The sequence below is a fragment of the Cytobacillus sp. S13-E01 genome, from assembly GCF_029193815.1.
Lineage (GTDB): Bacteria > Bacillota > Bacilli > Bacillales > Bacillaceae_L > Bacillus_BV.
Map to the genome: position 1 here is coordinate 1 of NZ_JARFVC010000029.1, position 50,712 is coordinate 50,712.

Annotated in this window: 60 protein-coding genes, 1 other RNA gene, 5 pseudogenes and 2 riboswitches; of the genes and pseudogenes, 30 read left to right on the forward strand and 36 right to left on the reverse strand. The window is 35.4% G+C overall.

Features of this window, described 5'->3' with window-relative positions; genetic code table 11:
• Nucleotides 1–333: pseudogene (locus PY093_RS15715) on the forward strand (IS4 family transposase); the annotation flags it as partial.
• Between the two features lie 255 nt (nt 334–588).
• Here the strand turns inward: PY093_RS15715 and PY093_RS15720 are convergent.
• Together PY093_RS15720 and PY093_RS15725 are read right to left on the reverse strand one after the other, a co-directional pair.
• Nucleotides 589–888 (reverse strand): spore coat protein, encoded by a 300-nt coding sequence (locus tag PY093_RS15720; RefSeq protein ID WP_275646803.1) that lies wholly within the window; start codon nt 886–888, stop codon nt 589–591.
• Nucleotides 888–1,091, reverse strand: a complete 204-nt coding sequence (locus tag PY093_RS15725; protein WP_275646804.1) for a hypothetical protein — start codon at nt 1,089–1,091, stop codon at nt 888–890. The genes PY093_RS15720 and PY093_RS15725 overlap by 1 nt, the downstream gene beginning before the upstream one ends.
• 403 nt (nt 1,092–1,494) lie before the next feature.
• Between PY093_RS15725 and PY093_RS15730 the strand changes: the two genes are divergently transcribed.
• The 9 genes from PY093_RS15730 (at nt 1,495) to PY093_RS15770 (ending at nt 6,513) form a co-directional block, all read left to right on the forward strand.
• On the forward strand, nt 1,495–1,701 hold the full coding sequence (locus PY093_RS15730; protein WP_275646805.1) for a spore coat protein: 207 nt from the start codon (nt 1,495–1,497) through the stop codon (nt 1,699–1,701).
• Nucleotides 1,702–1,719: 18 nt separating this feature from the next.
• Nucleotides 1,720–2,082, forward strand: coding sequence for a spore coat protein (locus PY093_RS15735; protein ID WP_275646806.1), 363 nt, complete (start codon nt 1,720–1,722; stop codon nt 2,080–2,082).
• Between the two features lie 22 nt (nt 2,083–2,104).
• A complete protein-coding gene (locus PY093_RS15740) occupies nt 2,105–3,244 on the forward strand; it encodes a zinc-dependent alcohol dehydrogenase (protein WP_275646807.1) in 1,140 nt (379 codons plus the stop codon).
• A gap of 219 nt (nt 3,245–3,463) precedes the next feature.
• Nucleotides 3,464–3,557: riboswitch (guanidine-I (ykkC/yxkD leader) on the forward strand.
• 76 nt (nt 3,558–3,633) lie between these two features.
• Nucleotides 3,634–3,975, forward strand: a complete 342-nt coding sequence (locus PY093_RS15745) for a DMT family transporter (protein ID WP_275646808.1) — start codon at nt 3,634–3,636, stop codon at nt 3,973–3,975.
• Nucleotides 3,976–4,290, forward strand: a complete 315-nt coding sequence (locus PY093_RS15750) for a DMT family transporter (protein WP_275646809.1) — start codon at nt 3,976–3,978, stop codon at nt 4,288–4,290.
• Between the two features lie 240 nt (nt 4,291–4,530).
• A complete protein-coding gene (locus tag PY093_RS15755; RefSeq protein ID WP_345774244.1) occupies nt 4,531–4,674 on the forward strand; it encodes a pirin-like C-terminal cupin domain-containing protein in 144 nt (47 codons plus the stop codon).
• Between the two features lie 136 nt (nt 4,675–4,810).
• Nucleotides 4,811–5,230, forward strand: coding sequence for a MarR family winged helix-turn-helix transcriptional regulator (locus tag PY093_RS15760; RefSeq protein ID WP_275646810.1), 420 nt, complete (start codon nt 4,811–4,813; stop codon nt 5,228–5,230).
• 66 nt (nt 5,231–5,296) lie between these two features.
• Complete coding sequence (locus tag PY093_RS15765; RefSeq protein WP_275646811.1) at nt 5,297–5,860, forward strand: FAD-dependent oxidoreductase; 564 nt, start codon at nt 5,297–5,299, stop codon at nt 5,858–5,860.
• Between the two features lie 335 nt (nt 5,861–6,195).
• Nucleotides 6,196–6,513, forward strand: coding sequence for a hypothetical protein (locus tag PY093_RS15770; protein ID WP_275646812.1), 318 nt, complete (start codon nt 6,196–6,198; stop codon nt 6,511–6,513).
• Nucleotides 6,514–6,578: 65 nt separating this feature from the next.
• Here PY093_RS15770 and PY093_RS15775 read toward each other — a convergent pair whose 3' ends face one another.
• The 12 genes and pseudogenes from PY093_RS15775 to PY093_RS15830 form a co-directional block, all read right to left on the reverse strand.
• Complete coding sequence (locus PY093_RS15775) at nt 6,579–7,067, reverse strand: hypothetical protein (RefSeq protein ID WP_275646813.1); 489 nt, start codon at nt 7,065–7,067, stop codon at nt 6,579–6,581.
• The gene (locus PY093_RS15780) at nt 7,051–7,536 is read right to left on the reverse strand and encodes a hypothetical protein (RefSeq protein WP_275646814.1); all 486 of its coding nucleotides are present in this window, start codon (nt 7,534–7,536) and stop codon (nt 7,051–7,053) included. Before PY093_RS15780 ends, PY093_RS15775 begins: the two co-directional genes overlap by 17 nt.
• A 391-nt stretch (nt 7,537–7,927) precedes the next feature.
• A complete protein-coding gene (locus PY093_RS15785) occupies nt 7,928–8,125 on the reverse strand; it encodes a hypothetical protein (protein WP_275646815.1) in 198 nt (65 codons plus the stop codon).
• Between the two features lie 52 nt (nt 8,126–8,177).
• A complete protein-coding gene (locus PY093_RS15790) occupies nt 8,178–8,801 on the reverse strand; it encodes an NUDIX hydrolase (RefSeq protein WP_275646816.1) in 624 nt (207 codons plus the stop codon).
• A gap of 4 nt (nt 8,802–8,805) precedes the next feature.
• The gene (locus PY093_RS15795; RefSeq protein WP_275646862.1) at nt 8,806–9,753 is read right to left on the reverse strand and encodes an ATP-binding protein; all 948 of its coding nucleotides are present in this window, start codon (nt 9,751–9,753) and stop codon (nt 8,806–8,808) included.
• 582 nt (nt 9,754–10,335) lie between these two features.
• Nucleotides 10,336–11,118: a sulfite exporter TauE/SafE family protein gene (locus PY093_RS15800; RefSeq protein ID WP_275646817.1), complete on the reverse strand. Its 783-nt coding sequence runs from the start codon at nt 11,116–11,118 to the stop codon at nt 10,336–10,338.
• Between the two features lie 65 nt (nt 11,119–11,183).
• Nucleotides 11,184–11,426 (reverse strand): annotated as a pseudogene (locus tag PY093_RS15805) (MBL fold metallo-hydrolase); the annotation flags it as partial.
• Nucleotides 11,427–11,581: 155 nt separating this feature from the next.
• Entirely contained in the window at nt 11,582–11,842 is a 261-nt protein-coding gene (locus PY093_RS15810; RefSeq protein ID WP_275646818.1) for a metal-sensitive transcriptional regulator, read from the reverse strand.
• Nucleotides 11,843–12,144: 302 nt separating this feature from the next.
• Nucleotides 12,145–12,426 (reverse strand): YkvA family protein, encoded by a 282-nt coding sequence (locus tag PY093_RS15815; RefSeq protein WP_345774245.1) that lies wholly within the window; start codon nt 12,424–12,426, stop codon nt 12,145–12,147.
• Between the two features lie 21 nt (nt 12,427–12,447).
• Complete coding sequence (locus PY093_RS15820) at nt 12,448–12,837, reverse strand: sporulation protein (protein WP_275646819.1); 390 nt, start codon at nt 12,835–12,837, stop codon at nt 12,448–12,450.
• Nucleotides 12,838–12,855: 18 nt separating this feature from the next.
• Nucleotides 12,856–12,987: an FbpB family small basic protein gene (locus PY093_RS15825; RefSeq protein WP_275646820.1), complete on the reverse strand. Its 132-nt coding sequence runs from the start codon at nt 12,985–12,987 to the stop codon at nt 12,856–12,858.
• Entirely contained in the window at nt 12,974–13,156 is a 183-nt protein-coding gene (locus PY093_RS15830) for an aspartyl-phosphate phosphatase Spo0E family protein (RefSeq protein WP_275646821.1), read from the reverse strand. The genes PY093_RS15825 and PY093_RS15830 overlap by 14 nt, the downstream gene beginning before the upstream one ends.
• A 485-nt stretch (nt 13,157–13,641) precedes the next feature.
• Between PY093_RS15830 and PY093_RS15835 the strand changes: the two genes are divergently transcribed.
• Together PY093_RS15835 and rluF are read left to right on the forward strand one after the other, a co-directional pair.
• Nucleotides 13,642–14,601 (forward strand): calcium/sodium antiporter, encoded by a 960-nt coding sequence (locus PY093_RS15835; RefSeq protein ID WP_275646822.1) that lies wholly within the window; start codon nt 13,642–13,644, stop codon nt 14,599–14,601.
• 180 nt (nt 14,602–14,781) lie between these two features.
• Nucleotides 14,782–15,489 (forward strand): 23S rRNA pseudouridine(2604) synthase RluF, encoded by a 708-nt coding sequence (gene rluF / locus PY093_RS15840; protein WP_275646823.1) that lies wholly within the window; start codon nt 14,782–14,784, stop codon nt 15,487–15,489.
• Nucleotides 15,490–15,535: 46 nt separating this feature from the next.
• Here the strand turns inward: rluF and PY093_RS15845 are convergent, their stop codons facing one another.
• On the reverse strand, nt 15,536–18,304 hold the full coding sequence (locus PY093_RS15845) for an EAL domain-containing protein (protein ID WP_275646824.1): 2,769 nt from the start codon (nt 18,302–18,304) through the stop codon (nt 15,536–15,538).
• A 374-nt stretch (nt 18,305–18,678) separates the two neighbouring features.
• Between PY093_RS15845 and PY093_RS15850 the strand changes: the two genes are divergently transcribed.
• The gene (locus PY093_RS15850) at nt 18,679–19,887 is read left to right on the forward strand and encodes an MFS transporter (RefSeq protein WP_275646825.1); all 1,209 of its coding nucleotides are present in this window, start codon (nt 18,679–18,681) and stop codon (nt 19,885–19,887) included.
• Between the two features lie 759 nt (nt 19,888–20,646).
• Here the strand turns inward: PY093_RS15850 and PY093_RS15855 are convergent.
• Nucleotides 20,647–21,072, reverse strand: a pseudogene (locus PY093_RS15855) (potassium transporter TrkG); the annotation flags it as partial.
• A gap of 48 nt (nt 21,073–21,120) precedes the next feature.
• On the opposite strand from PY093_RS15855, the pseudogene PY093_RS15860 reads away from it, so the two are divergent.
• From PY093_RS15860 to PY093_RS15890, 7 genes and pseudogenes are all read left to right on the forward strand, one after another.
• Nucleotides 21,121–21,219: pseudogene (locus PY093_RS15860) on the forward strand (hypothetical protein); the annotation flags it as partial.
• Nucleotides 21,220–21,518: 299 nt separating this feature from the next.
• Nucleotides 21,519–22,196, forward strand: a complete 678-nt coding sequence (locus PY093_RS15865; RefSeq protein ID WP_275646826.1) for an SOS response-associated peptidase — start codon at nt 21,519–21,521, stop codon at nt 22,194–22,196.
• 156 nt (nt 22,197–22,352) lie between these two features.
• Entirely contained in the window at nt 22,353–22,637 is a 285-nt protein-coding gene (locus PY093_RS15870) for a hypothetical protein (protein ID WP_275646827.1), read from the forward strand.
• Nucleotides 22,638–22,754: 117 nt separating this feature from the next.
• On the forward strand, nt 22,755–22,952 hold the full coding sequence (locus PY093_RS15875; RefSeq protein WP_275646828.1) for a hypothetical protein: 198 nt from the start codon (nt 22,755–22,757) through the stop codon (nt 22,950–22,952).
• A gap of 118 nt (nt 22,953–23,070) precedes the next feature.
• On the forward strand, nt 23,071–23,607 hold the full coding sequence (locus tag PY093_RS15880; protein WP_275646829.1) for a DUF2179 domain-containing protein: 537 nt from the start codon (nt 23,071–23,073) through the stop codon (nt 23,605–23,607).
• Between the two features lie 131 nt (nt 23,608–23,738).
• The gene (locus PY093_RS15885) at nt 23,739–24,881 is read left to right on the forward strand and encodes a S1C family serine protease (protein ID WP_275646830.1); all 1,143 of its coding nucleotides are present in this window, start codon (nt 23,739–23,741) and stop codon (nt 24,879–24,881) included.
• Nucleotides 24,882–24,902: 21 nt separating this feature from the next.
• Nucleotides 24,903–25,751 carry a peptidylprolyl isomerase gene (locus tag PY093_RS15890; RefSeq protein ID WP_275646831.1) on the forward strand — a complete coding sequence of 283 codons (849 nt, stop codon included), beginning with the start codon at nt 24,903–24,905 and terminating at the stop codon, nt 25,749–25,751.
• Nucleotides 25,752–25,928: 177 nt separating this feature from the next.
• On the opposite strand, the gene PY093_RS15895 is transcribed toward PY093_RS15890, so the two are convergent.
• Nucleotides 25,929–26,366, reverse strand: a complete 438-nt coding sequence (locus PY093_RS15895; RefSeq protein ID WP_275646832.1) for a ferritin-like domain-containing protein — start codon at nt 26,364–26,366, stop codon at nt 25,929–25,931.
• A 166-nt stretch (nt 26,367–26,532) separates the two neighbouring features.
• On the opposite strand from PY093_RS15895, the gene PY093_RS15900 reads away from it, so the two are divergent.
• Together PY093_RS15900 and PY093_RS15905 are read left to right on the forward strand one after the other, a co-directional pair.
• On the forward strand, nt 26,533–27,297 hold the full coding sequence (locus PY093_RS15900) for a hypothetical protein (protein ID WP_275646833.1): 765 nt from the start codon (nt 26,533–26,535) through the stop codon (nt 27,295–27,297).
• A 20-nt stretch (nt 27,298–27,317) separates the two neighbouring features.
• The gene (locus tag PY093_RS15905; RefSeq protein ID WP_275646834.1) at nt 27,318–27,773 is read left to right on the forward strand and encodes a hypothetical protein; all 456 of its coding nucleotides are present in this window, start codon (nt 27,318–27,320) and stop codon (nt 27,771–27,773) included.
• Between the two features lie 62 nt (nt 27,774–27,835).
• Here the strand turns inward: PY093_RS15905 and PY093_RS15910 are convergent, their stop codons facing one another.
• From PY093_RS15910 to PY093_RS15935, 6 genes are all read right to left on the reverse strand, one after another.
• Nucleotides 27,836–28,960 carry a Ger(x)C family spore germination protein gene (locus PY093_RS15910; protein ID WP_275646835.1) on the reverse strand — a complete coding sequence of 375 codons (1,125 nt, stop codon included), beginning with the start codon at nt 28,958–28,960 and terminating at the stop codon, nt 27,836–27,838.
• A complete protein-coding gene (locus PY093_RS15915) occupies nt 28,947–30,035 on the reverse strand; it encodes a GerAB/ArcD/ProY family transporter (protein ID WP_275646836.1) in 1,089 nt (362 codons plus the stop codon). Before PY093_RS15915 ends, PY093_RS15910 begins: the two co-directional genes overlap by 14 nt.
• A gap of 12 nt (nt 30,036–30,047) precedes the next feature.
• Nucleotides 30,048–31,547: a spore germination protein gene (locus tag PY093_RS15920; RefSeq protein WP_275646837.1), complete on the reverse strand. Its 1,500-nt coding sequence runs from the start codon at nt 31,545–31,547 to the stop codon at nt 30,048–30,050.
• A 339-nt stretch (nt 31,548–31,886) separates the two neighbouring features.
• Nucleotides 31,887–32,024, reverse strand: coding sequence for a hypothetical protein (locus PY093_RS15925; RefSeq protein WP_275646838.1), 138 nt, complete (start codon nt 32,022–32,024; stop codon nt 31,887–31,889).
• Nucleotides 32,025–32,048: 24 nt separating this feature from the next.
• Nucleotides 32,049–32,228, reverse strand: a complete 180-nt coding sequence (locus PY093_RS15930) for a hypothetical protein (protein WP_275646839.1) — start codon at nt 32,226–32,228, stop codon at nt 32,049–32,051.
• A 12-nt stretch (nt 32,229–32,240) separates the two neighbouring features.
• Nucleotides 32,241–32,687, reverse strand: coding sequence for a hypothetical protein (locus PY093_RS15935; protein ID WP_275646840.1), 447 nt, complete (start codon nt 32,685–32,687; stop codon nt 32,241–32,243).
• Between the two features lie 398 nt (nt 32,688–33,085).
• Between PY093_RS15935 and PY093_RS15940 the strand changes: the two genes are divergently transcribed.
• From PY093_RS15940 to PY093_RS15950, 3 genes and pseudogenes are all read left to right on the forward strand, one after another.
• On the forward strand, nt 33,086–34,897 hold the full coding sequence (locus tag PY093_RS15940; protein WP_275646841.1) for a dihydroorotate dehydrogenase: 1,812 nt from the start codon (nt 33,086–33,088) through the stop codon (nt 34,895–34,897).
• A 265-nt stretch (nt 34,898–35,162) separates the two neighbouring features.
• Entirely contained in the window at nt 35,163–35,630 is a 468-nt protein-coding gene (locus PY093_RS15945; RefSeq protein WP_275646842.1) for a DUF3052 domain-containing protein, read from the forward strand.
• 19 nt (nt 35,631–35,649) lie between these two features.
• Nucleotides 35,650–35,913, forward strand: a pseudogene (locus PY093_RS15950) (His/Gly/Thr/Pro-type tRNA ligase C-terminal domain-containing protein); the annotation flags it as partial.
• 164 nt (nt 35,914–36,077) lie between these two features.
• Here the strand turns inward: PY093_RS15950 and PY093_RS15955 are convergent.
• Nucleotides 36,078–36,419 carry a cupin domain-containing protein gene (locus PY093_RS15955; protein ID WP_275646843.1) on the reverse strand — a complete coding sequence of 114 codons (342 nt, stop codon included), beginning with the start codon at nt 36,417–36,419 and terminating at the stop codon, nt 36,078–36,080.
• Between the two features lie 313 nt (nt 36,420–36,732).
• On the opposite strand from PY093_RS15955, the gene PY093_RS15960 reads away from it, so the two are divergent.
• The gene (locus PY093_RS15960) at nt 36,733–37,149 is read left to right on the forward strand and encodes a VOC family protein (protein WP_481769310.1); all 417 of its coding nucleotides are present in this window, start codon (nt 36,733–36,735) and stop codon (nt 37,147–37,149) included.
• 87 nt (nt 37,150–37,236) lie between these two features.
• Here PY093_RS15960 and PY093_RS15965 read toward each other — a convergent pair whose 3' ends face one another.
• The 3 genes from PY093_RS15965 to PY093_RS15975 form a co-directional block, all read right to left on the reverse strand.
• Nucleotides 37,237–37,401: a YvrJ family protein gene (locus PY093_RS15965; protein WP_275646845.1), complete on the reverse strand. Its 165-nt coding sequence runs from the start codon at nt 37,399–37,401 to the stop codon at nt 37,237–37,239.
• A gap of 209 nt (nt 37,402–37,610) precedes the next feature.
• Nucleotides 37,611–37,829 carry a DUF2922 domain-containing protein gene (locus PY093_RS15970; RefSeq protein ID WP_275646846.1) on the reverse strand — a complete coding sequence of 73 codons (219 nt, stop codon included), beginning with the start codon at nt 37,827–37,829 and terminating at the stop codon, nt 37,611–37,613.
• A gap of 35 nt (nt 37,830–37,864) precedes the next feature.
• A complete protein-coding gene (locus PY093_RS15975) occupies nt 37,865–38,083 on the reverse strand; it encodes a DUF1659 domain-containing protein (RefSeq protein WP_275646847.1) in 219 nt (72 codons plus the stop codon).
• A 385-nt stretch (nt 38,084–38,468) separates the two neighbouring features.
• On the opposite strand from PY093_RS15975, the gene ssrS reads away from it, so the two are divergent.
• Nucleotides 38,469–38,658, forward strand: a non-coding RNA gene (gene ssrS / locus PY093_RS15980) — 6S RNA.
• Between the two features lie 125 nt (nt 38,659–38,783).
• Here ssrS and PY093_RS15985 read toward each other — a convergent pair.
• The 3 genes from PY093_RS15985 to PY093_RS15995 are packed head-to-tail and all read right to left on the reverse strand — an operon-like array spanning nt 38,784 to nt 42,339.
• Entirely contained in the window at nt 38,784–39,902 is a 1,119-nt protein-coding gene (locus PY093_RS15985) for a Ger(x)C family spore germination protein (protein ID WP_275646848.1), read from the reverse strand.
• Nucleotides 39,899–40,987 (reverse strand): hypothetical protein, encoded by a 1,089-nt coding sequence (locus PY093_RS15990; protein ID WP_275646849.1) that lies wholly within the window; start codon nt 40,985–40,987, stop codon nt 39,899–39,901. The genes PY093_RS15985 and PY093_RS15990 overlap by 4 nt, the downstream gene beginning before the upstream one ends.
• Nucleotides 40,984–42,339, reverse strand: coding sequence for a spore germination protein (locus tag PY093_RS15995; protein ID WP_275646850.1), 1,356 nt, complete (start codon nt 42,337–42,339; stop codon nt 40,984–40,986). Before PY093_RS15995 ends, PY093_RS15990 begins: the two co-directional genes overlap by 4 nt.
• A 223-nt stretch (nt 42,340–42,562) precedes the next feature.
• Here PY093_RS15995 and PY093_RS16000 point away from each other — a divergent pair, with 223 nt between their 5' ends.
• Entirely contained in the window at nt 42,563–42,769 is a 207-nt protein-coding gene (locus PY093_RS16000) for a hypothetical protein (protein WP_275646851.1), read from the forward strand.
• Between the two features lie 165 nt (nt 42,770–42,934).
• Nucleotides 42,935–43,156: a hypothetical protein gene (locus PY093_RS16005; RefSeq protein ID WP_275646853.1), complete on the forward strand. Its 222-nt coding sequence runs from the start codon at nt 42,935–42,937 to the stop codon at nt 43,154–43,156.
• A gap of 568 nt (nt 43,157–43,724) precedes the next feature.
• Here the strand turns inward: PY093_RS16005 and thiT are convergent.
• From thiT to PY093_RS16035, 6 genes are all read right to left on the reverse strand, one after another.
• Entirely contained in the window at nt 43,725–44,312 is a 588-nt protein-coding gene (gene thiT, locus PY093_RS16010) for an energy-coupled thiamine transporter ThiT (RefSeq protein ID WP_275646854.1), read from the reverse strand.
• 74 nt (nt 44,313–44,386) lie between these two features.
• A riboswitch (TPP riboswitch) is annotated at nt 44,387–44,492 on the reverse strand.
• Nucleotides 44,493–45,509: 1,017 nt separating this feature from the next.
• On the reverse strand, nt 45,510–46,157 hold the full coding sequence (locus PY093_RS16015) for an SDR family oxidoreductase (protein WP_275646855.1): 648 nt from the start codon (nt 46,155–46,157) through the stop codon (nt 45,510–45,512).
• Between the two features lie 138 nt (nt 46,158–46,295).
• Nucleotides 46,296–46,688 (reverse strand): MarR family winged helix-turn-helix transcriptional regulator, encoded by a 393-nt coding sequence (locus PY093_RS16020; protein ID WP_275646856.1) that lies wholly within the window; start codon nt 46,686–46,688, stop codon nt 46,296–46,298.
• A gap of 765 nt (nt 46,689–47,453) precedes the next feature.
• Entirely contained in the window at nt 47,454–47,957 is a 504-nt protein-coding gene (locus tag PY093_RS16025; RefSeq protein ID WP_275646857.1) for a hypothetical protein, read from the reverse strand.
• 198 nt (nt 47,958–48,155) lie between these two features.
• A complete protein-coding gene (locus PY093_RS16030) occupies nt 48,156–48,500 on the reverse strand; it encodes a hypothetical protein (protein ID WP_275646858.1) in 345 nt (114 codons plus the stop codon).
• Nucleotides 48,501–48,620: 120 nt separating this feature from the next.
• Nucleotides 48,621–49,580, reverse strand: coding sequence for a TRM11 family SAM-dependent methyltransferase (locus PY093_RS16035; protein ID WP_481769309.1), 960 nt, complete (start codon nt 49,578–49,580; stop codon nt 48,621–48,623).
• Nucleotides 49,581–49,834: 254 nt separating this feature from the next.
• Here PY093_RS16035 and PY093_RS16040 point away from each other — a divergent pair, with 254 nt between their 5' ends.
• Nucleotides 49,835–50,413 (forward strand): CBO0543 family protein, encoded by a 579-nt coding sequence (locus tag PY093_RS16040; RefSeq protein ID WP_275646860.1) that lies wholly within the window; start codon nt 49,835–49,837, stop codon nt 50,411–50,413.
• Nucleotides 50,414–50,712: the final 299 nt, after the last annotated feature.

A 50,712-nucleotide genomic window follows, 5' to 3' on the forward strand; every position in this document is an offset into this window, starting at 1 on the left:
CAGCATTTGGTCATTAAAAAATGTTATGGAAAAAGCGCAAATGCCGTTTACAATCAAATTTACATAGCTATGATCACCTTTTGTCTAACTTTATTGATGAAGAAAAAAGTAAGTTATCAAGGAACCCTCCTTGATATGCTTGAGTTTTTAGGTGAATATTGGTCGAAATGCTTCTTCAATTTTGTAAAAGCACTTTTTGAAAGGCCTGATCGATCATCAGATGGTCGAAGGCGACTAAACCATGAACAGGTTTTCACTGAAACCCTAGCACAGTTTGAAAAAGGAGATGTTCAGCATTTAGATGAATTAACATATGACCCTGTTTATTTGTAAAATTATGGATAAGGACTACCTTCAAATAGGACCCCTTACCCTTTTTTCTCAATTAACCTAAAAGTAAAAATACAGAATATTCTGTTATGTCATATTTTGGAATGATATTCAAAAATATACCTTTTTTACACTCTTGACTTTTTCATAATTTTTTTATGCAACGCTAGTGTAAATTCCTAAACAATAAGAAAAGCACAGGACGTTGGATTATTTACACAATCTAAAAGAGCGACCTTCTTATGAAGTCATATATCTTTACTGTTCAGCAAGCTTTAATGCGGTTTCTGTGATTTTTAAGTCTGTTTTTAATTGTTCTCCAAGATCACTGGGATGATAGATTCCCTTTTCAATCATGTAATTTGAGATGCTTTCATGTGTTTCAACAGCTATTCTTAATTGTTCTCGCAATGCGGTCCTAACCTCTGGGGTAGCACTTTCGGTAATTGCAAAAGCGATATTACGAATCGAAGCTTTTGTTGATATTAGAAAATCTGTGGCAATTACCGTATCTGTCATCCCCCCCATTCCCATTAAATTTTTGAGAAAACTATTCATTATTTATTGCTCCCATCTGTTATGAATTCCTGTAAGCGCTGTACAAATTTAGCCCCTGACTTCACATCATTTGTAAGAATCGATTTGAGTACTGGATCTTGTACTAACCCACTCATGGCAACTGATTTTGTTAAGCATAAATTTTTAAAGACTAATAGTTCATGAACCTCTAGAGTCTCATGTAAACCCATATATTTTGTCATAAAAAAAGCCCCCTTCTTGTTTAAAAGATAAGAAAGTATAAAAGTTTGTACCTAGTTTTAGTGTCTAGCTCCGGGCCCCCTGCGCTTTTGCTCAAAGATAAGAAAGTATAAAAGTTTGTACCTTGTTTTAGTGTCTAGCTCCGGGCGCCACCCGGCTCTATGGTATAAGCCAATCCCTTCCCGAAGGCAAAAAACGCCTTCAGTCAGGGCTCGTCTTATGCTTGTCGCCGAAAGGCGGGCGCCCTGTGCTTTTCTTATGTATAATTACATTTTGCTCAAATACAGCGATAATAAAATATGGTAGTTATTGGAAGTCAAGTCAACCTAGAGATTTTCGTATAAAGAAAAATAAAAAAGACAAATTAACGGTAAACTACTTTTAAAACATTGGGGAGGTACTGCTATGGACCATTCCGGCCTAGGCTACCATGAAACAATGGATACACACGAGATGATCAACTTTAAAACAGTTTGTTTAATGAAATCTAAAATGATGCAAGGTATTTGTTTCGATAATGATCTTAAAGCATTAATGCAAAAAGACGTACAACAATCCGTTAAAGCAATAAAAGAGTTGAAGGAGCTTTATGCAAAGGCCCGCACACATTAAACAAGAGGTGAGATTCATATGAATCAGGATTACTTGGACCCGAAATACGCAGAAGGTATGCCAAAGATGGCAGATTCCGCTTTTGCGCTAGATTTTTTATTATCAATTAAAACTGGAATACGATATTATGCAGTTGCATTAACAGAAACGGCAAGTCCAGAGTTAAGAAATGCGCTCTATCAACAAATGGATGATGCGATTGAATTACATGGTGAAGCCTCAGAATTAATGCTTAATAAGGGCTGGCTTTATCCAAATGATGTTGAAAAGCAGATTGAACTAGATCTAAAATCTGCTGACATGGCATTAAGTATTGCAGAAATGGAGCTTTTTCCTAATGATACAGACCGACGCGGAACGTTTGCTACCCCGAATAAATAGATTTTAGGAGGAAAACACATTAATGAAAGCAGTTACCTATCAGGGCATAAAAGATGTCGCAGTTAAAGAAGTTCAAGATCCTAAAATTGAAAAAGCGGACGATATTGTCATAAAAGTAACTAGTTCAGCTATATGTGGCTCAGATTTACATTTGATACATGGAATGATTCCAAATACATATGAAAATTATATAATTGGACATGAACCGATGGGAATTGTTGAGGAGGTTGGACCAGAGGTTACAAAGCTAAAAAAAGGAGATCGTGTTATCGTTCCATTTAACGTGAGTTGCGGCGAATGTTGGTATTGTAAAACAGATCTAACCAGCCAATGTGACAACGCAAATCCCCACGGAGATATGGGAGGTTTTTTTGGATACTCAGAAACTAATGGCGGATACCCTGGGGGCCAAGCTGAATATATGCGGGTTCCCTATGCAAACTTCACTCCTTTTAAACTTCCTGATGACTGCGAAGTAGAAGATGAGAAGTTAGTTTTAATCGCTGATGTGATGGCAACTGCCTACTGGTCGGTTGATAATGCTGGCGTTAAAAACGGAGATACAGTTATCATTCTTGGCTGTGGTCCTGTCGGGCTTCTCGCACAAAAGTTCGCATGGCTTAAAGGTGCTAAAAGAGTGATAGCAGTGGATTATGTTGATTACAGACTTCAGCATGCAAAAAAGACAAATAATGTTGAAATAGTAAATTTTGAACAAGAAGAAAACATTGGAAATCATCTAAAGGAAATTACACATGGAGGTGCAGATGTTGTCATTGATTGTGTCGGTATGGATGGCAAAATGACCCCACTTGAGTTTCTTGCAACAGGCTTAAAACTCCAAGGGGGCGCAATGAGTGCTATTGTTATGGCCACTCAAGCTGTACGTAAAGGTGGTACCATCCAAATAACAGGAGTATATGGGATGAGATATAATGCTTTCCCGCTCGGAGATATCTTTCAGCGTAATGTAAACATCAGAACAGGACAAGCCCCTGTCATTCCCTATATGCCTTACCTTTATAATTTAATTACAGAAGGAAAAGTTGATCCAGGTGATATTATTACCCATGTTATTCCTTTAGATCAGGCTAAACACGGATACGAAGTTTTTGATACAAAAACAGATAATTGTATTAAAGTTGTACTGAAGCCGCATTAACTTGTGAAACATTGTAAGACCAGACTTAAGCAAGGGCTGAGAAACTAGGGTTTGCGGATTTCGGCATGATTACCTTGCTTTTCTCCACATATAAGTTTGATCAACTTCCCTACTTATTAGTCGCAGCCATAATTATATCGCCTATTTCCAAATAATTTACTAAAATAAGCATTTTACTTGAAAACAGTGACAATAGATGTATAATAGTTGTAATTGTATATTTATGTTTTCTAGGGTTCCGCAAATATTTGGTCTGGTCCGAGAGAAAACACACAGTAACACTGTGCCACGGAAGGATAAAAGCCTGGGAGATTTTCTGTTTTAACAGTTATCTTTCAAGGCTTTTTTATTTTTTGAGTCACCCACTATTTTTAAAGGAGTGAACACTAATGAACGGAAATTGGCTTAAAGTATTTTTAGCAGCCTTTTTTGAGGTATTTTGGGTTATAGGATTGAAACACTCAGAGACCATTTGGGCATGGAGTGGAACAGTTATTTCCATCGCTATTAGTTTTTACGTTTTAATTATGGCGGGACGCAAGCTGCCCGTCGGGACTGTTTACGCAGTATTTGTTGGACTTGGTACCGCAGGAACAGTTATAGCGGAGATCGCTTTCTTTGGAGAACCATTTAAAATGGAGAAGGTTCTTTTGGTTGGCTTGTTATTAGTAGGTGTTGTTGGGTTGAAGTTAGTTACAAAGGATGATGAACCAGAAGGAGCTGAGTCTTAAGTGGCATGGGTTTCTTTAATCTTGGCAGGAATATGTGAGATGTTTGGTGTGACAATGATTAACAAGCTAAATAAAGACCGTAACCTTAAGTCGATGCTTTTTTTAATTTTAGGCTTTGGTGCAAGCTTTTTGTTCCTTGCGATCGCTATGAAAACTCTACCAATGGGAACAGCTTATGCGATATGGACAGGAATTGGTGCATCAGGAGGTGCAATAATAGGAATGCTTCTATATGGTGAGTCAAAGGATTGGAAAAGAATCGTTTTTATTGCTATTGTTTTAAGTGCCGCAATCGGTTTAAAGCTTGTCTCTTAATATAAAGACATTTTAAAGGAGAAATATTTTAAAATGAGCTCAACTAATTTTCAAAGAGAAGTTAAAAATAAATGGTATGTTGAATATGAAGAAATGCAGTTTCCTGCAGTTTTTACCGGAAAACCATCATTCGTTTTTATATGTTTTAGCCGGTGACATAGATTTGGACATAGTAAAACAAACATTAGCAAAACAGGTGTCGGCCACTTAACCTCGAATGAAAGCGCCAGTGAGTTGTTTATGAAAGCAAATAAACGTTCAAAGGTCCTTGTTTATTCTGGGAAACCTATAAAAGAAGAAATTGTCGCAAATCGTCCTTTTGTAATGAATTCGATGGATGAAATTCGTCAAGCTTATAGAGATTATCATGAAGGAAAATTTTGAGCTGCTGCAAAATAATCGGTCAACGCCTTTTTATAGTCTTCAATCGTGACCCTAATCATTTGACAACTTATTCAAAAATCAATAGACTTGACCTGTAAAAGGTAGAAATAGCAACTAAATGTAGGTGACGACAATCATGCTAAATGATTATATTGGTATTTTTATACACCAAACAGATTTACACATTACGAACTATGTTAAAAGTAAGTTAGCTCCCTTCAATCTCGCACCTGAACAAAATTTAGTGATGATGATCCTATGGGAGCAAGATGGACTAACACAAAATGATGTAGCTATAAAGTTGGCTAAGGATAAAACGAATATTGCTCGTATGTCTCATGTGCTTGAACAGAAAGGGTTTATTCGTCGAACCAATTGTCCAAAAGACAAACGTTCACAAAGATTATACCTTACAGAAGAAGGAATGAAACTTAAAGACAGTGTTATCTGTATTGCCGAAGAGTTTAACAACATAGTTTGTAATGGGATCACCGCAAAAGAGCTTTCAGAAGTAAGAAAAATCCTGTCTAAAATGCGTGAAAATGTACAGATTTAAGTACATTTTTTCATCTATAGTTGCTATAACAACCTTTTGAATTTTACAAAAATAGGAGGAAGTAAGATGTATGATGTTTTAATTATTGGTGCTGGACCCGCTGGAGCTAGTGCAGGACTTTTCGCTGCAAAAGCAGGAAAAAAGGCAGTTATTATTGATAATGACAAAAGTATGACAAAAAGGGCATGGGTTGAAAATCACTACGGTGTAAACGAAATTACAGGACCTGAGCTTGTAGAAACAGGAAAACAACAAGCAAGAAAGTTTGGTGCAGAGATCATTGAAGCTGCGGTTGTGAACATCTCAAAATCAGAGACTGGCTTTAAAGTAGAAGCAGAAGCTGGTAGTTATGATGCAAGACATATCATCGTTGCAACAGGACTTGGACTTGACCTTGCAGAAAAAATAGGTCTAACCACAAAACCAGGTACAGAGCCACGTATTAAAACTGTTTTAGATGTGAATTACGATGGAAAAACAAACATCGATGGTATTTGGGCAGCTGGAACAGTGGCCGGAGTAAGTGTACATACAATAATTACTGCTGGTCATGGTGCCCATGTTGCCATTAATGTAATTAGTGAGTTAAATGGCGAACGTTATGTTGACCATGATGTGCTTAAGTCCTAAGTTTAAAACGATGACAGTTTAATTGACTGTCATCGTTTTTTGTATATCCATCTCATATTCCCATAAATTCAAGATCATTATGTACCGCTACTTTCCTCAATTTGTCCTAATTGACGTTTCTCATGAAGCGCTACAAATGGGATCCATTGTTTTACACTTAATAATCCAAAGACCGGATACTGAAATGATAGACACCAGCGCTAGAATTTAAATTTAGATTTTCTGATGAAAATTGTAAACATATTTCCCTTATATGTAGATCTTTTTTACATTCACATTTGGGAACCAAGAACTAGTTAGGTGAATATCCTATTTATGCAAAGGAGGGATATTTTGTGTACTACAATAACTATGGGTATCCAGATGTGAGAGATGTTAAAGGCGTTTGTACTAAATATATGAACTATTATGTGTTAGGGCAAATGCTTGATGGTTCACAAGTTGAAGGCATTATTACGAATTTTGATGATGATGGGGTAATTATGTTAGTACCAGAAGAAATTGAGGCAGAAATGACCGATGATCGATACGGTGGTTATGGAGGTTACGGTGGACATGGTGGGAGAAGAAGACACCGTCGTTTTCGTCGACGTCGTTACCCATACTCACAATTTGTATTTCCATTTATTTTACCTTTTCCGTTCTATTACTAATAATAGCTAGTTTGATGACTAGTGGATAAGATGAGCCGCGGATTATGACAGCTCATCTTTTTTGATTAAGATTTAAACTTTATTATATTAAAAAATATAATTTGGAGTGTTTGCGTGACGAAATAAATTGGAATGGACCAATACATTAAATATCCCTTTTCAAAATGAAATAATCCTATCTTCACACCAATCCATTCCATGATAAAGGCAAAACATGACCATGCCAAAATATAGAACAGGTTACTGATTCCGCTTATATTAAACTTTACATAAAGATACATGAAAAAATAACTAAAAGGACCATACATAATATAGCTTAAAAAATCAATTGCTTGGTAGGCTGAACTATCATTCACATCATAAAAATCCCAAGGCTGGATGCTAATCGTATGGTCGAAGAAATTTCCAATTAACACACCAATTATAAAATAGGCTATTCCCTCCAATAAGGGGAAAATCTTTGGCAACATCAAGATTAATGCACATAAGGTAATAAAACTAATAATGACAAACCATTCATTCCAATCAAACACCTGTTCATAAACTATTATCATTTTGGCTACTCTCCCATAGCTGGAGGTATTGAAGTATTTTTACAAGTACTAGGCCAATTAATAAATAAGCTATATTGACTATTCCACCCAATAATAAATTCCAGTTTGCAAACGTAATGATTTGAAAATAAGTTAAAAGTAGGTTCACACCTTGCAAAATAGTTAGCATGCCTATAAAAAGAAAAGTCTTGTTTTTGTTGTTGGTAGGACTATAATATAGATTTACAAAAATGAGAACGACAATAGGAATGAGTAAATCTCGATACATCAATAGTGCCATAAATAAGAACTGGTCCTTTGTTAATTGTATTAGCTTTAATTCCATTGACATAATAGTTAAATAGGATTTAGTAATCAGCCCAATGACCATAAAAACAATTGAATTCTGAAGGAACGAAAGACTCTTTTTAAGAAAAAATAAAAGATAACTTAAAATGATTGTTACTGTTAGAAAAATTGGTAGTTCCATCATATAAAACCTCTTTTTACAATCACCTTTTTTAAAACCAAAAAAGATACCATCTTATATTAGATATTCCCCTTAACAGTTATAGAAATACATAAACTGTAGTTAATTCGGCACTTTGTTTTAAAAAGGCTTATGGGTTAGCACCCTGTCAATGGCTAATTGTAGAAAACAAGTTTAAATGGTAATGTGAAGAGGATAATTTTGTAATGAAGGGTATTCAAGTATTTCCATTAACATGGAAATACTCTTCTAAACCCACGAATTACTCTTCTATTTCTGCGGAATACTCTTCTAGACTCAAAATACTATTTTGCTCCCATAATTACCTACGAACAGGATTTCCCACTACCTAAAACAACTAAACCCGCTTATATGAGCGGGTTTACAGAACTTACAAATCCTTAATAATCTTATCTTTTTCTTCTTTCACCTTATCAAACATCTCATTCATCATTTCTTTAGTTAGTTCTTCTTGCTCCTCTAATATATCATTTGCACGATTTCGTTGTTCTTCGGTTGGATGGCCGTTTAACAAAAGCTGACCGAGCTCATCTTGAAGTTGATCATAGCGTTTTTGTAAATCTGACATGATGTAATACCTCTTTCAAATAAAGTCTTCTCTTAATTATATATTAAAGTTTTTATCTATGCTGTTTTATTGATTTTAGAATACTTCCATAATATGAGTTTTCATGTGGGACAAAGCTATTTTTATTGACTATCCTGTTGGTACACACCTTTTCACCATTCATATCCAATTCAAATCCTTCAATCGTAACTTCTGCTAGCATACCCAACAACAGCTTCTCAAAACTAGTGATTTCAACTTTAAAAATCCCTGACACTTCTTCAGCTTGCAATGTAAAATCATCAAAGGTATTCTTATCGTATTCGTATAAAAACACATTTGCCAATTCTTGATCAATAAAGTCAGCTGTTGTCACACAATAATCGATAACTCCCAATGATACTAAATCCTTTGCCGAGACATCAATCCCAATTTCTTCTTTTACCTCTCTAACTCCATCATCAATTGTTTCATGAGCTAAAATATGTCCCGCAGCTGTGATATCTAATAGATTGGGATAATCCTTTTTGACAGGACTTCGTAATTGAAAGTAAAGATAGTTCTCACCGCTGTCCTTACCAATAAACCAGCAATGAAACGTCTCATGCCATAGCCCTAGTTTATGTACTTGTTCACGTGTCGCCACACCAATTGGAAGGCGATTTTCATCAAAAATTCTCAACATTTCTGTTTCCATTTGCCTACCCCGTATTTTCCTCTTGTTTCAAATATAGTTTTTCATCCTCTGTACAAATGGGAAGAATCACTTCGAAGGTTGTACCGACCCCAACTTCACTGATTATATGAATTTTTCCTTTATGATTTTCTATTATTTTAAAGCAGATTGTCAGTCCTAATCCAGTCCCTTTCTCTTTCGTTGTATAGAAAGGCTGTCCAATTGTTTTTAACGTTTCTTCGGGGATTCCATCACCTTCATCTTTGATATAGACAGATACAAATGAGCAATCCATGATTATGTAAATATGGATTTTCCCACCACCAGCCATAACTTCAATCGCATTTTTTATAATATTAATAAATACTTGTTTCAATTGATTTTCATCACCATAAACCCAAATAGGTATGTTTTTCTTTGTAATGTAGAGTTCTATACTTTTCATATTTGATTCGGTACTCATGAGGGCAATAACATGATCGATTATTTTACTCAAATCGACTTTTTTAAATAAAACAACCTGTGGTTTTGATAGAACCAGCATTTCACTCAAGACTAATTCAATTCTTTTCATTTCTGAAAAAATCACATCTAAATATTCTTGCTTAAGATGCTTTCTTTCTCTTAACAATTGTAGAAAACCAGAAATTGAGGTCAATGGATTCCTTACTTCATGTGCAATTGCAGCAGACATTTGCGAGATAACAGCAAGCTTATCAGATTGGATGGCTAAATTCTCGTTGAATTGAAGAAGCTCTGTTTCTGATAACTTTCTCTCAGTAATGTCTGTTAGCGTTCCAACGGTGGAAATAAGTTCGTTGCTTGAATTATACGTAAAGATGGAGTTAATTTCCAACCATATAAATCCACCCTCTTTGTTACGAAATCGTACTTCTTCTTGGATCAGTATATTCTGACTATGTTTATGAAGTTCACATTTTTTAATGACGAGTTGACAGTCATCGGGATAAATATACTTTAGGAAATTTCATTCAAGACTCTCTTCAATAGCAAAACCAGTTATGGCTTCCCATGCTCTAAAGCTAAATTGAAAGAGTAGTTATTATAGCCATAAAAGATAATATTCCATAGAGTGATAGCGCTAATAAAAGTAATCGTTGCAATGATCCTGCCCTTGTATTTTTCAAACATGTCTAACCTACCATCCATCATATTTATATTTATAATATACATTAATTTGAATTTAATAGACAGAAAGGAATACAAAATTGACAAAAATTAAATTATTCATACTATAAATTATCATGGACCTCATTTCATTTTCACTTTAATAAATCATATAATTTCCCTCCTATGTCAGACTCATCTACTATTAGCTGTTATTTGGAAAGCTTGCTTTCACTTTTATTATGAAAAAACAAGAAAAATCAATGTTTAAAAAACATCGTTGACGGGACCAAAGCGGGTGTTTAATTCGAAGATAGATTTTGATTTCATGAAGAAGAAAGCTACTCTAATAAGGAAGAGTCGCTTTTTTTTAATCCTTATATATATTCATCGGCATTTACTATTTTTAAAGATAGGGTGACACTTGTTAATACCATAGAATATCAAACCAGATTTTCATAGCTGTAGCTAAAATTAACAATGCTAAAATGATTTGTAATATCTTTGTATTCACTTTTTTACCAGCCACCGCGCCAAGAGGTGATGCGATTAAACTTGCAATGATCATGATGAATGCTGGGAAATAATCGACTTGTCCCGTTGATAGTTTACCAATGGTTGACCCTATTGACGAAATAAATGTGATCGCTAATGAAGAAGCAATTGTCATTCGGGTAGGTATTTTTAAAATGACTAACATAATTGGTACTAGTAAGAAAGCACCTGCTGCACCAACGATGCCTGAGCCGACACCAACAATTAATGCAAGCCCTGCAGCTAACCATTTATTAAATGTAACTTGATCGAGTGGCATATCGTCAATCCCTTTTTTTGGTACAAACATCATTATAGCTGCTATTAGAGCTAAAATACCATATACTAAATTGATTCCTTCTTCTGCCATTAGCCTTGAACCAAAACCTCCGATAAAGGATCCTAACAGAATTGTTGTTCCCATATAAGTAATAAGTGTTTTATTCAAGTAACCCCCTTTTCGGTAAGCCCAAACTCCACCAATTGTAGCAAAGAAAACTTGAACCGCACTTATTCCTGATACTTCGTGGGCACTAAACGCCGCTAACCCAAATAATGGTGGAATATACAAAAGCATTGGGTATTTAATAATAGAACCGCCAATACCAAGCATCCCTGAAATGTATGAGCCTATAAAACCGATTAAAAAAATGGTAATGATAAATGTAAAATCCATCATTGTTTCCCCCTTAATAAAAGGGAACGATTGTCCGGTTCCCTGTCTACTTTTATCCTAACATATCAACGTATGGCACAGCGGTTTGGACCAATTTCCATCTCACGTTGCTTTTCATCATCTGGAGTAATTTTACCCATGTTTGTTTCACGAATCTCTTTGTACGCATTTGGTTGTGGGGGTAAGTTTTCAGTTACTAATTTTCTAAACACCGCCCCGTCTTCAATGTTTAATCCGTGGTTTTGGGCAAATAATGTACCTAATTTTTCAGAAACACTACCATCTTCATTTAATTCATCAATGATCATAGTTCCTCCTCGTTTATGGTTATTACCTCTACCCCTATGGGTATGATGTTAACTAAAATAAAAAAGGATGTCAACCCTTTTTTAAATGATACAAAAGCATAAAAATTTGTACCTAGTTTTAGTGTCTAGCTCTCCGGGCGCCGCGAGTTTTTTTATCATCTACTTTTAACAAGTAGGTTTACGGCTTCTTTGACTAGTTCCTCTGTGTTTTGACCATTTTCATTGGCCTCACGAACACATTCAACTAAATTGGAACTTACAATTACCCCTATTGCACGATCAATTGCCGTTCTTGAAGCAGAAAGCTGAGTGATGACATCTTTACAGTCTTTCTTTTCTTCCATCATTTTTAATATACCTCTTAATTGACCTTCGATACGTTTGACTCTATTTTTAATTTGCGTATCATATTCCATGACTATTACCTCCCAGCACCAAGCCTAGATTTATATATGCAGTCTACTTAAATTAGACATATTACATAGTTTAATTATAGGATCATCTCATTCATTATAGCAATCCCTACTAAAAAGAAGCGTCATTGATTACAAACTCAATAATATACCCACGTAGGTATATTGTCAAATACCAAAATCTAGGTCCTTAAAGGCAAAGGGTCATATCCGTGCCTTTACGCAATTCTATCGTTGTTATCCCACATTAAACGGCAGTATGACCCCCACTGAGGGAAGTTTCCTTTAACTTATTTACCTCTCCCTTATAAATTATATTTTTCTTTTAGCGATTCTGGTGCTATTTTTATAAATCTTTCAAGCACAAAGGTAGCAATAACTAAATCATCGATGATTCCAAGGAAGGCAAGATAATCAGGAATTAAATCAAATGGGAAGAAAACATAGGTCAAAATCATTAGAACTCCCAGTACTTTTTTATGAATCTTTACTTCAGTTGTTAAGAAAAAATCCTTTAAAAAAGGAAGAAATCGCCAAAATTTAAATATGAATGCTATTCTTTTTGTAAATTTAATCAAGTAATTCACCTCTTTTTTCCAAACCTTACCTTAGCTGATGATTTTAATTATATCTTGATCTCTACTTTCAACACCTTCATTAAAAGTAAGCCTTGTTTTAAAACGATAGGATATGTCTTTAGTCGTAATCGGTACAGTATCTGGAAGTGTAAATGTAAATGGGCTCTTATTCGTTTCTTCTGAGTTAATCTTTTTTGAAGTTAGGATTGTCGTTGAATCTATTACCAACTCTTCCCCAGTCGATTCAACCATCATCACTAAATCACAATCAATCCGTCTAATTTTTTGCTCAATTGTTCCACCTTTGATTAAGAAAGTACCATTAATATCTTCTCCTGGTTTATATGAATCCTTAGGTAAAATAAGGTCAATCCTAGCTGCGCCAATTCCTAACAGTGACATGTATTTCCTTAGTATCAATGAAAAACCTCCCAATTATTATTTATTAGATAAGCTGATATGTTTTTCATCTAATCGCTTCTCAATTTTTTCAAGTTGTATTTTATCTTTTAAAAGTTCCTCTTTATTTTTCTTCATTAACTCACTTAACGAAATTTTACCTCTTTTCATTCTGTACACTCCCTTTTTTTATTTTTTGGTATTCTATTATCAGTTGATCTAGTTTCTGACTTTGATTAATTGTTACTTCGCTACCGAGCCCATGTGTGTTTACAAGATTCGTAAGTTTTCCAGATTCCTTTTCTATTGTTGAAAGCAATCGTTGCTGCATATTTTCCATGGGCCTTCCTCCTTTATTTAACCTTAACTATACTTAGATTTACGATTATAAACGCAAAACGTTTCATAATAAGCAAAAAAACCTCTACCATGGTTGGTAAAGGTTTTAAACAATAAAGACCTCTACCGATTAGGTAAAGGTCTTGCTAACAACGTCACGTTGCCAACAAAGCCGAGAGTTAAGCACTCCGAAATGACGACCTTGTTGTAAAAGCTACTCCCCTTTAGGAGAAACTATTCAACTGTATGAAACTATCATATAGTATTCTAACAATATTGTCAATTGTTTATTTTTATCACGCATTAATTGGCAGTAAGACCCCCACCACAAAACTTTGAGAACAAGAGGAAGCTTGGGTTTTAGATGAAGAAAACCCCACTTGATGTTTTACTTTATCATTTTCAATTGTTACGATTGCGTATTATTAGTATTGTTAAGGTAAAATATACTAAAAGACAAGTTAAGAAAGAGGTTGGCAACTACGTATGACATATATTCTATTATTAATTGGGTTTGGTTTGTTAATAAAAGGTGCAGACTTTTTTGTTGAGGGATCTTCAAAAATAGCAACAATGCTTAATATTTCCCCACTTTTGATTGGCTTAACAATTGTTGCTTTTGGAACGAGTTCACCTGAAGCAACTGTGAGTATTTTAGCAGCTTTAGAAGGAAACGCTGGGGTTGCAATTGGGAATGTGGTTGGAAGTAATATTTTTAATATCACATTTGTTGTTGGTTTAACAGCATTTTTAAATCCATTAAAGGTTGAAAGTACGACAATTAGAAAAGAGATTCCTTTTACGTTATTAGGGAGTATTGTGCTGTTAGTTCTTATTAGTGATATCGCACTACAATCGGGACAAACCGCAAACTTAATCACAAGAAGTGATGGCCTGATATTCCTACTGTTTTTTGCGATATTTATGTATTATATCTTTGAAGTTGCTAGAAATAATCGCGAACAAAATCCAGGTGAAGATAGTGGTAAAGATAAATCAAAATTAGGGAGAAATAGTTTATTTACGATAGGTGGTCTTGCCGCAATCATTTTTGGTGGTGACTTAGTTGTTGATAATGCTACAGAAATTGCCTATTCATTTGGAATGAGCCACACACTTGTTGGCTTAACGATAGTGGCTGTTGGAACCTCCTTACCTGAATTAATCACATCTGTTACAGCAGCAATCAAAAAACAGAGTGAGATTGCATTGGGTAATATCGTAGGAAGTAATATTTTTAATATTCTTTTTGTACTTGGTACATCATCGTTAATTTCTCCACTCGCTGTTAACGATAAAATATTTATTGATATTATTATTATGATTGTTTTAACGATTGTTCTGCTTATGTTTTCTAGATCTAATTCTAAGATCGGTAGAACCGAGGGGGTAATCCTTGCAATAACTTATATCATTTATATGACTTACATTATTATGAGGAATTAACGAAATACATGAGAAATTATCAAAGTAGGGCGCGCCGACACCATTCTTCTCCTCTTAAGTAAGTATCCGTATATAGTCCTCTACTTGTAGATGAGGAGTCATTTACGGTATCTTTATCATATAGAAAGACATGCTAGCATTAATTACATAAGATAATCTAAATTTAAAGGTGTGTTTTGTTTGCGTATAAATAAATTTATTAGTGAATCAGGAATTACGTCGAGGCGTGAGGCTGATAGGTGGATAGCTGCTAAAAGAGTTACAATCAATGGTGTGGTTGCTGAGTTAGGTAGTAGGGTTGAGCCAGGGGATGATGTTCGAGTTGATAATAAACCCATTAAAGTCGAAGAAGAGTATGTTTATCTTGCTCTAAATAAACCTGCTGGCATAACGAGTACAACTGAAAGACATATTAAAGGAAATATCGTTGATTTTGTTAATCATCCATTGCGAATATTTCATATTGGTAGACTTGATAAAGAGTCTGAGGGCTTAATCCTCCTTACCAACGATGGTGATATTGTTAATGAGATACTGCGTGCAGAAAATAAGCATGAAAAAGAATACATTGTTACAGTAGATAAACCTCTAACACCGTCCTTCTTGAAGGAAATGTCAGAGGGTGTGGAGATCCTAGATACGAAAACACTTCCCTGTAAGGTTACACAGCTTTCAAAGTATGTGTTTCGGATTATTTTAACACAAGGTCTCAACCGTCAAATTCGACGAATGTGTATAGCCCTTGGCTACGAGGTTCGAAAACTTGAAAGAACACGGATCATGAATATTCACTTAAATGGTCTTCCAAGAGGACAATGGAGAGACCTTACAGAGAAAGAACGTACGGAATTATTCTGGGAGCTAAATTATCAACCTAAGCAAAGATAAGAAAAGCGGATGGAGCGAAATCAATTTTTCGACCCATCCTTTTTACTTACATATTTTTTAGTAGCCCCTCCACTTCATTTAGTGGTAGTGGACGCGCAAAATAGTATCCCTGGCACTCGTCACAACCATGTTCTTTTAGAAACTGAAATTGTTCCTGTGTTTCTACCCCTTCTGCGACAACACGTACATTTAATGCACGTGCAAGCGTAAGAACCGATTGAATAATATACTTTGTTTTTGACGAATTGCCTATCTTTTGGATGAAACTTTTGTCAATTTTTAAATTATCGAACGTAAAGTCCTGCAAATAACTTAATGATGAAAATCCTTTACCGAAATCATCGATGGCAATTTTCACCCCAATAGCCTTTAATTTCGAAAACAGTTTGATGGTTTCTTCGGCATTTATTATCGCGGTAGTTTCAGTTATCTCGAGCTCTAAAAAGCTTGGATTTAATCCGCTATCATGCAAATAGTCGCGTAATTGATCAAGAAACGAAGGATCATTTAACTGACAATTTGCAACATTTACTGATAAATGCAAATCGTTAAACCCCGCTTGGTGCCACTTTTGTAGTTGTGTTATTCCTTCCTTTAAAACCCATCTACCAACTTCAATGATTAATCCAGATTCCTCAGCAATTGGGATGAAAACATCAGGGGGATATTTCCACCTAATAAGTGCTTCAAAGCCACATATTCGATTTGCGTTTGTATTGATTTTTGGTTGGTAATGTAGGGAAAATTCTTTTTGCACTATCGCTTCTCTTAACTCCTGCTCAATGATCGTTTTCTCTTGCAAATCCCTTTCCATATCAGGGTGGAAAAATGAAAAGTTATTTTTCCCCTCCTGTTTGACCACATACATTGCAGTATCTGCTTTTTTTATCAAAGTATCTACAGTATCTCCATCAGAAGGATAACCGGTTATACCAATACTCGTCGTAATAAAATAATTTTTATTGTGTATTTGAATTGGATCTTCAAATATTTTTATGAGTCGCTCTGCAATTTGTTTCGTTCCTTCTTTAGATGTATTTTTTAGCACACACAAAAATTCATCTCCACCAAGTCTTGCAACGAGATCTTCTTTCCCTACACAATTTGTTAACCGCTTAGCTATTTCAACCAGTGCAAGGTCTCCGATAGGATGTCCCGCAGTATCGTTAATAACTTTAAAACGATCTAGATCAATAAACATTAGACTAAATAGCTTTTCTTGACCTATCATTCCTTTTAATGCTTTTGTAATATAGATTCTATTTGGAAGACGAGTTAACGGATCATGGAATGCTAAGTAATTTATCATTTGATCTGCTTTCTTTTTCTCAGTAATATCTCGGTAGTTTAGAACCACTCCATTTATACCCCAAACATCTAGTAGATTTGTTCCGATAATCTCAAAATCAAGAAGGCCCCCATTTTGGTGACGAATTCGTATCTCCAAACGAACTGATTCATTTGGCTTTTCTAAAATTTTGTGAAAATAGCTCATGACTTCATCATGAATTTCTGGATCTATATATTCCAACATAGAACTACCAATAACTTCGTTTGGATCATACCCCAGAGCTTTTTTCACGGTAGAACTGATATAGTTAAAATAGCCTGCTGAACTCAAGATCGCAATGACATCAAAAGAATGCTCTACTAGTTTCTGGAATTGAACCTCAGTTCGTTTTCGTTCTGTAATATCTTTCGCTGTACCAATCATTTCGATGGGCTCATCGTTCGCATTTGAAATGACATACCCTTGAGATTGGAAGTATTTTATTTTACCTATTGGATCAATCACTCTAAACTCGATATCAATAGGAATTCCTTCTACCATTGCAGACATAACTGAATCTTTTACAAACACTAGATCCTCTGGATGGACAATGTTCCAAAACATGTCGATTGGCTTAAACTCAGTTTCAGTGTCAGTGTCAGGTAACCCAAATAAACTAGACAATTCTTTTGAAAACTTTACTTCACTAGTTTTAATTTTATATACCCAATCTCCTATTTTGCCGACTCGTTGAACATTGCTCATTAATTCGAATGTTTTCTTCTGCTCTGTACTATCAAAGGATACTCCGTCAATACGAACGAGCTTATTATCTTCATAGTAAGGATTGATTCGTTCTTTAATCCATCTAATGGTTCCATCTGGCCTATAAATGCGATACTCTCGATTGTATAATTCAGCTTGATTATCAATTTCTTCAGCATACCAAGAATGCTTATCTTCAGGATGGATAATATCTAACCAACGAGTAGGATGTTTATACATTTCAGCAGCAGATATTCCAAAAACCTTTTCCACACTTGTAGACATATATACTATTTTCTCTGTTTCAATGTCAACGGACCAAATCATAATTTCCAATGTGTCTGTAATTGACTTTAGCCGGTTCTCAGCTTCTAGTAATTTTGCTTTAAAATGTTCTTTGTAGCTTAAATCAGTTATAGCGATAATAAACATACCAATGATTTCATTGTCCCAACACACAGTTGAAACACATGAGTAAACTGAAATAAACGTATTATCTTTTTGCCTCATCCGAAATTCCACGCCTGCTTTTTCTAAATTTTCATCATTACATCGTAAGAGCCATTTCTGGTTTAACAATTCCCAATCATCAGGATGAATATAATCTGATATGAAGGTATCTTCTAGTTCTTGTTTAGAGTAGCCTATTACCTTATCACTTGCTTCATTTACAAGACGTACTTTACCCTTTGTATCTATTAAAAACATTATTTCTTTAGATTGATTAAAAAGATGATGTAATATATTGTTTTCCTTTAATAGGAGGCTAATTATGTCCACTTTAAAACACATCCTCTTTAGATAAAAATAAGACCTTCTAGATTTATTGTTAACCAATACATACCACTTATGATTACCAATAAATCAACTCCTTACTAAACAACAAATTGGTCAAGTGATGACTGCCAAACAGTAAATATTGGTATGGACAAACTTTACGTCAATGACATTTACCAATATCGATTAAAAGCGGAGAAGAACTCCTTCTTGGACAATCAGCGAATCTCACTTGTCAGCCCTCACTCAAATAATCAAAATCTAACTGGCAGTCTTTTCTCGTTGACAATCTAAAACACTTGGTATAATGTTGATAAGTTCGTTATTAATCAAATATAGAATGATAACAAGTAAATATAGAAAGTGAGGCTGTCTTGATGTCAGGGGACCAAAGAAAGAAAATGATCATTTTGATGATCAATATGTTTATTGCAATAGGTAGTTTTGGCATTATCATCCCCATCTTACCAGCCTATTTAGTTTCGATTAATCAAGGTGGTACTGCTGCTGGCCTTATGATTGCCATTTTTGCTGGTGCTCAGTTTATCTTTTCACCGATAGCAGGGAAATGGGCCGATCAATATGGTCGTAGAAAGATGATTATTTGGGGACTAGCAGGCTTAACACTCTCAATGTTCGTTTTTTATGCTGTTGATTCAATTTGGTGGCTATATGCCTCACGTGTTATTGGAGGGATTGGTGCAGCACTACTTATTCCCGCTATTTTTGCATATGTAGCAGATATTACAACACTCGACCAGAGAGCCAAAGGTAATAGCTTAGTTTCAGCATCAATGTCACTTGGGATAGTAGTTGGACCTGGAATTGGAGGCTTTTTAGCGGATTTCGGTTTAAAAACTCCTTTCTTAGTTTCAGCAATCGTATCACTTATTTCGGTGATTTTTTCAATCGTTGTTCTTAAAGAAAGTGAAAGAAAACAACCTACTAATGCTTTTGATTTGTCACTTGAAAATGAATCTATGGCAAAAAAATTAGTACGCTCCATTAAGATGCCCTTTTTCATCCCACTTATTATAACGCTTGTTATGAGTTTTGGTTTAATGGCATATGAATCTGTGCTTGGACTTTTTGTTGACAATCAGTTCGGTGCAACCCCGCAGGAAATTGCATTTATGGTAACTTCGACCGGTATCGTTAGTGTCATTGTACAGCTTTTTGTCGTGGATCGGATTGTTCGAACTTATGGAGAAGGAAAAGTGTTAAATGTTTTCATAGGAGTAGCTGCATTTGGATTCCTTCTTTCACTATTTGCTTCAAGCTATGCAATGTTCTTTGCAATATCATTAATTATCTTCTTAGCAACTTCAATTCTTCGCCCAGTTTTGAACACACTTATTTCGAAATTAGCTGGGGATGAACAAGGATTTGCGATGGGAATGAATAATGCCTATATGAGTATCGGAAACGTATTAGGACCGACACTTGCTGGTTTACTATATGATGTAAAAATAACCTATCCTTTCATACTAGGTCTTTTACTTTTAGTTGTAACACTCGCTATTACGATGATTTGGCAGAAACAAACACACAAACAAAATGCTGCTTTAAAACCTAATAAAGTTTAGTTGGAATTAGTAACCAGTGATCGTTAAAATAAGAGGAGATTTTCCGGTTAAATTACGTAATAAGGCTTGGTTCGGGGTATATAAGCGGAGGTTTTCCGCTTAAGCAATGCAAAATGATCCATTTTGACGTTTTTTGTGTAAATAGTCGGAATCCTTCCGTCTATTTAAGCTATTTTAAGTGCTATTTCGTAATTAAGAGAAATTTCTCCGCTTATTTATTAACCCATGCTGATTCCCTCATCTCTTGGTCCTTGAGGGTTCGCTCTTTATTTTTATTTATGGGAGTCAAAGAGGTGTTTTCATCACATCACTTATAATCGAATTAATAGAATATCCATGAGTTTTTATCACTTTTTGGATTTCATTCAAGTTAGTCCGCATGATAATACGCCCTTTTTGGTAGATTTGGTAAGGTACCTTAATCATGCCAAAAACCTTGTGTTTTTTGTTCCGATTAAAATGAGGGATAAATCGCGTTGTTGCTAGGTGCGAAACTCAAGTTAGTAATTATAGAAGTTTGTACCTAGTTTTAGTGTCTAGCTCCGGGCGCCATCGGACCTGAGGTCATAAGCCATTTCCTTTAAGAAGGGAAAACCACCTTCTAGAATAAACCGTCTTATGCTTGACTTGCACAGGATGTGGTAATGTCGATGTTCGCCACAGGACGTTGCAGGTTTTAATCGACGTGCCTATAGGCGGGCGCCCTATGCTTTTCTTATGTACTATTATTCTTATTTCGTTTCTAAACGCACCGTAATTTTATCCAATAATGACCCGCTCTTTAGGATAGTGATAATTTGGCTCACTTTCATTTTTGCTAATAATATAGATAAAAGAAAGAATACCTACCCGTCCAATAAACATTAATAGTATTATGATAATCTTCCCAATCGAACTTAGCTCTGGTGTTATCCCCATCGAAAGCCCTGTGGTTCCAAATGCTGAAGTCACCTCAAAAAGTAACTGAATTGTTGTAAATTTCTCTGTAAGTGATAAAAAGATTACTGCCGTAAAGCAAAGAAACATTGCAATCATCGTAACAGCCATAGCCTTTAATACATCTTCCTGATGCAATTCTCTTTTAAATACCTTGATTGATTTATTGCCTCGTGCCAAATTATATATATACAATAAATTAAGTGCGAAAGTAGTCGTTCTAACACCCCCACCAACTGAGCTTGGAGATATTGTTAATTATTGTTGTTATTGAATTGATTGGAGCGATCATTTTAGGTCGTCCAGACAACCGATACATTCACAGTTCCGGGGATATTTATTTTAATGTTTATTTTGCAATTTGGTGGAATCGGAATCATGACCTTAGTTATTTGGGCCGGAGAAAGCTTATTGAAAAATGGCTCCTATTCCTATAAAATCGAGTTAATAGAATGATGTTTTATTATACTACTCTGTTGCTTTAAACAGATACATTTTCACCTCCAGCCAAAGCAATTGTCCATAGTAAACCTGCGGCTAATATAAGTACAGTAAATGCTACTACGACTACTATTAGTAAGTTCATTGTTATCACCTCAAAATCATTTCATGTATAATCTCTATTATAGAGTATGTATTTTCTAATTGGGAGAATTGTTTAATAGAGTATGTTTTTATAATTGAGGTGATATAAAATGTGTGGAAGATACACCCTATTTGCTGAGTTTGAGGACATCATCAACCGATTCAATATAGAAGGCGGCATAAATGAAGACGATTATTTTTTCAGCTATAATATCGCCCCTTCCCATTCCGTTTTATCAGTCATAAATGATGGTTCAAAAAATCGAATCGGTTACTTACGTTGGGGGTTAATTCCGCCGTGGGCAAAGGACGAGAAAATTGGGTATAAAATGATAAATGCTAGAGCAGAGACTTTATCTGAGAAAAATAGCTTTAAAAGTTCCTATAAAAATAAACGATGTTTAATAGTAGCCGATAGTTTTTATGAATGGAAACGTCTTGATAGCAAAACAAAAACGCCTATAAGGATTAAGCTTAAATCGGATCAATTGTTTGCGATGGCGGGTCTATGGGAGCAATGGAAATCCCCCAATGGAGAAGCGATTTTTTCCTGTACTGTAATTACAACTACACCTAATGAGCTTGTAAAAGATATTCATGATCGTATGCCTGTTATTTTAAAGCCAGAAGATGAACAAATCTGGTTAGATCCAAACATTAAAAATACCGAACGCTTAAATCAATTTTTAAAACCTTTACCTGAAAAGCTGATGGAAGCGTATGAAGTTTCATCCCTGGTTAATTCGCCAAAGAATAATTCAGCTAATTTAATTCAACAAATTTGTTAGTGTGTTTCGTTTAATAAAAGGCAATGACTTTCCCCTCCCCACATTTGTAACTTTATGCCGTTTTTTAAAAAAACTGAAGCTGATAAATATTTTTTTGATTTATCAGTTTAAAGATATACTAGGAAGGAATGACAACTAGTAAAGGAGTTTTACTAAATGAAAAGATGGACATTTATTGAAGCGTCTGACACCTTTGTTGGAGGCCTTACTGAAGATGGAGATAAGTATTGGGAACTTGCAATTGAAGGATATAATGATTTTGAAGATTTAAGTGATATCGAAACGATTGTTTTGGTACGCGGGATTCAAAAACATGCTAAAGGAATAATTGATATTGTGTATGATTATAGGTTTGAAGAAATTATAGACAATGAAACCGTTCAGTTAAGACTAAAAGAGGCTGTGGAAGATATTATTGATATGTTTAATAACAACGAGTAATCTTTAGAGCAAGGAAAAATTTCTGGTGTTAAAGCCTCCTCCAAAATCTTAAATCAATAGTCCTAGTACATTCTATTTTAGGGGTACATACACTATTAATGAAAGGGGGAGAATGAAGTGGAATTTAAAATGGATCGTCTTATTTTCTTATTCTTAGCCTGTATCTTTGCTGGATTCGCACTCTTAAAGGTGGCAACAGTTGCTACATTTTTAGCTAGCTTACAATCACTTATCATAATTGTGGCAGTATTGGTTATTCTAATTTTCTCAATTGTGATTATCTATAAAGGCTTCATGGCGTTATTCGGAAAATAGCACAAAAAGGCTCAAATCTGGGCCTTTTTATATTGGTCAAATACTTAAATTATGCATAATTAAGATAAAAAGTGGCAACTTTAACAAATGTATAGCCATTGGAAAGTGAGACTCAGTCATGTATGACATTCTTATAATTTTTTTACTGCAAATTATCCTAGTACCCATTTTATCTCTAAGAATCATTTTCGTAGTAAAAAACATGAGCCTACTTGCTACAATATTTGGCTTTTTAGAGGCATTAATTTATGTATTTGGACTATCAATTGTTTTTAGAGGTGAACAAAGCATTGCAGAGATGCTCGTATATGCATTAGGTTTTGGAATTGGTATTTACATTGGAGTGGTCATTGAAAATAAATTAGCTATTGGATATACCACACTTACTGTCAATCTACTTGATAAAAATACAGATCTTGTTGCAACACTTCGAAATGAAGGGTTTGGAGTTACTATTTTTGAAGGAATGGGTAAAGATAGTGTACGGTATCAATTGCAGATATTAACCAAAAGAAGTATGGAAGAAAAGGTTATCGGAATGATCGAACGCTATGATCCACACGCTTTTATCATTTCATATGAACCACGGAAATTTAAAGGTGGTTATCTTCTAAAGTCAATGAAGCGGATTCAAACTAAAAAAGGGCAGATTTAGAAACCAACAGTCTCTAAACCTGTCCTTTTTTGCGTTAAAACCGTAACCAAATATTTCTTTAATAAATTTTCCTTTGACATTCTACTGACACATTTGATTGATATCCTTCAATACATAAGGAGGAGATACAGATGAAAAATGTTAAATCTAGTTTAATTGGTGCAGTTATCGGTACTTCTATTACTGTCTTTGCGATTGTACCACTGTTTGATTCCAATGAGTCAATAAATAGATCTACAGTAGAAACAACTACAAAGTCTTCAAGTGACATAACAGGGTTAGAAACTGTTTCATATTCCATATCAACTGAAATTGTCCAAGCTGTTGATAAAGTGTCCGATGCTGTGGTAGGAGTATCAAATATTAAAGCAGACACTGGGTGGACCAACAGTACAAATGGTGGAACTGGATCAGGCGTTATTTATAAAAAACAAAATGGTTATGCGTATATCGTTACCAATCAGCATGTCATTGCTGACGCAGATTCAGTTGAAATTGTTTTACGGGATGGGACAAAATTATCTGCAGAGGTCCTTGGGAGTGATGAATTAACAGATCTTGCGGTGCTCCGGATAGAAGATCGTGAAGGAACTAAAGTAGCAGAGCTTGGTTCTTCTGACAATCTTCGTGCGGGTGAACCCGTTATTGCGATTGGAAATCCGCTTGGAACTGAATTTTCCGGCTCTGTAACTCAAGGGATTATTAGTGGATTAGAGCGAACCATTCCGATTGACTTAAATAATGACGGAGCACAGGATTGGGCAACAGAGGTTATTCAAACAGATGCAGCAATTAATCCTGGAAACAGTGGTGGTGCATTAGTGAATATTAATGGACAGGTGATAGGAATTAATTCAATGAAAATATCACAGCAAGAAGTTGAAGGTATTGGGTTTGCGATTCCCATTTCCTATGCAAAGCCAATTATTGAGGATCTTGAAGTTTCAGGAGCAGTAATACGCCCATTTATTGGTATTGCTTCCGTATCATTAACCGAGGTCTCTTTAAACCAACGACAACAATCTTTACAGCTTCCAAGTGAAATTACAGACGGAATCGTCGTTGTAAATGTTTCCGAGAATTCCCCTGCCTTAGAAGCTGGACTAAAAGAAATGGATGTAATCGTGGCCTTAGACGGAAATGAAATCACTAGCCTAGTAGATCTACGAAAATACCTCTATGAAACGAAAGTAATTGGAGATACAATCGAGATTTCATTTTATCGTGCTGGTGAACTACAAACGACAACTCTCACTTTATCTACTAATGAATAGCAAAGGAGATTTTTAAAAACGATGAAAAAACTACTATTAATACTTACTGTTGCCTTTAGCATATTTGTGTTAGCTGCATGTACATCATCCAAAACTTCAGAAATAATTGCTGAAACAGCAGCAGGTTCCATAACTAAAGACGAATTCTACAACGAACTGAAGTCTCGTTATGGTGACGTGATCATTCAACAAATGATATACGATAAAGTGCTAGCTGACGCATACACAGTTACTGATGAAGAAATTGATGCTGAATTGATAAAGATAAAAGATAGCTATGGTGATCAGTTTGAAATGATCCTTTTACAAAATGGCTATAAAGACGAAGATCAGTTAAAACTGGATATTCGCTCAGATCTGTTAATGAAGAAGGCGTCAACAGCTGGTGTAACCGTTACAGATGAAGAGATCAAGCAGTATTATGAAAGTCTAAAATACGAAGTGAGAGCTAGTCATATTTTAGTGGATGATGAAGAAACAGCAAACGAAATTCTTGAAAAACTAAACACGGGTGAAGACTTTGCAGCACTTGCAAAGGAATATTCAACAGATACAGCCTCAGCTGAAAATGATGGTGACTTGGATTACTTTAGGACTGGAGAAATGATGTACGATTTTGAAAAGGTTGCCTTTGCGTTAGAGATAGGTGAAATAAGTGACCCAGTTCAAACAGATAATGGCTACCATATAATTAAAACGACAGACAAACGTGAAATTGAAGACACTGAACTACAACCACTTGAAGAAATGAAAGATGAAATATATGATACATTAATGAATAATAAAGCTGACCTCAACGCTGTTCAAGATGTAATTAGTAAGGCGGATATAAAAATTGTAGATCGTGATTTGGAAGATGTAATCTCATAAGATATAGCATCCTTCCTCTGGCATTTGTTTATGTCGGGGGAGGGATTTAATTTTGTTGTTTTTTTGACTTAAGAACGCTCCTTTCCAAGTTACTGGTATGGTTATAATAGCAGCTATTTTTCATGGTTTTGGGCATCAAAAACTTCTTTCGGTTTTAAAAAATGTGAGTATTATCATTCATCTATTTTTTGTAAAAAAATACAAAAACCAGACAGCGTGGTTTTGTTCGTCTATAGCAGCTCTACGAAATACTTCCTTTATAAATTGATCACTTGCTTCATCCGCTATATCTAGATAAAAATCAACTGTATTCTGTTCATTCTTTAGAGAGAATTCCAATCCATCTATATAGTTTTCGGGACACTCTTCCGTAATTTTGTATTGTGGTTGGCTTCCAGTAAGTTTTACATAAATCTGAACAAAGGCATTAAAATGGTTCATTTCATCTTTTCGAATTTCATGTATCCTCTTTCTCTCTTGCGCTGTAGGTGCCGATCTAGCTAAATTAGCATAGCATTGTATGGCACTGTATTCTCCGTTTATGGCAGCTTCAATTTTCTTAATTTGTTTATCCGATGGTCTATGCATAGCATGGTAATAATTGTAATGATTCATTTTGTCGACCTCCCCGTTCCTATTATCTTATGATAAAAAATAGGAATATGGTGCAAGGCTAATGTAAATTTTCAGATCCTATTATCCGAACAATTATTTCAGTTGGTATTAATATCTAAGATTAGAAAATAATAAGGAAGATTATATTTCTCTAGGAGTGTACAGTGTGAATCAAATCCCTCCCTATAGGCGAAGCAGAGCTCATATTACGCAACTGTCTAATACACATTTACATTTAAGAAACCCATATGTGATTGCTTTCTTTTCTTTTTCGTATCCAGGATTTGGGCATTTATTGCAACATAGATACTTGTCAGCATTTATATTAATTTTATGGGAATTATTTATTAATAATTTAGCAAATGTTAATACTGGAATTTATCATTCCTTATTGGGGGATTTTGAAAAAGCGAAAGAGGTCCTTGAGGTGAGATGGTTGATGCTTTATGTGGGGATTTATATGTTGGGGATTTGGGATAGCTACCGGACAACGATTGACATGAATAAGCAATATCTATTGGCTGAAAGAGAAGATGCTCCAATCCTACCGATTACGCTAGGCCCATGGGGCATCAATTATTTAGATAAAAGAAAACCATTGATTGCAGCGGGTTGGTCAGCATTAGTACCAGGTCTTGGACATCTTTACATAAATAAAATAATCGTTGGTTTTTTCGTATTTGGTTATACTGTCGCTATTTTGTATTATGGGCATATACCACTCGGAATTAAAGCAACATTGTTAGGTGATTTTGAAAAAGCGAAAGACGTTCTAAACATCCAATGGCTGCTGTACCTACCATCAATCTACTTATTCATTGTTTACGATGCCTATACCTCAGCATTGGAACTAAATATACTATGTGAAAAAGAAATGTCCCAATACTTACGTCACAAATATCAAAACCCTAACTTTAAATTTCCTGTCTAGCCATTAGGAGTGAGTTGTTTATGTTGGTCATTGCCACATTTGAAAATTCCCTTTTTATTGAATTAGCTATTAGTGCCCTCGAACAAAAAGGAATTCCGAAAGAGAAAATTTTTGCTGCCCCCCTTGATAAACGAACTGAACCTAGACAGCTTTTTGACACGATTCATCGAGCTGACGGATTTAGTTTGTTTGATTTAGGTGCCATACTTGGAACTTGCCTCATGCTCTTGGGTTCGATTTATGGTTATGTCCTAAAATGGGGTCCAATTATTTGGGGAATAATTGGGGCAGTTGTTGGAATTACATTAGGTATTCTTATTAAAGTATGGTTAGTAAAAAAACAAAATCCAGGGAGTAAAAAGATCTCCTCCGAAATTGTACTAATGATTCGATGTGAGGAATACCAATGGGATACTGTTGAAAAAATTTTATGGGAAAATACTGCTTTAGGTATGACTCGTCTAAAAAATACATAGTCGAATCTAGTTTCAAAAGCAAACAAACATGGGGTTTCAGTCCCTTACCTGAAACCACTGCATTATTTAAACTTCCCATAATCTTTTATCTTTAACTCAGCATCAACGGCAACTTCCACCTTTGGATACACTTCATTCCAATCTAACTCCTGCCATTCCTCAAAGTTGAGGCTATTGCGTACATATTTCCCAATCCCAATACTGTCAACATTATGTTCCTGCATATATGTAATCATTTTTTCAGTTTCCATTTTGATGTATTTAGACATTTCATTTTCGAGTTCTTGTCTTGCCACATCATCCCCTAGTTTCTTTTCACCAATATATTCTAAAACTGAGCCATGAATTGTTATCTTTATATTCACTTTAAATTGACTTTCATCATTTGATTTCACAGCATGTATCTTTCGCTTACTTATGACCGAGCTAAACATGACCATTTCTTTATCCTTCTCCTCATCATTACCAGTCAAGTTTACTGATATCTGCCCTTCCTTGAAATTTTTGGTAAGTATTGAAAACAGCATAGCTTTAGAAGACTCAATGCTAGTTACATATTTATCAGAGTTAAATAACGCAATTCCATCGACAATTAGATGTTCCCCATTTTCCTTTAAAAGTGGTGCAACAGGATCAATGCCATCATCAAAGTAATCTCTCGTAAAATGATAAATCGTTACATCAGGTATAGCCTGTGAATTCACTTCTTTATCAATTAACCTATCAATGTATTCACCTGTTCGTGGATGTTGTTTATAATCTTTCTTTAGTATTTCATAGGCTTCACCTGAAACAACAATTATTTTTGTATTCTGACCTACTGCAGGGTCACGTACTAGAGTATCAATATGATCCCATATCCCTTTACGAGCAAGCTCATCACCAAATAAAGTATTTCTTAATTGTCCACTTACCAATATCCGGTCTGTTTCAGTGGATAATATCGTTCTGGATTCCTTACTGCTATATGCATTTGTGACAAGTATCTCCCGTGTTTCTTTAACTTCATCTGATGCGATAGGAATTGAGAGTCCAATTCTAAGCATTTGGTTATCTTCATAACTATCTTTATCCGCAACATCATAACTTACTGTATGAGTAAACCCTAATTCCTCTAATATTCGTTGATCAGCACATCCTGTTAATAAAATAATTGTTACAACTAAAATAATCCTACAATTTTTCATGAGCAGCACCCCGTATTCGCTGGATAAATAGTACAAATAGCACGAGCACAGGTAAACCAAAGGCTACACCTATCTCCACATAAGCTAACCTCTTAAGCCAATCATTTACATCTGAAAGCACCCTTGGAAAAAATGCCATAAAGTATGCTATGGTAACGATCACAAAACCTGTTAGACTCTCATCTACTTTTCGGAAAACACGCTTCATAACTTGCTGAGCAGCCCAATAATATAGTACGGTGGTTATAAGTGTCTTTAGAAAAAAAATAGCAAATAACAAATTCTCAATGCGTTCAATAAAGGGAAGCTGAATATAAGATAGCAAATCTAGGACCGGAAAAAGCATATTTGCAAGCTGTTGATAACTATAAAACCCAAAACATACTACTGCTAAGCTAACATATACGAATGTAACAATTAAGTTTCCATAAAATATCGACCTAATCAATTTTGATGATTTAGTAACAAACGGAAATAATAGGATTCCTAGTTCATAACCTACGAAAGCTGAATAGGTATCGAATAATCCAGTAATCGGGTCACCACCATTCTTTAAAAAGAATGGTGTATATCTAGCTAATTCTATGTCTGACAGATGAAATAATTGAAGCGCAACCATCCAGATCGTAAGGAAGAAAAAAATAGTTGTCGCTTTGGATATATTATAAATCCCTTTAATAAGCAACAGAAATGCTAGTATACTTAGAATGAGCTTAAAGATCATCGGGTTTGTTGTTGGAAAAGAAATCATTTGAAAAATAAGTATATATTGTTTCCCAACAGCGCAGCCTAGAAGGGCCCACACTACAGCCAAACCAAAATAAAAAGGATATAATAATACCTTTGGAATCGTCTTTTCGAGGATGACAAAAATCGATTCACCTTTACCCAATCGATAAACAAAGGATATTAGTAAGATATTAATCATGACCATAAAGGTACAGGCAAATAACACAATCCAACCGTTAGTCCCAAAATACTCTGCTAGTAGTCCAGGGAGACTAAATATCACAACACCTGATTGAATCATATAGATCAAAATGACTAAGTGGAAATGATGTAATTTTTCGTTCAATTAAAAAATCACCTACTTCTTCATTCTATTTTTTACTTTATTTGGTGATTTAGATAGTGATGGGCGATCTCGCATCATCCAAAAAGGGGCTCGTATAAACGTATCAATCCAATCAGCCTTATAGATTGGGGATACAGGTGTTAGGTAAGATGTCCCTAAATTTGTAATTCCGACTAAATGGATAATGACTAATGTAACCCCGATCATTAAACCGAAGTTTCCATATATTCCAGCTAAAATGATAAGGCCAAATCGTATTAACCGAATCGATGCACTCATGATATAACTCGGAATAACAAATGATGCGATTGCTGAAATTGCAACTGCAATAATTAGAATGTTACTTGTCAATCCTGCCTGAACCGCCGCTTGACCAATAACGATACCCCCTACGATACCAATTGTTTGTCCAATTTTCGTCGGCAGCCTTGCCCCTGCTTCTCTCAGCAGCTCTATCGTAATTTCCATAAGAAGCGCTTCATATATAGGTGGAAAAGGAACCTTACTCCGTGATTCAGCCAATGAAAGCAGAAGCGTATCTGGTATCATTTCATAATGAAATGTAGTCACGGAAACGTAAAATGCGGTAAAAAGAGTAGTGATTATAAACGCAAAGAAACGTAAAATACGGACAAATGAACCTAGCCACCAGCGTTGGTAATAGTCGTCTGGAGACCCAAAAAATTCAAAAAAACCTGTTGGTGCAACAAAGGCAGAAGGACTTCCATCAACAAAACCAACAATCCTTCCTGAAACCAATTTTGATGCAACAGAATCAGGTCTTTCTGTTGTTAAAAATTGAGGAAAAATCGAATTTGGATTTTCCTCAATTATTTGTACTAACATGTTTGAATCATAAATAGCATCAATTTCAATATTCTCAATTCTATCTTGTAGTTCCTTTACAAGATCCATATTCGCTAAATCTTTAATGTAAAGAAGTAATACGGTGGTTTTAGTAACTTCTCCAACTAATAATTTTATCACTTTTAGATGAGAGCTTTTTACTCGTTTGCGGAGCAGTGAAAGATTCGGATCAAGTGATTCTGTAAAAGCATCATGCGGTCCTGTAATGACGGTTTCTGTTTCGGATTGAGTTATGTTCCTAGTGGCGGGTTTATAGACATCAATTAAATATGCTTTTTCTTGAAAAAAAATAGCCACCCTGCCATTTAAAATACCAAGAATTAATTCCTTTGTATTTTCTGTTAGTTTATATTGTGATTCCTTTAGTAATTGTGGTAGCTCTTCTATTTTCACATGATTAATAGGCTCTAGCACCGTTTTCAGAAACCTTTGTTCATCTAATAAATGCCTAAAAAATAATAAATCAACCTGAAGATGTGGTAGTGTATGATGATCTAAATCACCACAGTCTTTGAATTCGCTAATTGTATGTTGTAATGATGGCTTTTGTACACTCTCCTGGAGCTTGTCCTCTTTTGGGGTAACACCATCATTTTTGATTTGTTTTGTAAACAATGACTTATAAAACTGTGAAAACAAATTCATCTGTTAGCCACCCTAGAACATATTTGTTATCTTAACCATTTTTGACAAAATATATCACGGTTGGTTGATTAATTCCTTGTTTATTAGATCTTGGTAAACAATGAACAAAAGCGCAGGGCGCCCGCTTATCGGCGACAAGCATAAGACAAGCCGGCTGGAAGGTTGTTCTTTACCTTCCGGACGGATTGGCTTATGACCTCGAGTCGATGGCGCCCGGAGCTAGACCTAGATAGACAAAGACACGAAGTTATACACAACCTTACAATTTTATAAATTCCTTAACAAACAAGAAAAGCGCAAGGCCCCGTATTGAGGATCGTCGATTAAAACGTCTTTTGGTTACCGTTTTTTGTTTTTTTTTGCGATTTCGGGCATCAGATTGCCCTTTTGGTTACCGTTTTCTATTTTTTTTGCGATTTCGGGCATCAGATTGCTCTTTTGGTTACCGTTTTTTATTTTTTTTGAGATTTCGGGCATCAGATTGCCTTTTTGTTTACCGTTTTATACTTTTTTTGCGATTTCGGGCATCAGATTGCTCTTTTGGTTACCGTTTTCTACTTTTTTCGAGATTTCGGGCATCAGATTGCCCTTTTGGTTACCGTTTTTTATTTTTTTTGTGATTTCGGGCATCAGATTGCCCTTTTGATTACCGTTTTTTGTTTTTTTTGCGATTTCGGGCATCAGATTGCTCTTTTAGTTACCGTTTTCTACTTTTTTCGAGATTTCGGGCATCAGATTGCCCTTTTGGTTACCGTTTTCTATTTTTTTTGCGATTTCGGGCATCAGATTGCCCTTTTGATTACCGTTTTTTATTTTTTTTCCGATTTCGGGCATCAGATTGCCCTTTTGGTTACCGTTTTTTATTTTTTTTGCGATTTCGGGCATCAGATTGCTCTTTTGGTTACCGTTTTCTACTTTTTTCGAGATTTCGGGCATCAGACTGCCCTTTTGATTACCGTTTTTAATTTTTTTTGCGATTTCGGGCATCAGATTGCCCTTTTGATTACCGTTTTTTATTTTTTTTCCGATTTCGGGCATCAGATTGCCCTTTTGATTACCGTTTTTTATTTTTTTTCCGATTTCGGGCATCAGATTGCCCTTTTGGTTACCGTTTTTTATTTTTTTTCCGATTTCGGGCATCAGATTGCCCTTTTGGTTACCGAATTCTACTTTTTTGCGGAGTTATATTTTTTTTGATACCCGACTCTATTTAGAAATCACTGATACCAAGGTATATTCTTCCACGATTTTTGATCTATTATGCTGTTTTAAAGTCTAAAAGGATCAACATATAAAGTCTGATAGTATAAGAAAAGCACAAGGCGTGCCCGGAGCTAGACACTAAAACTTTTATTCCCCATATCCTTTAAAATAAAATACAGTTTTTTTACTAAACCAACATTAATTTACACAAATCTTCCTATTTTCATAATCAAATATTACTAGAATTATAAGTATAGCAATATTTGCCTCAGCTTCCTTTTCCAATTAACCATGATACAATAGAAGAAAAAACTTGACTCGGGGAGGGGAAAATAATGCCAGATTGGTCATATCATGTTATATTCAAGCCTGTCTTATCTAGGTTACCAACCTATTATTCGCGGGAATTAATCCACCAGGGAATGAACCGCATTTCTTCCATTCCGGGCGGTCATCGAATCATTAATTTTCTAGGCAGAGAAGAATCATCACCTCTTTTAAAAAGAGAAATTGATACCATACATTTTTCTAATTCAATCGGTCTAGCTGGTAAAGTAGACCCATTACTTACTGGAACTCAGGCTTTCTCTAATCTAGGTTTTGGATTTATCGAAATTGGACCTGTAACAATGACAGCCACTTCTTTGTGTCCACCTAAGGTAAATAAAAAGGAAAGAATTATTATGTTTCCACTAAACCCTGAATCAATTGGTTTAACACAAACTATTGAAAAGCTGAGAAAATTAAAATCAAAACAACCCATTTTTATTAGATTGGCTGGAAATATTGATGACCAAGTTGAGATGATGCGGGAACTAGATGAGTATGCTGACGGTTTTATAGTTGAGAGCCAATCTCCTAGCGAAACGATAGTACCTTTTAGCACTTTTACCAATGTACCGATTTATCTAGCCATTCAAAGTGATAGCATACACTTAAACCCACTCAACCTTATAAATAAAATGTTTTCAGGAATTGTTTTAGATGAAAGCCGAAATAAAGATGATTCTTTTAACCTAAAAAATCACCTGAGTGCTATTAGATATCTTCGGGAAAACGATTTTAGCAAAACAATTATCACCGTTGGTGGTGTTTCCGAGCCCGACGATGCATTAACGCTACTAGCTACTAAAGTAGATCTAGTTATGTTATCTGGTGGTTACGTCTTCACTGGACCTGGCCTTACCAAACGAATAAAGGAAGCTCAACTGTCTCAAATAGAAGTTAATCAACCTCCTCAAGAAGGGTGGGGGTGGTATTTTCTCTTTGCTCTCTCTATTTTCATCGGAGGATTGATTGCCTTACTCATTAGCATGTCCGCTGTTATTCTGCCATATGACGAATATTTTCTTAACATGACTAGAGAAGCGATCAATAACTTCAACTATCGAATTATTTTCTTTATGGCACACGATCGAATGACACTTGCGGGAACAATGATTTCAGGTGGTATTGTGTATATGGCACTTGCATGGTTTGGAGTTCGTAATGGACTACTTTGGGCAAAACAAGCTACAGATGCGGCTGCAATTATTGGGTTTCTTGGAATCCTTCTATTTATTGGTTATGGCTATTTAGATTGGCTTCATCTTTTATTTTGGGTGATATTAACTCCTTTTTATATACTAGGGTTTTTAAAAACTAAGAACTTAAAGGGGACACCGTCATCTACCAACAGAAGAAATCACTCTGTTTGGAAACATAGTTTACTAGGGCAATTTGCTTTTGTGTTACTAGGATTTTCCTTTGTGATCGGAGGAATCATCATATCTTACATCGGGATAACAAATGTTTTTATCCCGACAGATATTAGCTATATTAACATGCCACCTGAAATGCTTACTATCTTTAATGAGAGGCTTCTCCCTGTTATCGCCCATGACCGAGCTGGCTTTGGAAGTGCACTATTAAGTGTTGGCTTACTTATTTTGATGGTTTCACTATGGGGCTTTCAACAGGGAAATGCGTGGATTTGGTGGACGTTACTAATTGGAGGAATACCTGCCTTCACATCAGGTATAGCTATACACTTTAAGATTGGCTATACAACTTTTATTCATTTATTACCTGCTTACTTTGCATTAACATTATTTATCATTGGGTTAGTAACAACATATCGTTTTTTTCATATGAAAAAAGAAAGATAAAGTAGCTATAGAAGAATCTTCATTTTGTTCCACCGCTGTCATATCGGTGGCTAAAACAAACGCCAAATAACCAATTGATAAACTTAAAATAATGATAGCTATTGATAAAAGATTCTTAGTCATTCAACTTCTCCCTCCATTTAGAATAAAGTATTATTTCCTAACAATACCATAAACGGAAACGATGTTGATACTATTTTAGTTATTATGGTATTTTTAAGTAGGGAAGATTTCCTTAGGTTGGTATGTGAAAGGATTGAAGAAAATGAAAGAACTACACCCTGTTATCAAAAAACTAAATTTTAAAAACCAAGGGCAACCTGTTTTAGTCATAAATGCACCTAAAACTTATTATGAAATAATATCTGCTTTTGAAGGTGACGTCCATACAGAAGCTAAGACTAAGAGCTATGATTTCCTACAAGTATTTGGAACAACAAACGAACAGCTCCAAACTTTAGCTCGTAGTTCAGTGCAGTATGTAAAAGAAGACGGCCTTTTTTGGCTTTGCTATCCTAAGAAATCATCAAAAACATACAAAGGTTCTGATTGCAGCCGCGAGACCGTCACTGGAATGCTTTCAGCGGAAGGCTATGAGCCTGTAAGACAAGTAGCTATTGATGAGGACTGGTCTGCTTTACGCTTTAGAATGCCAGATAAAATAAAAAAAATGACAAGAAATTTTGCAGTTACGGAGAAAGGTATAGCTCGTACGGAAAGTAAAATAATTTAGTCCAGTTCAAGTAAAAGTCCTTCCAATTTCCGAGTCCCATCTAGCTTACGCAGCAAAAGTGGAGGCTGATTTGATATCGGCAGGTTTACATATTGAAATCGATAATCGAGTTGAAAAATTCGGTTTAAAGATTAGAGAAGCTGAACTTAAAAAGGTCCCTTACATAGTGGTAATTGGAGATAATGAGATTGCAAGTGGGAGGTTTTCAGTTCGTAAACGTAAGGATGGTAACTTAGGCCAAATGGATATTATGGGGCTCAATCATTTAAAGAATCGGAAATAAGAAAATCAATGAGCCTGGACATCCAAGCTCATTGTACTTTAGATAGTTAAATCCTATCTAAAGATAATTCAGATCCTTTGTAAGGATACTATTTAGATGATAAGGTGCGTTTCATTTGAAAAAGGGCTACCCAACTCTGAGTAGTCCCCTTTATTGCCAACCTTTTATATATTTTGTGCATATCTTTCATCAGGGATTTTATTTAACATCACATATAAACTCGTATTTTCCTGACCGTCATTAACAAACGCTAACTCTTCCTCACCAGCAAATAATAGGAGATCTTTTTTCTTCGCTTTTACGGCCTCCCCATCAACTGTAAATGTACCTTCACCTTCAACAACTAAAATATAGACATTAGTTCCTGGATGCTTATGTACCGGCAATGCTTGTTTTGGTGCGAAGTTAAGAACGAATACCGTACTTTCACCTTCTTTAAAAATAATTCGTTTTGTAAATCTTTCTTCACTATATTCTATAAACTTTTGCAAGTTGGTTTGTTTCATAATTGATTGCACTTCCTCCTGAGTTATTTACTAGCTTATATATTTATGATACTCTTTCTCAAATAGGAAGTTAGTGATTTAAATCACAGAAAGAAAAACTCCAAAAACCTGTTATATTTAAAGTGAACCTTCAATCAGTTGGGATTTTTTCATCCCCCACTGATTGTTAGGTGAACGTATCGGACCTTTAAGGTCAGTTTATCCCCCACCCAAACTTCCTCGCATTCTCCAAGCTTTGAGGTTGAGGTTTTACTGCCTCTTAAGCGTTGGATAAAAATATAAAAACAGCCTAAATATCGGAGGAGTTTCTATGATATACCGCCAAGTAACCCCATATCTTTCATTTATTGACAACGCTAGAGAAGCACTTGAATATTATAAAGAAGTTTTTGAAGGTGAGATAATTAACCTTCAAACATTTGGTGAGGCAGACTACCCAACTCCCCCTGAAATAAGCGAGCGCATTATGCACGCCCAATTCAAAAAAGGTGATTTAACATTAATGGTTTCAGATTCTATTTTAGACCATACCACCGAAATCGGTAACAACATTTCCTTAGTTCTTGAATTTGATAGTGAAGAAGAAATACAAAAAACATATGACCTCTTGCGTTCTGCTGGTACTGTATTCATGGAATTGCAAGATACATTCTGGGGTGCAAAGTTTGCAAAGGTAAAGGATCAATTTGGGATCATTTGGGATCTTAATTTCACAAAAAGTAATGGATAATATGGGATAAAATCCTTTCGCGTAAATACACCTTTGCTCTACCTGGAAAACAACACCTGATTCTGATTAATCAGGTGTTGTTTTTCGTTATATAGGTCTTTTGATTTGCGCTGGCTGATCATTCATTTTCACTGGTAGTGTTTGGATTGATTCAATGACACCATCGAGCTTCGTCTCAATGCGATGCAACAAGTAGAATGTCACAAGAATTGGAAAACCTACATCTTGAATGAAAGGTAACCATTGCTCCATTTTGTTCCCTCCTTTCTTGGTTATGATGACGATTTCTTCGACAAGTACCACGTACTTATCAAATTAGTCTGAGTTCGGATTTCTTTCGACAAGTACCAGGTACTTGTCGAATTGGACCGTGTTCGGCTTTCCCGACAAGTACCTGGTACTTGTCGAAATTCACCTTTACAAAAAAGGACCAACCCTCACTAGATAGTTGGCCCTTAAGGTTACGCTAATTCGATGTCTGTTACTGCTCGTTCGACAACACGCGCTCCACGTTTTTCAATAAATCCACCGCCAGAGCTTGTGAACACATCATTTGCAATGATCTTGTCCATTGCTGCTGAAATAGTGGCTGGATCAATCGGCTCAATCGGGTTCTCAATTGTTACCTTCGCTGGTTTCCCTACTAGATTCGTAAAATGTAATTCTAGTATTTTTGCCATTTTGCCTACCTCCTTTCTCTAGTATTTTTCTACCATTACTCGCCTAAGATGAAAGAATCATTCTTCTCAATTGTGTTGAGCGGTAATGTTTGTAAAGCAGTGATTGCTTGTGCTACGGCGAATAATTGTTCTGCTGTTGCTTCTTGTTTGATGTTGTTGTAGTTCTTGCTGCGGTACTGCATCTTTCCTTCCTCATCAGCACCAAGTTCTAGCACTAATCGCAACTGAACTCCTTGAATGTAAGTTGATGCCATGTCTCTCACCTCCTTTCACTCTAGTTATAGGGGTGAAAGAGTGAAAAGGTGGCATGGATTTATAAAAAGTATGGATCTTCTCTTAAGCCATTCATGAACAATCACTTATCTATATTTTTCTTACCTCCTCGGCGAAATCACCAGTTCTTGATTGGTGATTTTTATGTCGCCTCCTTCTAACTCGTATAAGGATATGCATCCAGCCATATCCCAGTTGTACATAAGTAGATTGGCCCATGTGAAAACCGGCCAGTTACTTCAAAAGGCAAATATTCAATTCCGACATGTTTCCGGAGATAAAGTCGACGTCTGGTTGGTATTTATAAGAACATAAATAAGAAATTTTTAACATTGCATCTTTGCATAATATCATGTATTATTACTATACAAGCTGCGTTGTTCGTAATTTTAATTAAGTTTTAACCTTTAAGCTGTATTAGGGAGTTTAACATCGAACTGAAATGTCATGCCTCATCATGTGCAGGAGGACGACAGGAAGGTATCTGCAAACACCCACTTTGAGAAGTGGTGGTTTAAAACTTTCTTATGCTGATTACGGCAAATGTGGCTTTCACAATGTTATTTTAAAAATCCAGTTCCTTTGAGGGACTGGATTTTTCTACCTGTAAGCGGCCATACTATCACTTCACAAAAAAAGCTATGCACTGTGGTAAAGCTCTTCTTTGATTTTTTATCTGTATTAGTTGTTCAAAAGCCCCGTTCCTTCAATTTTCACATTAACATTTACTTCAAATTCAACCTTTGGGTAAAGCTTTTGCCATATTTCCCAATCATCTTTATTAAAGTTTTTTGCGCGATAATGTAAACCAAATCCTATAGGATCTAATTCTTCCTCCTGAAACTTTTTCAAAAGGTCAATCACTTTTTCCTTTATTTGTTTTTCTGCCCTCTCTTTACTTTCTACTATTTTTTCTTCTGACATATCTTCCAATGCTTCTTCAATAATTCCTTCTATTTGCAGATTCACTTTAATTATCAGATTATTATTACTATCTATTTTCAACTTATAACTAGTATTTAGCTGGCTAGCCGCAATGAAAAAGGACTCTTGTTCTTCATCACCCTTTTTCATTATTCTTATATCTGCTTTACTTAAACGGTTAAGTAATACATTTAGAATTTTTGTTTCCTCTTCTGATAAGGTCATTCTTATCTTGTCATTGTCGAATATAGCTGCTTTATTAATTTCAAAATAGGCACCCTTCATTTCTATAATCGGTAAAATAGGGTCTAATCCTTTTTCAGTTAAGCGCTTTCTAAAATCAAACAAATATTCGCTAACAATATATGCTGATTCGGTGCCTGTATTTCCAAATGACAAGAATAAGGCATTCGAAGGAAGTCGCTCTGTTTTTCTTTTTAATTTTAATAATTCCTCGGCATTCGGTCTTGCAATCCCTACCCAAGCTATTTTTTGGATATCACGACGACGTATAAACCAATCTAATAATTCTTGAACGTCTTCTTGCATAACATCTTCACCAAAAATAATTGCTCTAGCGTGACTAAAATCCAGTTCTTGTGGTACTTGGGTTTTAATCATCCTAACAGCTTGTGTAATTGAGTTACTCTCCAGCTCCGATATAATAAAGTCTTCTTGTCCTGCTTTTACATCTGCTTTAGGAATAGCAATTTTTAACAAAACCTTGTATTTTTTATCATCACTTTCTGCTTTATCGACCCCTATCGTTACAACAAAGGAACGTTTATCAATATCTTTATAGCCACAAGACGATAAGGATAATAAAATTATGATAAGAATAGTCATTTTCAAAACCAACCAAGGTCTATGTTTCATATCCTTTTCCTCCTCGCCAGAAAGTACATCAAAATAACAAGAAATACCTCACTTGGAAAACGAATATTTAACCACATTTCTCCTAATTTAAAGATATCCTTTTCCCTTAATTGATTTTGTAAAATAAAAACTCCCACTCCCATACTTCCTACTATCGCGAAATCAATTCTGAATCTTCTTTTTCGATCAAATCTCTCTATCTTTAGAATACTTCTTATAATTTGCAAAGCCACGTGCCAATGTATCGTAACACTTAACAATGAAATGCTTATATAAAGTAAAATAAACACGGTTATCAGACGTTCAATCGGACCATATTCAATATTTAATGCATCTGCTGTTGAAATCCAAGGAAAGGTCAAATCACCTACCCCATCCGCTCCCCAAAAACCAATAGGAATTAAGACTGAGGTTACTAAATTTACTAATCCTACTATCGGAACAAACCATAAATGTTTCAAATTTATTTTTTCTTTAAACACTCGATTGAAGACCACCATATTCGCATACCCAGAAAAGATGAAAGTTGCTGCAGAAATTGCACTCCAAGACGGATACTCAAAAACGTGCGTTCCTACTTCAAATACTGAATTTATCGTTAAGTAATTATTTGTATACGCCTCAAACACAACAATTAAGACTAATGGAATATTTAAAACTATAATGATTTCTAACGTATATAAAATCTTATCAGATTTTAAGTGAAGTAAAATTATTACCAGAAACACAACAAAAGCTGAGATCATATTGAAGCCCGATATATGCGGATTGATAAATCGCATAATTACATTGTTAAAAGCTAATAAAATTATCGCACCGGCCATGATAAAAATTACAGAAAAATAGGCCAGGAATCCATACCTAAACCAACGCGGGGTAGCTTCTAATATCTCAGGAACCCCTAATCTAGGAAATCTATTCAAAGACCTTATAAAAACAAACAGTAATACAGAACCTATCAGCACTCCCAAAGGAATCGCCATTATACTTCCACTAAACCGTTCTCTTAAAAGAATATTTGGTACGAACATAAATACGTTAATCAACATATTCATGATAATGAGATAATAAAAATAGCGATTCAAGAAGGTCGTACCCCCTTTTTTGAATCCTTTGAACTTGGTTCAAAAAAGAGCTTCAAGTATGGTTGGCCAAAACTTTCTAGATTCGCTAAATATGCGATCAAACCAATTAATCCGATTACAAGGCCCACTAATCCAAAAAGGGTAGATGAAGCTAGTAATAGATATTTTACAACACGCATTGCAAAGCTCATAGTATTTATAGGAATAACAAAATTTGAGATTGCAACTGCCGCAACAATGATAATCATCACATTAGAAACAAGTGAGGCTTCTACTGCAGCCTGACCTAAAATCAGTCCCCCTACTGTAGTTGCAGTCGAACCAATCGCTTTAGGTAATCGAACACTTGCCTCGGTTAAAAGCTCCATCATAAGAAGCATAAGAAATACTTCAATATAAGCAGGATATGGTACACCAACCCTACTTCCCGCAATCGAAAGAGCTAACTGAACCCGAAATAACTCTGGGGAGTATGCTGTTACCCCAACATATAATGCCGGCATTAAAACACTAATAAAAAGCCCTAAATAACGAAGGGACACTATAAAACGACTAACCCAATAAGGTTGATATAAATCTTCCATCGAAGACATAAAATCATAAAATACAGCAGGTGCTATAATGGAAAATGGTGTTCCTTCTATGACTAATACAACTTTTCCTTGTGCTAGATTGTAAACGATGCGGTCAGGTCGTTCTGTAATCATTAATGTTGGGAAAAGAGTTCGTTTTTTCCTTGTTAGTTTTCTATGCAGTTCACCTGCTGCCTGTAACACATCTATTTCTATTTGCTCAAGCGAATCCTTCAAATCTTTTAGAACATCCTTGTTTGTAAGCTTCTTATCATACATAACTATTACTTTTGTTTGGGAAAGTTTTCCGACTTTAGTTTCCTCTAGTCTTAAAGAAGGTTGTGGGTATCGGTTACGTATCAAATTTATATTTGTAGTAATTGACTCACTTAAAGCATTTTGTGGCCCCTGAATAACCGTTTCTACCATTGCTTCAGTTACTGAATTATTAACCACTTTCTTGAGGTATACTATATAAATGATTTCTCCTATAAACACAACGACAGACCCTACCAAGACACTTGTTAAGGTATCCTCTTTGGTCGTGTGTTCTTTTTTGTTTGGTAAAGAACGAATATAGATTTCAAACTCTTTTTCATCACATTCATAAAATGGTTTAATTACATTTTCTTGTAACTTCTTCTCATCACATAAGCTATTGATATAAAAGATTTCTGCAGTATTTTTTTCTGCCTTTAATTCTTGTAATACAACGTCCTGGGAAGAACCCAACTGTTCTTTAAGCCACTCTTGTGTGTCGGACTTCTTCTGAAGAACCATATGAAAAGTCACCCTCCTTTACTAGAGACGTTTAGATACCTATCCTTTGTATCGCCACTTAAGTAAATGAATATACGGTGAAATGAAAATGAAGTACAACTATTAATAATTAAACCTACTTTACCTTTTTCCACAATGAGTTATACTAGTCCCTACCTTTTTTATTACATGATTATAAGGAGAGAATGTGACTGTGGAATGAAGCACCTGGGAAGATGCAGCAATGAAAATTGTTATTTATGATGTGATAAAAGTAAAAAAGCTAGAAGGCTCAGCAACCTTTTCAATAGGAAAATCTTATGTGAGAGAACTAACCAGCCAGACAAAGAATAACGTAATTGGACAGGTAACTGGTGACCACAACGAGATTTTTCTAAAGCCGATAAGATCACCTATAATTGATTTAGATCGTTTAGAAAATTGGGGTTAGATGATTAAAAGTCAGCATTTTCATGTTGGCTTTTTATGTTAACTTGTGGTATTTTTACACAATTGCACAGATAGCAAAGTACGTGATAGGCATTTTTATCATTTTTCTGTCAAATGGTCACCTATAGACGTTTGCATACATAAAAAATGTTAAAGGTGTAGGAAGGTGTTGGTCGATATGGAAGAAGTTAAACAACTAATGATACCCTCTAGTATTGAGTTTCAAACAGTACTGCCAGAGTCTAACTTGAGGAAAAGAACATCTGAACATTTTTTAACTGAACACGAATATAATCGTCTTTTAAGATATTACCAAAGCCTAATGTTTGAAAAATATCAGTTACACAATATTAAAAGAGAGCATATTACAATATCAAACCCCTATTAACTTTTAAAATTAAAAAATAGCGAGGGGAAATTAGATAGTATAGGGATGACAAGTTCATTCCTTGTACATATAGTATTACAACCAATCCCAACAATTATGCCGATTCCGGTTATCACGGGACGAAAAAGTTATTGAGTCAGTAATTTCGATAGTTAGGTCCTAATTTACTGGATATCACCCACACAGGATATAATAAAAACCGCAAATTTTTATGAACAGAAAATGGAATTTAAGGCTGTTCATTATTTGAATGCAAAACCATATATTAGTAATTACTTTTTGTCCATTATTTTTGGTTAAAATAATCTCAGTATCACGATACAAGCAAATATGTGTGACTCTTAGACGATCTAAACACTTTAAATGGTGAAGAAGTAAAAAAATAATTAATAGCATTTCCCAAAATAGACCTGCAATATTCAATAAATGAACTAACTTTTACATTGTAGATGGTGGGTACGAGAAGGGGAGCCATATTGGTTTCTTATCTTTTAAAATTATAAATAGCCAGCATATACATGCCGGCTATTCGTTGATTTGTACTATGGTATTCAGGAGTCCCTGAAAATTATTTAGATGATAATGTAAATGCTTCTTTTCTTTCAATCAAACGTGGAGATGTAGCAATTAAAAGGACTAAAACTATTGAACATAGGATAAATGCCCCTAACATTGTACCACCGTTAACGGCTAACGAATAGACAACTGGAGACATACCTTCTGGTGCATATTCTCCCCAGAAAATAACACCTGCAAGAAAATGCCAAAAATAACGGGCAATACTTCCCATTAATACAGCAACAATGACCCATAATATTGTACCACTTTTATTCTTGGTTTTAATTGACTTTTGAATAACTGGGTATAATAGGCCTGCAAATCCTACAAAGGCAAAGGCAATAAAGTATTCTATCGCAAATTGAATTGGAGTCAAGAAATAGATGTCACCAACTATAACCTGAAGTAATCCCCATAAAAGTCCAGAAACAATGCTTACTCTAAAGCCCCAGCGTAGGGCTAAAATAAAGATAGGTACCATTGCAACCGAAATCGAAATCCATGGTCCTAGTTTAATCGATGGTAATAAATCTAGTATTAATGCAAATGCTGCGAAAATGGAAGCTTCTATCATCGCTTGTAGACTCATTTTCTTCATTAAAATTCTCCCCTTCTTGTTCGTAGTAGTTAAACGCAACCTCAAGGGAGATAATATAGATAGATAGAGACCACTATATCCTCAAATCACATTCCTGCGCTAGAATTATCTAACAGGTTCAAAGGGTCAGAACAGATGTAACTGTTCACTCTCAGCAAATATGCTCCCCTTGTGGTTTACATTTATTAAGTTCTTAAACGATTATAACGTAAATGTTGGTATGTTAAAAGAGTTCTTTTCTTATTTTTTTGTGCGTGTTTACCTACTTTAGTATTGGCTGAATAGATTTTGCTCAAGTTCAACAAGATGGTACACTAACTATTGATAGTAAAGATAACTCTAATTAATAGAATATCCATGAGTTTTATCACTTTTTGGAATTCATTCAAGTTAGTCCGCATGATAACACGCCCTTTTTGGTAGATTTTTGGTAAGGTACCTTAATCATACCAAAAACCTTGCGTTCATGCGGACTTTCTTGTTTTTTGTTCCGATTAAAACAAGGGATAAATCGCGTTGTTGCTAGGTGCGAAACTCAAATTTACCTTTTGAAAAGTAATGAGCGTATGCCTTTGCGGAGTCTGCTTTTAAACGTATCCAAGCAATTTCAACGTTTGGTTAAACACATTTCCATATACATCAGAAGTCATCTCCTAAATTTAGTAACCAATATAGTTAAAATAAGAGGAGATTTTCCGGTTAAACTGCGTAATAAGGCTTGGTTCGGGGTATATAAGCGGAGGTTTTCCGCTTAAGCAATGCAAAATGATCCATTTTGACGTTTTTTGTGTAAATAGTCGGAATTTTTCCGTCTATTTAAGCTATTTTAAGTGCTATTTCGTAATTAAGAGAAATTTCTCCGCTTATTTATTAAACCATGCTGATTCCCTCATATCTTGGTCCTTTGAGGGTTCGCTCTTTATTTTTATTTATGGGTGTCAAAGAGGTGTCAAATCTGTTGTCAGATTGCACGCCTTTTTCATTGTTTAGGAATTTATAAAATTGTAAGGTTGTGTAAATCTTTCAAAAACTCCCCAGAATATCAATTTCTAAAGGGAGCTATTTGAAGACTCATTTTTAGGTAAACAATTATTTCAAGAGGATAAAGCTGCATAGGCAATTAAAATGGAATATAACAAGGGTTTAGGCAGGGTTATGAGTTAGAAAATCCTGTTTATTAAGGATGCGAAATTCAAGTTAAGAAATTGTTTTCAACGCATCTGCTATCAGAACGTCTCCACTAATTAAGTCAAATGACTGGTTGAATGTACTTTTTTCTGAAAGGGATTCCAGAATGGTCCTCGCCACATCTGCTCGTGGAATTGAGCCTCTATCTAACTCATTGGCAATTGAGACTTTTCCGTTTGCTGGTTCATTCAAAAGACCTCCTGGTCGAATAATTGTATAGGTTAAATTATTTTGCTGTAACATTTTATCGGCATAGTGCTTTGCAGCATAATAAGGTCGTAGTGCTTCGTTCCACTTTTCCCTTTTATGGGCACTTAACGCACTAACCATAATAAACCTATTTACACCAACTTTTTCAGCAGCCTCAATTGTTTTTCCCGCTCCATCAAGGTCAATTAAAAGTGTTTGATCCGCTCCAGTACTTCCGCCAGAACCTGCAGTAAAGACGATAGCATCACAGCCTGTTATCGCTTTACCAATCTGTTCAACACTATCTGCCAAACTAGCGACTACCGTTTCTACACCTTTATTCTCAAAGAACCCCACTTGCTCGTTCTTTCGTACCATTGCTCTAGCAGTATGCTCTTCGCTCTCATTTAAAAGATCAACAAGGTGCTTCCCAATTTGCCCATTTGCTCCAATAACGCATACCTTCATAAGATCAAACTCCTTTCAATTAGTTTCATTATTAATTATTACAGTATGTTAGACACATATCAAACAGTTTGCTTATTACAAAAAAGCATAGTCACTTGGAGTATTTTTGATATTTTTACTCTCCAAATATATTAACCCTCATAATTCTTTGAATAATAAGCCCATTCGCTTAATTTCCTCAAGGTGAATCTCAGATAATTTCTCAAGCAGCCTACTCCCCTGCTCAGTCACCTCAATGAGGACACTTCGGCCATCCTCTGGATTTTGCCTTCTAGACACAAGATCGAGTTGCTCACATCTGTCGATCAATCCTACACAGGCGTGATGTGTGATTTGTAAGCGTTCAGCAAGTTCACCTGTCGTAACAAAGTCCCGGTCAGGATAACCCTTAACAGCTAATAGTAACTGATGCTGTCCAGGTGTAATTCCTATTTTCCGCGCTTCTGTATCACTAAACTTTTGGAATTTCCTTAGTTGATAACGAAACTCTCCCAAGTATTCATACACTTCTTTTGATAAAAGAGAATTCAAAATTTTCAACCTTCTCTCATTTCTTTTGATTGATATTTATATCTTACCACGATATAATAAGAATATAAATTTATATCGTATTACGATATTTTTGTTATTGCTATTGATATCAGATACTTTCTAACATACAAACTTTAAAACTAAAGGCGGTGACACCTCGTGGAATTCTTGGAATACCTATATCCAACTACTATTTCTGGTGGACTTGTGTTTTTGACTGGAAGTTTGTTGACGATTTACCTCCATCTAAAAATCTTTAAATTGGAAAAAGAGTAAGAATGTATTATCTATCTAAGAAAAGCGCAGGGCGCCCGCCTATCGGCGACAAGCATAAGACGAGCCCTGACTGAAGGCGTTTTTTGCCTTCGGGAAGGGATTGGCTTATACCATAGAGCCGGGTGGCGCCCGGAGCTAGACACTAAAACTTGGTACAAATTTTTATACTTTCTTATCTTTCAAAAAAGGTCAGCTCATAGAGTTGACTTTCTTCGTTGTTGTCTTCGTTTTTACTAGTGGCCAGGAGCTTACATCATCGAGAAACGTAAAACCAAATGTCGATCCAACACATTAAAAACCCTTTAACTGGCACATATCCCGTTTCTACGTTACCTTGTTCTGATTTATCCATTCTATGAACGGCTTACTAATTGGATTATCACTTCCTGCAATAATCACATAAAACTTTGAGAAGGGTAGCTATATTGGTTTCTTATCCAAAAAAATACGGGCGCATTTGCCCGGTATTGATGTTCTAGCGTTCTTAATTTAAGGAATACTACTTTTTACAAGTTTCTTAGTTTCTAAATCGTACCATTTAACCCATCTGACGCTGGCAGCACCCGTTTGTTTATTCACTCTTACTTTAAAATTATGCTTTTTATAAAAAAGTCTTACTTGTTCTATATCTTGGTATTCAGTTAAAGAAATATTACCTGTGATTTCGATTATTCCTTCTGAAAGACAATATGATTTTAAATATTTCATCAATATCGAGCCAAGCCCTCTGTTATGTTTATGGCCACGAATATCACCTATATGAATACATTTAGTATTATAATAATGTGATTTCGCTTCATATGTAAGGATTGCAGCATCACATGTAAATGGATCTTTCCAATCTCTGGCATTTGTTTTTTCATACATCGCAAAGATACTATAATTATCTTTACTTTTGAATTTATACAGGATCACTTTTTCGTTTGAATTATCCCTTTCCGTTCCCAGTAAAACCAGGTCATGCATTTCCAATGTGTTAATTATTTTTTCCATAATTATCACCTCAGTACTATGTCTATGCTTGTTTCACCGTAATAAGAAGGATAATTAAACGTTCGTTTAAACAGTGGTTTGCACTAAAAGAAATTAAGAAAAGTGCAGGGACAATACCACAGGACGTGTCGGTTCTATTCGATGTTCCTAAAGGCGGTTTTCAATTTTTTGCGGAGTTTCGGGTATCAGATTGCTTTTTTAGTTACCGTTTTCTAATTTTTGTGCGATTTCGGGCATCAGATCGCTCTTTTGGTTACCGTTTTCGATTTTTCGACCGATTTCGGGCATCAGATTGCTCTTTTGGTTACCGTTTTCGATTTTTCGACCGATTTCGGGCATCAGATTGCTCTTTTGGTTACCGTTTTCGATTTTTCGACCGATTTCGGGCATCAGATCGCTCTTTTGGTTACCGTTTTCGATTTTTCGAACGATTTCGGGCATCAGATCGCTCTTTTGGTTACCGTTTTCGATTTTTCGACCGATTTCGGGCATCAGATCGCTCTTTTGGTTACCGTTTTCGATTTTTCGAACGATTTCGGGCATCAGATCGCTCTTTTGGTTACCGTTTTTTATAGTAAGATACTGATGCCCAGATTGTTGATCTAATGTAGTTTCTAAAACAAAAAAGGTTATGAGAACGCTTATCAGAATTATAGTAGCTTATTACTCACAAACGATCACTTCACGTGTAAATCGCGCTTTTTTAGCAATGCCGCGGTCCACAATCTCAAAACCTGCATGTACAAGGATTGAGTCAATTGGTTCAACTGTTATCACTACCAGTTTCTCAGCAAAACGGCGTGCGCTTTGGAACATTTCAAGCTGGTCCTGTGGGGTAATAACAGAACAGAGATTGTAGGGCAAATCGATAATCGCTACATCATAATTGTCCGTGACATTTCGAATATCTCTCAATGCCACTTCTCCTTCAAGACCAAAGTGTGCAATATTCTCCCTTACTCCTGGTAGTATTAGTGGATTTATATCACTACCCACAATGTCAATTCCCATCGATAGTGCTTCCACTAGAACTGTGCCAATCCCACAGCAAGGATCAATCGCTTGAATACCGATTGGGTCAGGCACAGCAATATTCGCCACTGATCTAGCTACACGCGTGTTAAGTGCAACAGAATAGTCGTTCGGCTTCCTTTGGTGACGTAACCAAATCGGCTCGGTCTCAAGATAGTTACCAAATACCCATCTTCCATTTACATTCATAATCGCAAACATCAAATCAGGTTTAAGTAAGTCGGCTTCTCCATTAATCGCGAGACCAATTTCACGCTCAATCGTGCGCCGTTCCTCAAATCCCACCTTTGAAATTGTATCATTCTGAACAAAAACGACTTTGAACGTAGCTCCTGATAGTTCTAAACCTTCCACTTTTTCAAATATATCCTTCAAGCGGTTACCTTCATAAATAACATCTATTCTTTCTTTCATAAATGGACTTCTGCTTGGATCTATTTTCAATGAACATTCAAGGATATTGTTTTTAGAATCTTTTCCAAAAAAAGACCGCATCTCCAAATCACGTAGAGATCGTTCATCCTTACGACATGTATACGTATATATATATGCTATCTGATTATCATTATAATTATCCAAATCTACTATCATCCTCTACTGTTTCCGTTCTAAAGGTATGGCTTAACATGGCTAAAAGCACAGTTACCGATGCGAAAGCATAATACCCTAGTGAGTACTCTCACCTTACCACATTTATACGTGCTGAACTAGTAAGGATTAATGGAATAATAGATAATCACTATAGTCTGCAACTTATCCTCACGTATCAAAAATAATAAACAGGGAAATATTAAGTTAAATCTCCAATTACTCTTAATAAATAACCAATTTGGGGTGAGTAAAAAATGGAAAAATCGATACCGCAGGATCAACATAAACAACTTGAAGAATTACACAAAACCCAAGAGGAACTCTCCCAGTCTTGGGTAGATTATTGGCAGGATTATTCCCATTTTGGCACATGGCAATTTTGGATGAATGTCGCTATGTTTGTCGTCCCACTTGTCGTTTTATATTTTAAACTCGATCGGAAAAGAGCCTTTCTTTTAGGTTTTTATGGTTTAAACGTCCATGTATGGTTTACCTACATTGATGCAGTAGGGGTTAGACATGGATTATGGAGTTATCCTTATCAAGCCTTTCCATTTATGCCTGTGAGCTTCGGGTTAGATGCATCATTAATTCCAATAGTCTTTATGCTTGTTTATCAATGGACTTTAAACAACAATAAAAATTATTACCTTTGGTTAACTGTTCTCACACTCGTCCTTTCCTTTGGAATAAAACCTATTATGATTTTGCACAACTTCTTCCATTTACATAAGGGAATTAGCTACTTACATCTTTTAGGCGCTTATATAGTAATTATGCTTTTATCTAAATGGTTAACAGATTTATTCATTTACTTTGAAAAAAAGGCTTAGGTCGTTGATTAGTACTTTTCTTCTAATTAATAAGAAAAGCGCAGGGCGCCCGCCTATCTGCGACAAGCATAAGACAAGCCGTCTGGAAGGTTGTTCTTTACCTTCCGGACGGCTTGGCTTATGACCTCGAGTCGATGGCGCCCGGAGCTAGACACTAAAACTCGGTACAAATTTTTATACTCCCTCATTAAAGTAAGGTTTTTCTCTTGTTTTCTCTGTTTTTCTCAGTATTTCAAATTTCAATAAGACTGCACTTTAATGGACTAACAGAACTTTATTTGTATTTTAGAGGAGGAGGA

Excerpts from the sequence above, each read along its gene's own strand:
- PY093_RS15720 (WP_275646803.1), bottom strand. The coding sequence starts at position 888 with ATGAATAGTTTTCTCAAAAATTTAATGGGAATGGGGGGGATGACAGAT.
- PY093_RS15725 (WP_275646804.1), bottom strand. The coding sequence starts at position 1,091 with ATGACAAAATATATGGGTTTACATGAGACTCTAGAGGTTCATGAACTA.
- PY093_RS15730 (WP_275646805.1), top strand. The coding sequence starts at position 1,495 with ATGGACCATTCCGGCCTAGGCTACCATGAAACAATGGATACACACGAG.
- PY093_RS15735 (WP_275646806.1), top strand. The coding sequence starts at position 1,720 with ATGAATCAGGATTACTTGGACCCGAAATACGCAGAAGGTATGCCAAAG.
- PY093_RS15740 (WP_275646807.1), top strand. The coding sequence starts at position 2,105 with ATGAAAGCAGTTACCTATCAGGGCATAAAAGATGTCGCAGTTAAAGAA.
- PY093_RS15745 (WP_275646808.1), top strand. The coding sequence starts at position 3,634 with ATGAACGGAAATTGGCTTAAAGTATTTTTAGCAGCCTTTTTTGAGGTA.
- PY093_RS15755 (WP_345774244.1), top strand. The coding sequence starts at position 4,531 with ATGAAAGCAAATAAACGTTCAAAGGTCCTTGTTTATTCTGGGAAACCT.
- PY093_RS15760 (WP_275646810.1), top strand. The coding sequence starts at position 4,811 with ATGCTAAATGATTATATTGGTATTTTTATACACCAAACAGATTTACAC.
- PY093_RS15765 (WP_275646811.1), top strand. The coding sequence starts at position 5,297 with ATGTATGATGTTTTAATTATTGGTGCTGGACCCGCTGGAGCTAGTGCA.
- PY093_RS15775 (WP_275646813.1), bottom strand. The coding sequence starts at position 7,067 with ATGATAATAGTTTATGAACAGGTGTTTGATTGGAATGAATGGTTTGTC.
- PY093_RS15780 (WP_275646814.1), bottom strand. The coding sequence starts at position 7,536 with ATGGAACTACCAATTTTTCTAACAGTAACAATCATTTTAAGTTATCTT.
- PY093_RS15785 (WP_275646815.1), bottom strand. The coding sequence starts at position 8,125 with ATGTCAGATTTACAAAAACGCTATGATCAACTTCAAGATGAGCTCGGT.
- PY093_RS15790 (WP_275646816.1), bottom strand. The coding sequence starts at position 8,801 with ATGGAAACAGAAATGTTGAGAATTTTTGATGAAAATCGCCTTCCAATT.
- PY093_RS15800 (WP_275646817.1), bottom strand. The coding sequence starts at position 11,118 with ATGGATTTTACATTTATCATTACCATTTTTTTAATCGGTTTTATAGGC.
- PY093_RS15810 (WP_275646818.1), bottom strand. The coding sequence starts at position 11,842 with ATGGAATATGATACGCAAATTAAAAATAGAGTCAAACGTATCGAAGGT.
- PY093_RS15825 (WP_275646820.1), bottom strand. The coding sequence starts at position 12,987 with ATGAAAAGAGGTAAAATTTCGTTAAGTGAGTTAATGAAGAAAAATAAA.
- PY093_RS15830 (WP_275646821.1), bottom strand. The coding sequence starts at position 13,156 with ATGGAAAATATGCAGCAACGATTGCTTTCAACAATAGAAAAGGAATCT.
- PY093_RS15835 (WP_275646822.1), top strand. The coding sequence starts at position 13,642 with ATGACATATATTCTATTATTAATTGGGTTTGGTTTGTTAATAAAAGGT.
- PY093_RS15850 (WP_275646825.1), top strand. The coding sequence starts at position 18,679 with ATGTCAGGGGACCAAAGAAAGAAAATGATCATTTTGATGATCAATATG.
- PY093_RS15865 (WP_275646826.1), top strand. The coding sequence starts at position 21,519 with ATGTGTGGAAGATACACCCTATTTGCTGAGTTTGAGGACATCATCAAC.
- PY093_RS15870 (WP_275646827.1), top strand. The coding sequence starts at position 22,353 with ATGAAAAGATGGACATTTATTGAAGCGTCTGACACCTTTGTTGGAGGC.
- PY093_RS15880 (WP_275646829.1), top strand. The coding sequence starts at position 23,071 with ATGTATGACATTCTTATAATTTTTTTACTGCAAATTATCCTAGTACCC.
- PY093_RS15885 (WP_275646830.1), top strand. The coding sequence starts at position 23,739 with ATGAAAAATGTTAAATCTAGTTTAATTGGTGCAGTTATCGGTACTTCT.
- PY093_RS15890 (WP_275646831.1), top strand. The coding sequence starts at position 24,903 with ATGAAAAAACTACTATTAATACTTACTGTTGCCTTTAGCATATTTGTG.
- PY093_RS15895 (WP_275646832.1), bottom strand. The coding sequence starts at position 26,366 with ATGAATCATTACAATTATTACCATGCTATGCATAGACCATCGGATAAA.
- PY093_RS15905 (WP_275646834.1), top strand. The coding sequence starts at position 27,318 with ATGTTGGTCATTGCCACATTTGAAAATTCCCTTTTTATTGAATTAGCT.
- PY093_RS15910 (WP_275646835.1), bottom strand. The coding sequence starts at position 28,960 with ATGAAAAATTGTAGGATTATTTTAGTTGTAACAATTATTTTATTAACA.
- PY093_RS15920 (WP_275646837.1), bottom strand. The coding sequence starts at position 31,547 with ATGAATTTGTTTTCACAGTTTTATAAGTCATTGTTTACAAAACAAATC.
- PY093_RS15925 (WP_275646838.1), bottom strand. The coding sequence starts at position 32,024 with ATGCCCGAAATCTCAAAAAAAATAAAAAACGGTAACCAAAAGAGCAAT.
- PY093_RS15930 (WP_275646839.1), bottom strand. The coding sequence starts at position 32,228 with ATGCCCGAAATCGCAAAAAAAACAAAAAACGGTAATCAAAAGGGCAAT.
- PY093_RS15935 (WP_275646840.1), bottom strand. The coding sequence starts at position 32,687 with ATGCCCGAAATCGGAAAAAAAATAAAAAACGGTAACCAAAAGGGCAAT.
- PY093_RS15940 (WP_275646841.1), top strand. The coding sequence starts at position 33,086 with ATGCCAGATTGGTCATATCATGTTATATTCAAGCCTGTCTTATCTAGG.
- PY093_RS15945 (WP_275646842.1), top strand. The coding sequence starts at position 35,163 with ATGAAAGAACTACACCCTGTTATCAAAAAACTAAATTTTAAAAACCAA.
- PY093_RS15955 (WP_275646843.1), bottom strand. The coding sequence starts at position 36,419 with ATGAAACAAACCAACTTGCAAAAGTTTATAGAATATAGTGAAGAAAGA.
- PY093_RS15965 (WP_275646845.1), bottom strand. The coding sequence starts at position 37,401 with ATGGAGCAATGGTTACCTTTCATTCAAGATGTAGGTTTTCCAATTCTT.
- PY093_RS15970 (WP_275646846.1), bottom strand. The coding sequence starts at position 37,829 with ATGGCAAAAATACTAGAATTACATTTTACGAATCTAGTAGGGAAACCA.
- PY093_RS15975 (WP_275646847.1), bottom strand. The coding sequence starts at position 38,083 with ATGGCATCAACTTACATTCAAGGAGTTCAGTTGCGATTAGTGCTAGAA.
- PY093_RS15985 (WP_275646848.1), bottom strand. The coding sequence starts at position 39,902 with ATGAAACATAGACCTTGGTTGGTTTTGAAAATGACTATTCTTATCATA.
- PY093_RS15995 (WP_275646850.1), bottom strand. The coding sequence starts at position 42,339 with ATGGTTCTTCAGAAGAAGTCCGACACACAAGAGTGGCTTAAAGAACAG.
- PY093_RS16000 (WP_275646851.1), top strand. The coding sequence starts at position 42,563 with ATGAAAATTGTTATTTATGATGTGATAAAAGTAAAAAAGCTAGAAGGC.
- thiT (WP_275646854.1), bottom strand. The coding sequence starts at position 44,312 with ATGAAGAAAATGAGTCTACAAGCGATGATAGAAGCTTCCATTTTCGCA.
- PY093_RS16015 (WP_275646855.1), bottom strand. The coding sequence starts at position 46,157 with ATGAAGGTATGCGTTATTGGAGCAAATGGGCAAATTGGGAAGCACCTT.
- PY093_RS16025 (WP_275646857.1), bottom strand. The coding sequence starts at position 47,957 with ATGGAAAAAATAATTAACACATTGGAAATGCATGACCTGGTTTTACTG.
- PY093_RS16030 (WP_275646858.1), bottom strand. The coding sequence starts at position 48,500 with ATGCCCGAAATCGTTCGAAAAATCGAAAACGGTAACCAAAAGAGCGAT.
- PY093_RS16035 (WP_481769309.1), bottom strand. The coding sequence starts at position 49,580 with ATGATAGTAGATTTGGATAATTATAATGATAATCAGATAGCATATATA.
- PY093_RS16040 (WP_275646860.1), top strand. The coding sequence starts at position 49,835 with ATGGAAAAATCGATACCGCAGGATCAACATAAACAACTTGAAGAATTA.